Genomic DNA, 57,671 nt, shown 5'->3' on the forward strand with positions numbered 1-57,671 from the left:
TCGCTCAAGGCGTGCGCCCGCGAGTGCTGGATGCCACGGCGGGGTTGGGCAAGGATGCATTCGTGCTGGCGAGTCTGGGCTGCGAGATGAGCCTGATCGAGCGTCAGCCACTGATCGGCGCATTGTTGGAGGATGGTCTGGCGCGGGCGGGGGAAGATTTCGACGTGGCGCCGATCGTGGCGCGGATGAAATTGCTCAAAGGCAACTCCATCGAAGTCATGCGCAACTGGGAAGGTGAGCCGCCGCAGGTGATCTACCTCGACCCGATGTTTCCCCATCGTGAGAAAACCGCGTTGGTGAAGAAGGAAATGCGCCTGTTTCGGCCGCTGGTGGGCGATGATCCGGATGCGCCGGCCTTGCTTGAAGCGGCGTTGGCGCTGGCGACACACCGTGTGGTGGTCAAGCGGCCGCGCAAGGCGCCGTGCATTGAGGGGCCGAAGCCGAGTCATGCGCTGGATGGCAAGTCCAGCCGATACGATATTTACCCGAAGAAAGCGCTCAAGCCGTAAGACTGAGTTGCCTCATTCGCGAGCAGGCTCGCTCCCACATTGAAATGCATTTCAAATGTGGGAGCGAGCCTGCTCGCGATGATGTCAGCCCAAACACTACAGAATCAGGGCCGATACGCCCGCATAAACAACCCCACCACTTCCTGCACATGGCTTTCTGAAGCCTCTTCACTCAAAGGCTCGCCACAGCCATACAACAAGCGAAAATTCCCCGCGCCCTTGATCAGGCAGAAGAAATGCTCGGCCGCATTGCGTGGTTGGTCGATGCTCAGCACCCCGTTCTCGTGGATGCGCGTCAGCAGCCGCTCCATCCCCTGCACCATGCGCTGCGGACCTGCCTCGAAGAAGATCAGCGACAGCTTCGGGTCCTGGCTGCCCAGCGCCATGATCAGGCGGTGCAGATTCACCGATTCATCGCTGTTGATCAGGTGATGAAAGCCCCGGGCAATGTTCAGCAACACATTTTCCACGGCAATCCCTTCGGGCAATTCGAAGAACAGCGGCGGTAATTGTTCCTCGCATTTGGCCACCACGGCGGCGGAGAAAAGTGTCTCCTTGTCGTTGAAATGGCTGTAGACCGTCAGCTTCGACACGCCAGCTTCAGCGGCCACTGCGTCCATGCTGGTGTTGGCATAGCCATGACTCAGAAACAGAATTTTCGCCGCGTCGAGGATCGCTTGGCGCTTGGCCAGATCCTTGGGGCGGCCCGGGCCGTTTGGAGCTGAAAGATTGTTCGACATTCTTCGCTTTTATTACTGGACTGGTGAGTTTGCTATTAATAACATACCGGCCAGTATAATTATTCCAAGCACCATTAGCGAAAGGTCCGTCATCATGTTCCGCCATGCACTGCACCTCACGTGGCCATTTGCATTGCCAGTCACTCTGGCTTTTTTATTGTCTGCGTGTGGCCAGGAAACGGCGGTGCAAGTCACCGTACGACCGGCCATGGTGGTGCAGCCAGAGCCTTCGGCACAGGCAATGGAAAGTTATCCGGGTGAAGTTCGCGCGCGTTATGAGCCTGATCTGGCGTTCCGCATCGGCGGCAAAGTCAGCCGACGACTGGTCGATGAAGGCCAGCGGGTGAAGGCTGATCAGCCACTCGCCGAACTCGATCCGCAAGACGTGCGCCTGCAACTGGAAGCCACTCGCGCGCAAGTCGCCGCTGCCGAAGCCAATCTCAATCTGGTGCGTGCCGAGCGCGACCGCTACAAGACCCTGATGGATCGGCAGATGGTCAGTCGCTCGGCCTATGACAATGCCGAAAACCTCTTTCGCTCCGGCGAAGCACGCCTCAAGCAAATCAAAGCCGAATTCAACGTCTCGACCAACCAGGCCAGTTACGCCGTGTTGCGTGCGCCCCAGGACGGTGTGGTAGCCAAGCGTTCGGTGGAAGTCGGGCAAGTGGTGGCCGCCGGACAAACCGTGTTCACCCTCGCCACCGATGGCGAACGCGAAGTGCTGATCAGCCTGCCGGAGCAGAGCTTCGGCCGCTTCAAGGTGGGTCAGCCGGTGACCGTCGAACTCTGGACTCAGCAGAACCAGCGCTTCGCCGGACAGATTCGCGAGCTGTCGCCGGCGGCCGATCCGAAATCCCGTACCTTCGCTGCAAGGATTTCCTTCGCCAGCGGCAAAGTCCCGGCCGAGCTCGGCCAGAGCGCCCGGGTGTTCGTGCAGTCCGCCGATGTCGTGTCGCTGTCGGTGCCGCTTTCGGCGCTGACCGCGGAAAATGGCGCTACTTACGTCTGGGTCGTCAACGCCAACAACACTCTGAAAAAGACCCCCGTGCGCGTCGGCCCGTTTGGCGAGAAAACCGTACCGGTGCTTGAAGGCTTGAACGCCAGTGATTGGGTCGTCGCCGCTGGCGTGCATGTGCTGCTCGAAGGTCAGCAAGTGCGTCCGGTGGATCGCTCCAATCGTGTAGTCAATCTGGCGGACAAGGAGTAAGTCCCGATGCGCTTCAACCTTTCCGAATGGGCGCTGCGTAATCGCCAGATCGTATTGTTCCTGATGCTTTTGCTGGCCATCGTCGGTGCGCTGTCCTACACCAAACTCGGCCAGAGCGAAGACCCGCCGTTTACCTTCAAGGCCATGGTCATCCAGACCCGCTGGCCGGGCGCGACGGCGGAGGAAGTTTCGCGTCAGGTCACCGAGCGCATCGAAAAGAAACTGATGGAAACCGGCGAGTACGAACGCATCGTTTCGTTCTCTCGTCCCGGCGAATCCCAGGTCACGTTTATCGCCCGCGATTCGATGCACTCCAACCAGATCCCCGATCTCTGGTATCAGGTGCGCAAGAAGGTCAGCGACATCCGCCAGACCCTGCCGCCGGAGATTCAGGGGCCGTTTTTCAACGATGAATTCGGCACTACTTTCGGCAATATCTACGCGCTGACCGGCGACGGTTTTGACTACGCCGTGCTCAAGGATTATGCCGACCGCATCCAGATCCAGCTGCAACGGGTCAAGGATGTCGGCAAGGTCGATCTGCTTGGGTTGCAGGACGAGAAGATCTGGGTCGAGCTGTCCAACGTTAAACTCGCCACCCTCGGCTTGCCGCTGGCGGCAGTGCAGCAGGCGCTGGAAGAACAGAATGCGGTGTCTACAGCAGGGTTCTTTGAGACTGGCAGTGAGCGTTTGCAGTTACGGGTCTCGGGGAATTTTCAGACGGTCGACGAGATAAAGAACTTCCCGATCCGGGTCGGCGATCGTACGTTCCGCATCTCCGATGTTGCCGATGTGCGGCGCGGTTTCAACGATCCGCCGGCGCCGCGCATGCGCTTCATGGGCGAGGATGCGATCGGTCTGGCAGTAGCCATGAAGGACGGCGGCGACATTCTCGTGCTCGGCAAGGCATTGGAAGGCGAATTCTCGCGCCTCCAGAAAAACCTCCCGGCCGGCATGCAGTTACGCAAGGTTTCTGACCAACCGGCAGCGGTGAAAACCGGCGTGGGCGAGTTCGTCCAGGTATTGGTCGAAGCGCTGGCGATTGTGTTGCTGGTGAGCTTCTTTTCTCTCGGCGTGCGCACCGGGATGGTGGTGGCACTGAGCATTCCGCTGGTGCTGGCGATGACCTTCGCCTGCATGTATTACTTCGGCATCGGTCTGCACAAAATTTCCCTCGGCGCGCTGGTGCTTGCGTTGGGGTTGCTGGTGGACGACGCGATCATCGCCGTGGAAATGATGGCGATCAAAATGGAGCAGGGCTTCGACCGCATCAAGGCCGCGAGCTACGCCTGGACCAGTACCGCGTTCCCGATGCTCACCGGTACGCTGATCACTGCCGCCGGTTTCCTGCCGATTGCCACGGCGCAATCCGGCACGGGCGAATACACCCGTTCGATCTTTCAGGTGGTGACCATCGCGCTGCTCGCCTCATGGGTGGCGGCGGTGATGTTCGTGCCCTATCTGGGGGAAAAACTGCTGCCGGATCTGGCGAAAATTCACGCGGCCAAACACGGCACGGGTGATGGTCAGCCGGACCCGTATGCCACACCGTTCTATCAGCGGGTACGGCGTTTGGTGGAGTGGTGTGTGGTTCACCGCAAAACCGTAATCGTGCTGACCGTGGGGCTGTTTATCGCGTCGGTGATGCTGTTCCGCTTCGTGCCACAGCAGTTTTTCCCGGCCTCCAATCGGCTGGAGCTGATGGTCGATCTGAAACTGGCTGAAGGCGCTTCGCTGGCGAACACCACCGGTGAGGTCAAACGCCTGGAAGCGATGCTCAAGGATCACGCCGGCATTGATAACTACGTGGCGTATGTCGGCACCGGTTCGCCGCGTTTCTACTTGCCGCTGGATCAGCAGTTGCCAGCGGCGAGCTTTGCCCAGTTTGTGGTGTTGGCGAAGAACATCGAGGAGCGTGAAACGCTGCGCACCTGGTTGATCTCCACGCTGAACGAGCAGTTCCCGGCGCTGCGTTCGCGGGTGACGCGTTTGGAAAACGGCCCGCCGGTTGGCTATCCGGTGCAGTTCCGCGTTACCGGTGAACACATCGAAGAAGTCCGCGCTGTGGCGCGCAAGGTCGCGGCCAAGGTTCGCGAGAATCCGCATGTGGTCAATGTGCATCTGGACTGGGAAGAGCCGAGCAAGGTTGTGTACTTGAACATCGATCAGGATCGCGCCCGGGCACTGGGGGTGAGCACTGCCAATCTGGCGAAATTCCTGCAGAGTTCGTTGACCGGGTCGAGTGTCAGTCAGTATCGCGAAGATAACGAGTTGATCGAGATCCTGCTTCGCGGCACGGTGCATGAACGTACTGAATTGTCTTTGTTGCCGAGTCTGGCGGTGCCGACGGATAACGGTCGCAGTGTGGCGCTGTCGCAGGTCGCCACGTTGGAATATGGCTTTGAGGAAGGCGTCATCTGGCATCGTAATCGGCTGCCGAACGTGACGGTGCGTGCCGACATTTATGGCAAGGAGCAGCCGGCGACGCTGGTGAAGCAGATCATGCCGACGCTGGATTCGATTCGCGCTGAATTGCCGGACGGGTATCTGCTGGATGTTGGTGGGACGGTGGAGGATTCGGAGCGTGGGCAGAAGTCGGTGAATGCCGGGGTGCCGATGTTCATTGTTGTGGTGCTGACGTTGCTGATGGTGCAGTTGCGCAGTTTTTCGCGGACGGCGATGGTGTTTTTGACGGCGCCGTTGGGGTTGATCGGGGTGGTGCTGTTTTTGATGGTGTTCCGGCAGCCGTTCGGGTTTGTGGCGATGCTGGGGACGATCGCGCTTTCCGGGATGATCATGCGTAATTCGGTGATTCTGGTGGATCAGATTGAGCAGGATATTGCCTCTGGGCTCAGGCCTTGGCAGGCGATTATCGAGGCGACGGTGCGGCGCTTTCGGCCGATTGTGTTGACGGCTTTGGCGGCGGTTCTGGCGATGATTCCTTTGTCGCGCAGTGTGTTTTTTGGGCCGATGGCGGTGGCGATAATGGGGGGGTTGATTGTGGCTACGGCGTTGACGCTTTTGTTTTTGCCGGCGTTGTATGCGGCCTGGTTCCGGGTGCGTCGGGAGGGTTGAGCCTTGGCGGCCTTTGGGCCGACCATGCTCTTGGGTTTTGGGTGTATATCCGTTTCTTTGGGCGCTGCGGCTGGTGGTTTCGCTCTTACAGCGAGTCACCTTTTCCAAACGCCGAAAAAAGGTAACCCAAAAGGCTTTGCCCTGACGTTCGGCCCTCGCTGTGGCTCGGGTCCCTTCGTTACGGGATTGATCCGGGGGCATCGCCTCCGGTTTGCTGCGCTGCACCTCCTCTCGATGTGTTTGGCTTCGCCAAACGGTCGCTGCGCTCCCACCCCCCGGATCAATCCCTCCACTCAGCCTGCCGACGGGCTTCCAGATCAAGATCAAGAGCTGCAGCCGAGCTAACGCTCATCCTGTTGAGTGGTGAAGGGCGACGCGGGGCGCGGGCTGTTTTTGCTTTTGCTTTTCTGTGGGAGCGAGCCTGCTCGCGATGGCGGCCTGACAGCCGACCAAGCCCTGAACTGGAGATACTCGATCCAAATGTGGGAGCCAGCCTGCTGGCAATGACGATCTGAAAAGCTAAGTTGTTTGACGGTGTGACGAAAATTCAGAACCTTCCCACATGTTTTTCAGATTGTCCGTCGGACGTGCGATCTCTAGCCTAAGGCTGTCGCTGCAAAAATCAGCGACCGGGTTTCGCAGCCCGGTTAAACTTCAGACGCACAGCGTCCACCATCCGAAAACGGGCGCTTTTTTATGTCTGTGTCATGGCGGCTGTGCGCGGGATACCTTCGGGTATGCCGGGTGCCTGAAGTCCCGGTCTGCGAACCTGCGTACAGCTGCCACCTAACATTCGTTTCGCAGCGAACAGTGGCGGCTCCACTACTTCAGGAGATTTCGCCATGTTCAAACCCACGCCAAACCCGCCCAAACTCTTCAATCATCCCAGCACAATCTTCACCGTCCTCCCCGAAGTCGACTCCGAAACATTACTTGCTAACGCCTGTGAAACGCTGGCCTCAGCCAACATCATGGCCACGGAGCTGGCGTTCACCCTGAGTGGCCCGACGTGTAATCATCTTCTGGGTATTCAGCAGATGATTTCCCTCGCAGAACTGTCGGTGAACCGCGTCCTCGATCAAGTCGATCCGCAAACCTGACGCCTACAAAAAAGCCCGCTGAACGTATGGAGTTCAGCGGGCTTTTTGTTGTTCAGAACATTACAAGGTCCCGAACACCTTCTTCGCCAGACTCGTCGCCGCAGCGGCCGGGTTCTGGCGGATGGTTTCTTCCTGTTTGCCGATCATTTCGAACAGGCCATTGAGCGCTTGCTCGGTGACGTAGTTCTCGACGTTCGCGCTCTTCGCGTCTACTACGCCGAAGGTCGCGGCCTGGCCGGCGAAGGCGTTGTACTTTTGCGCTACGCCGACCTTGTCGGTGGCTTGCTTGACGATCGGCAGGAACTTGGCGCGGATCTGTTCGCGGCTGGATTTGTCCAGGTATTGGGTGGCCGAGTCGTTTCCGCCGCTGAGGATGCCTTTGGCGTCGGCCACGCTCATTTTCTTCACGGCGTCAACGAGGATCGGCTGAGCCTGGGTCACGGCGCTTTCCGCAGCCTTGTTCATGGCGGTTTCCAGTTCTTCGACCTGGGCGCCCATGCCGAAGGCTTTCATCTTGCTGGCGGCTTTGCCGAGTTTGCCCGGCAGTTCGATTTTTACCTCCGGGTTATTGCTGAAACCGCCAGGCGTGCCGAGTTGTTTGACGGCGATTTGCGCGCCTTGGGTCAGGGCATCCTTGAGGCCGCCGGTGGCGTCCTGTTGCGACAGGTCGCTGAGCGACAGTGCCATGGCGCTGGCGGAGATCATCAGGCCCGCGCACAGGCCGGCGAAGCGAAGGGTAGGGCGGAGCATGGCAGCTTCCTTGTTCCAGAAAATGAGTTAACGAGCGGCGTCGACGCGGATCTTCAGCGGCTGCGGGTCGTTGCCGTCGAGTTGCACGGCGTGGTTTTCGGTGGTGATGAACATCAACTCACCGTTGACTTCGATGCGTGCGCTGACCGAGTAGCGGTGGCCGGGTTTGACCTGGGCCGGATCGTAGCTCAAGTGGAAGGGCAGCGGCACCTGGCCTTTGACCGGGCCTTTCTGTTGGTCGAGTACGACGGCTGGCGCGTCGGCCAGTGAAACGTCTTGCAGGCTCACGCTCAAGGTGGCGCTCGGTGGCAGGGCAATGCGTTGCAGGTAGAACACTTCGCCGTCGAGGCCGACCTTGCCGGCGGGTGTGGTCGATTGGCAGGCGCTGAGCAGCGTCGCGGCAGCGAGAATGGTCAGTTTTTTCATGGGAAATCTCCTTTCAATGTGGGAGTGAGCAGGCTCACTCCCACAGGTTGTTCATCAAGCTTCGGGCGGTGTGGCGACCTGATCGGCCGCATCTTCACTGCGGTGCAGCGCCACCTGACGGATCGACAAACGAATCTCCGCCGGCAACACACGTTTCGCCGCGCCTTCGGCCAGTTCGCCGAGCAGTTCGTGGTAGCTCAGCTTGCCGGCTTCGTCGCGGCGCAGCACGTCGAGGTCGAGCAGGGTCTGAATGAAGTGGCGGAACAGGCTCTTGTCGAAAAACTCCGGGGCGTTGAGGCCATGCAGGATCGACAGGCGCTGGGCCATGACGGTGCAGAGGTCTTCCAGTTCTTCGGCGCTGACGGCGTTCTGGCCGGCGTTGAGCAGCAGCGACACGGTCATGTAGAAGCGTTGCAGGGTCTGCGCAATGCTCTTCGACAGCAGGGTCAGCAACACGAAATGCCGCGAACTCGGTGCCGGGCGCAGGTACACCTCTTTTTCGAAACGCAGCAGGCCCTGTTCGACAAATGCTTCCAGCCACTGATCGACCACGGCATCGAGTTCGTCCAGGCTCCAGCGGATGAACAGCTCCGACTGCAAGTACGGGTACAACGCGCGGGTGTAGCGCAGGATTTGGTCGCGGCTCATGCGCGAGGTGCTCTGGAAGAAACTCGCCAGCAGCGCCGGCAGGGCGAAGATGTGCAGCACGTTGTTGCGGTAGTAAGTCATCAGGACGGCATTTTGCTCGTCCAGATAGAGAATCTTGCCCAGTGCGTCGTTCTGCTCGGCCAGTAGATCCATGTCCTTCACATGCTCGATCAGCGCGCGGCCATCGCCTTCCGGCAATGTCGTGTGTGGCGAGTACGGCACCTTGCGCAGCAGCGCCAGATACAGGTCCAGCACCCGCGCCATGGCGCGATCGTCCAGCGCCAGGCGAGTGGTCGACAGCAGCGCCAGCGCCACCAGATTGACCGGGTTGATCGCCGCCGCTTCGTTCAGATGCTGCGCGACTTTCTCGCCGAGGCGATTGGTGGTTTCGTTGAGCCACGCCGGTTTGTACTGCGGGCCGAGTTCCTGCTGGCGCCAGTCCGGTTGCTCGGCGTCGAGGAATTCCGCCAGTTTGATCGGCTCGCCGAAGTTGACGGCGACCTGCCCGAAGCGCTGCTTCAGCGCACCGATGACTTTGAAAATGTCGAAGATCGACTCTTTCTTCTTGCTGGCGCCACGCAGTTCGCCGAGGTAGGTACGGCCCTCCAGCACGCGCTCGTAACCGATGTACACCGGCACGAACACGATAGGCATGCGCGACGAACGCAGGAAGCTGCGCATCGTGATTGCGAGCATCCCGGTTTTCGGTTGCAGCATGCGCCCGGTACGCGAGCGGCCGCCCTCGACGAAGTATTCGACCGGGAAACCTTTGGTGAACAGGGTGTGCAGGTATTCGTTGAACACCGAGGTGTACAGCGGATTGCCTTTGAACGTGCGGCGCATGAAGAACGCACCGCCACGGCGCAGCAGGCTGCCGATCACCGGCATGTTGAGGTTGATCCCGGCGGCGATGTGCGGCGGGGTCAGGCCGTTGCGGAACAGCAAGTACGAGAGCAGCAGGTAGTCGATGTGGCTGCGGTGGCACGGCACGTAGATCACTTCGTGACCCTGGGCGACCTTTTGCACACCTTCGATGTGGTTGACCTTGATGCCGTCGTAGATCTTGTTCCAGAACCAGCTCAACACCACCTCTAGGAAGCGGATCGCGGTGTAGGTGTAGTCCGAGGCGATCTCGTTGCCGTAGCGCAGAGCCTGGGCCTTGGCTTTTTCCGGGGAGATGTTTTCGCGCTCGGCTTCGTCGAGGATCGCTTGCTTGACCAGTGGCTGGTTGAGCAGGCCTTTGACCAGGTTGCGGCGGTGGGAAATGTCCGGGCCGATCACCGCTGCCTTGAGGTTGCGAAAGTGTACGCGCAGGATCCGCTGGGCCATGCGCACGGTGCGCTCGTGGCCCTTGTTGTGTTCGATCAACTCGCGCAGGTGGATCGGTGCGGAGAACTGCACACGAGTCTTGCGCCCGAGAATCATGATGCTCAGCAGCCGGCGCAGACGCCCGGTGACCGCCCAGCTGTCGGCGAACAGCAGCTTCCACGGACTGTTTTCGCTGTCCGGTGACTGACCCCAGAACACACTGACTGGAATGATCTGCGCGTCTTCGGCGGCGTTTTGCGTGAGGGCGCTGACCAAACGGGTCAGGGTTGGCGGGGCACCGCGCTTGTCCTGACGGCCGAGCCAGTCCGGGTCCGGTGTCAGATAGAAGAACGCGGCAGGCTCAATCAACGAACCCACCGATACCGGCAAAACCGGACGCGGCAGACCGGCCTTGGTGCACTCGGTATCGAGCACGGCCAGATCGGTCAGCGATGGGTTTTGCAGGACGTAGAACACCGGACGACTGCGGTCGAGGTTGAGGGTGAACGACGACTGGTTGATCGTCTCCGAGCGAACCCAGAGGTACAACAGTCGGCGCAAGGTGCCAAACACAAGACGGCGAAACGGGGAGCGGGTCATACGGCTTCTGCGTGAGTTGATAAAACCGAGCGTTTGCTCGGGTGGGCGCTAGTGTGACGGATTCATCGAAAATCGGCAAAAAAGCGGCGAAGTAAACTCCGGTTGAGAGTTTTCGTGCCTGTCATATACTCGGCGCTCTGTCGCCGGGGCCCTTTTATGGACGTCGGACGCAGGCTGACGTTCCTCAAAGGCTTTCCTGCGAAAAGCCTGTTCAATAATAAAAAAGGAGTATGAACAGATGGCAACACGTGAAACCGGCAACGTGAAGTGGTTCAACGACGCCAAGGGCTACGGCTTCATTCAGCGTGAAGACGGGGTGGACGTGTTCGTGCACTACCGCGCGATTCGCGGCGAAGGGCATCGGTCGCTGACCGAAGGCCAGCAGGTCGAGTACGCCCTGATAACTGGCGAGAAGGGTTTGCAGGCGGAAGATGTTGTAGGCCTGTAAATCCAGGATCAAAAGATCGCAGCCTTCTGCAGCTACTACAAAAGCTGCCGCAGGCTGCGATCTTTTTTTGGGTGTGAAATTTCATCCAACGCTGCGCTGTATGAATAAACACCCTGTCAGATCTGACAGTAGACAGCTTTTGTTCTCACGGCTACTTTCGCGAAAACGTGCCCTGGAGCCCGTATTTTCAGGGCTCTACCTACGCGAGAGGAAAGCGGTCATGTGGAAGGGTATTTCGATTTTGCTGGTCTTGGGGCTTTTCGGGTGCTCAGGTCAGACGACCTCCGAAAATGCTTCTCCGGAACCGCTCGCTCGCGTAATGACAGGCCTGGCATTGCCACAACAAGAACCAGGTATTTCGGCGGCGCAGCCAGCGATATTCAAAGTGGTCGACGCGCCGGGAGGCGAGTTGAATGTTGATACCCTCGGCACAGAGGCCACTGTTCAGGTGAATTATCCGAGTCAGGCGCCTAGGGACACCGTCGGTGTGCGCCTGACCGGTGTGGCGTTGCGTGATGCGCCAATCCAGACCGTGTCCACCGTGGGCACGCTGACCTTCAAGTTGCCCAAAGCCTGGATCAGCGAAAACAAGGGGCGTACGGTCAACCTGACTTACACCTACAAGGTCGGCGGTGTCGGAAATCTGATTACCTCGTCCCCACTGAGCATCCGCGTGGTCAGCGCGCAGGGCCAGAGTGTGTTCAAGGTGGTCGAAGCCCCGACGGGCGAGTTGAATGCCGATACGCTCGGTACCGAAGCCAACGTACAGGTCAGTTATCCGAGCCTGGCAGCGAAGGACACCGTCGGTGTGCGCCTGACCGGTGTGGCGTTGCGTGATGCGCCAATTCAGACCGTGTCCACCGTGGGCACGTTGACCTTCAAGTTGCCCAAAGCCTGGATCAGCGAAAACAAGGGGCGTACGGTCAACCTGACTTACACCTACAAGGTGGGTGGTGTCGGAAATATGATTACCTCGTCCCCACTGAGCATCCGCGTGGTCAGCGCGCAGGGCCAGAGTGTGTTCAAGGTGGTCGAAGCCCCGACGGGCGAGTTGAATGCCGATACGCTCGGTACCGAAGCCAACGTACAGGTCAGTTATCCGAGCCTGGCAGCGAAGGACACCGTCGGTGTGCGCCTGACCGGTGTGGCGTTGCGTGATGCGCCAATTCAGACCGTGTCCACCGTGGGCACGCTGACCTTCAAGTTGCCCAAAGCCTGGATCAGCGAAAACAAGGGGCGTACGGTCAACCTCACTTACACCTACAAGGTGGGTGGAGCGGGCAGTCTGATTACATCGTCATCGCTGCCCGTGCGGGTAATCGGTACGGTGCCGGAAGGCGATGGGCAGCGCGTTGCCAATGATCTTAATGCACAGTACGCCGATACGCGGCCAAATTGCGGCAGTGCTTCTCTACCTGCGGCGTTGTGTTCAGGTGTCATATTGCGGGCGACGATCAATGGCACCGGCTATCGCGCCTGGAACCCCAGTCCGCTTTCGCAGCAGAACGGTGGCGTTTCATTTTTTTACTTGCGTAAAGATGCGCGCTTCAAAGGATTTCCCGCCAGCTATCCAAACACCAGTGGTTTCATTTTTTTTCCATCTCAGCAACGCCCGGCGGGGAGCGTGGAAGTTCAGGTTCTATGCATTTTTCCCATAGACGGAGGCAGTGACATAAGGGCTGATCAGGGCTGTGGCGTATCCCGTAACTATCCAACGGTCAGTCGCTCATGCGAACAGCAGGGAATTACCACTGCTGCAGGATGGCTCAACCATTACAACCAGGGGCCCGCAGGATGGAAATACCAGCGTCAGTGTGGGTTCAATGTCCGATCCAGTCAGGGAACGCTTGCAGCCAATACGTTTTATCAGGGAATACTGGCCATGAATTTAATGGGGGCCGAGTCTTTCAACTCGTGGAATGAAATCCGTCTGGCGACATGGCCACAGAACATCCATACGACCATTCCGATCAAGGCGTTCTTTTATACGAGTAACGGTTTGGCGGATGCCCGATTCAACCAGCAGGACTTTTACAAGTATTCCAGCAAGGCAGTGCCGATCATCAAAGTGACATTGCCCAGAACGACTGCAGAGTCAGCCCGGTTCGAATTCAACAAGGGTGATCAGGTCGTGGGTAGTTGGAACTGAGGAGAGGAGCAATGATTCGAGGTTCAGAGCTATGAACTTCAGGATCAAAAGATCTCAGCCTGCGGCAGCTCCTACAAGTGTATACATCACCCTGTAGGCACTGCCCGAGGCTGCGGTCTTTTTTGAGTGAGAATGCCCTGAAAGCATTACTGTACGAATAATCACTCTGTCAGTTATGACAGTATGCGGCTTTTTTTCAGGCCTGCCGTCGCGGAACAAGACCCCTGTAAATCAGAGTTTTCAGGGCTCTGTCCGTTCGAGGGGATTGAAATCAGGCGGTCTTCCAGGTGATCTCTTCTTCACCATCGGCGCTGATGCGCATCCAGCGATCCGCCGTTTCCTCGCCTTCTTCCTCGACCCACGTCCCCGGCGCACAACGCACTTCGACGTTCAGCGCAGCAAACGCGGCCCGGGCGCAGGCGATGTCGTCATCCCATGGGGTCGCATCGCTTTCCAGGTACAGGCTGTTCCACTTGCCCACGGCTTTCGGCAGCCAGGTCACCGGGACTTTGCCTGCCATGCACTTGTAGGTTTGGCCTTTCTGCACCCAGTCGCTGCACGGGCCCAGCGCTTCGCCCAGCCAGGCCGAAATGGCCTTGTGGTCGACGTCGGCGTCTTTCAGGTAAATCTCGATATCCGGTTGGCGCATGGATGTCCTCACTGCGGGTCTGAAAAATCCATTCGCGGATTTAGCCGGCCCCGGGCATTTGCCCGAGACCAAAAGTTATTGAAGAACGAAATAATCGTAGCGCATCGACACGGTGGTCTCGAACGGCTCGGCCTGTTCGATCACCGCCGCGCGACGCTCGGCGCTGGCACGCCAGCCGTGGGGCGTCATCGCCAGCAGGTTGGCGCGATCCTCGGGCTTGTCCAGCGTCAGTTTGAACTCAAGCGTCTCACTGTGCGCCAGCGCCATGCCTTCCGGCACCAGGGCCAGATGCTTGTCGTCGGTGTACTCACGGACTTCGTCGTATAGACGTTCGCGCAACTCCATCAGATGGCCACTGGTCGGGCCGACTTTCATCAGCCCGCCGCCTACGCTGAGCAGACGCTTGGCTTCTTCCCAATCCAATGGACTGAAAACACTGGCCAGGAACTGGCAACTGCCCGACGCCAACGGCACGCGGGCCATGCTGGCGATCAACCAGGTCAGTTGCGGATTGCGTTTGCAGGCGCGTTTGACCGCTTCACGGGAGATGTCCAGCGCGTAGCCATCGGCATCCGGCAGGGCCTCGGCGATCTGCGCGGTGTAGTAACCCTCGCCACAGCCGATATCGACCCAGCGCGCCGGCGCGTAACTCGCTGCCAGCTCCGCCAGACGCTTGGCCACCGGCGCGTAATGCCCAGCGTTCAGGAAGTCGCGGCGGGCCTCGACCATTGCCTGATTGTCGCCAGGATCGCGGCTGTTCTTGTGCTGCACCGGCAACAGATTCAAGTAACCCTGACGCGCACGGTCGAAACGATGCCCGGCGGGGCAGACCACGCCGTTATCCACCGCATTCAGCGGCTCACTGCAGATCGGGCACGCAAGCATCAGGCAAGCAACTTGATCAGAGTCTGGTAGTAGATCTCGGTCAATACGTCGAGATCGGCCGCCAGTACGCGCTCGTTGACCTGGTGAATGGTCGCATTGACCGGGCCCAGTTCAACCACCTGAGTGCCCATGGTCGCGATGAAGCGGCCATCGGAAGTGCCACCGCTGGTAGACGCCTTGGTCTCGCGGCCGGTGATGTCCTTGATGCTCGCCGACACCGCGTCAAGCAGTGCGCCCGGCTCGGTGAGGAATGGCAGGCCGGACAGCGCCCAGTCGATGTGCCAGTCCAGGTCATGTTTGTCGAGGATGTCGGCAACGCGTTTCTGCAGGCCTTCAACGGTGGATTCGGTGGAGAAACGGAAGTTGAACACGGCCACCAGGTCGCCCGGAATCACGTTGGTCGCGCCGGTGCCGGAGTTGACGTTGGAAATCTGGAAACTGGTCGGCGGGAAGAAGTCGTTGCCGTGATCCCAGTGCTCGGCGGCCAATTCGGCCAGCGCCGGAGCTGCCAGGTGGATCGGGTTCTTCGCCAGATGCGGGTAGGCCACGTGGCCCTGAATACCCTTGATGGTTAGCTTGGCACCAAGCGAGCCGCGACGGCCGTTTTTGACCACGTCACCCACCAGCGTGGTGCTCGACGGTTCGCCGACGATGCACCAGTCCAGACGCTCGTTACGCGCGACCAGACGTTCAACCACTGCCTTGGTGCCGTGGTGCGCCGGGCCTTCTTCGTCGCTGGTGATCAGAAACGCGACTTTGCCTTTGTGGTTCGGGTAGTCGGCGACGAAGCGCTCGGCGGCGACAGTCATCGACGCCAGGCTGCCTTTCATGTCTGCCGCGCCACGGCCGCAGAGCATGCCGTGTTCATCGATGATGGCGTTGAACGGGTCGATCTGCCATGCAGTCACCGGGCCGGTCGGCACTACGTCGGTGTGACCGGCGAAGCACAGCACCGGGCCGTCGTTGTTGCCATGGATGGCCCAGAAGTTATCCACATCCTCGATGCGCATCGGCTCCAGGGTGAAACCGGCATCACCTAGGCGCTGCATCATCTGCTTCTGGCAATCGGCGTCGACCGGCGTCACGGACGGACGGCGGATCAGGTCGATGGCGAGTTGGAGGGTCGGCGAAAGGTCGGCGTGGGCCGTCATGGAGAACTCCGGAATCTGGGGGCAAGGCGCGTAAAATGGCGGTTATCTTAAAGCAAAACGGCGACCATTGGCCGCCGTTTAGTGCATCGATGAGGATTTAGACGGCCGGTGCTGGCTCAGGTGCCGCCGAAGGTTTTGGCAGCGACGACAGGAACGCCATGATCAATGCCGCCAGGTACGGCAACGATTGCACCAGCAACATGACCACCCAGAAGCGCATGTCGTTGCTTGGAATACCCTGCACCAGGTAGATCCCCAGCGCCGCGCCCCACAACAGCAGCATGATGAACAGCTCTTCCCGCGCTTCGGAAATCGCCACCCAGAAGCCATGGTTGTCGGCGTTTTTCGGCGTGCGGAAGAACGGAATGCTGCTGGTGAAGAAGCCGTACAACACCGCTTTGGCGATGGTGTGAGACAACGCCAGACCCGCCAGTGCCGCGCAGAATGCATCTTTCAGGTTCACGCCCACCGCGCGGCGATACAGGAAGATGATCTTGCCGACCTTGAACACGAACAGTGCCAATGGCGGGATCGCGAAGATCAACAGTGGCGGATCGACCCGTTGCGGCACGATGATCATAGCCGCCGACCACAACAGTGCGCCGACGGTGAAGAAGATGTTCATGCCGTCCGCCACCCACGGCAACCAGCCCGCGAGGAAGTGGTAACGCTGGCCACGGGTCAGTTCGGTGTCCTTGCCGCGCAGCAGGCTGCCGGTGTGACGCTTGATGATCTGGATTGCGCCGTAAGCCCAGCGGAAACGCTGCTTCTTGAAGTCGATGAACGTATCCGGCATCAGACCCTTGCCGTAACTGTCGTGGTAATACGCCGCCGACAGGCCTTTTTCGAACACGCGCAGACCCAGTTCAGCGTCTTCACAGATGCACCAGTCGGCCCAGCCCAATTCTTCGAGCACCGAACGACGGGTCATGGTCATGGTGCCGTGCTGGATGATCGCGTCGCGGTCGTTACGGGTGACCATGCCGATATGGAAGAAGCCTTTGTACTCGGCGTAACAGAGCTTCTTGAAGGTGCTTTCGTTCTGGTCGCGGTAATCCTGCGGCGACTGCACCACGGCAATTTTCGGGTCGGCGAAGTGCGGCACCATGTGCTTGAGCCAGTTCGGATGCACGCAGTAATCGGAGTCGATCACCGCGATCACTTCGGCATCCTTGGCAGTGTGCGGAAGCAGATAATTCAACGCGCCGCCCTTGAAACCTGCCAATGGCGCGACGTGGAAGAACTTGAAGCGCGGGCCGAGGGTTTCGCAGTAGTCGCGCACCGGTTCCCACACCGCCGGGTCCTTGGTGTTGTTGTCGATGATCAGGACTTCGTAGTCCGGGTAATCGAGGGCGGCCAGGGCGTCGAGGGTCTGTTTGACCATTTCCGGCGGCTCGTTGTAGCAAGGCACGTGGATCGACACTTTTGGCCGGTAGCTGGAGTCGCCTTCCACGGGCAGGAATTCCCGTCGGCGTTTGTGAATCCACACCGCTTCGGCCAGTTCATGGGCCTCGGTGAGCAACACGATAAATACCCCGAGCGCCCCGAGCGCCAGGAGGAAGCCCACTGTCAGGCTGAACCACGTGCTGTATTGCAGGCTGTAGTCGTAACCGATCCATACCAGCACCGACCCGCAAAGGAAGGCGATAAAGGTCAGGAAGATCCGGCCACGCTGGCGCAGGGCCGAACCGTCGATCATCAGCAAGGTCAGCGACAACAGCGCCAGTACCACCGAGCCAACCGCCAGCACACGCCATTGCGGGATCGCCACCACCGGGCCTTCGAAGTTGAATTTCTGCTGACGCGCGGCGTTGAACACGCCCCAATACGCGCCAACCGAACCTTCGTCACTGGCTTTCCACGGCTGGTCGAACGCTTCGATCACGAAGTAGTTGAAGCCCTGGCGGTTGAGCTTGTTGACCAAAGTTCGCAGGTAGATCGCCTGATCCGCCGGCGACGCATCGGCGCCGCCGCGCATTCGGCCGTTGCTCGGCCAGCCCACCTCGGACAGCAGCAGCGGTTTTTTCGGGAACATCTTTTTCAGGTCGCGGGCGCGGTCGAAAACGAACTGGCCGGCCTTGTCGACCGGGATGAATTCCCAGTACGGCAGAACGTGAGCGGCAATCAGATCGACGTGCTTGGCCAGCTCCGGGTGTTCTTCCCAGACGTGCCATTGCTCGGAGGTGGTCACCGGTACTTTGACGGCTGCGCGTACGCGATCAAGCAGCACGCTCAGTTGCTCGGCAGTGATTTCCTTACGGAAGATCGCTTCGTTGCCGACTACCACGCGAACCACGCTGCGCGAGGTGTTCGCCAGTTCGATGGCGCGAGTGATTTCCCGCTCGTTGCGCTCCTGATCGGGGCTGATCCAGATCCCCAAGGTCACGCGCAAACCAAATTCTTCCGCCAGTTTCGGGATGTCTTGCAGCGAGCCATCGACCGAGTAGATGCGGATGTTGTCCGTCAGCTTGCTCATGATCTCCAGGTCACGGCGCATTTCTTCGTCGGAAGGGTACTGATCCTTCTGCGGGAATTGGCCCTGCTGGAACGGCGAGTAGGAGAAACCGGAGATCTGCTCCGGCCAGTTGGGCGCGGAGACCGGGCGATTGATCAGCGCCCAGAAGCCGGTGAACAGGGCGGCGATTGCCAGAACCACCACCAGGTTGAGACCAAATTTACGCGATGACATAGCTGTTTCGGGTTCCAAAGGCTGTGGAACGGAGGATCGGTAGGCTATACGCCAATGGGGCGCGCATCCTACACCGGTAGTTCGCAAGTCGTACAACAGACAGGGAATTGCCTGACATTGGGCAATCCGCTTTGACTTAAGTTCTTACACTTGTAGATCGAAGGTTAAAACTTGTCGCTGCGTAGCCCTATAATGCGCGCCGGTTTTTGGGGTAATGGTCATGAGTACAGAAGATCCGCGGTTTGCAGGCATCGCCCGTTTGTATGGCATCGAAGGCATGGAGCGCTTGCGCGCGGCCCATGTGGCGATCGTCGGCGTCGGTGGCGTCGGCTCCTGGGCGGCGGAAGCCATCGCCCGTTGCGGCGTCGGCGAAATATCCCTGTTCGATCTGGATGACGTTTGCGTGAGCAACGCCAACCGCCAGTTGCATGCGCTGGACAGCACCGTCGGCAAACCGAAGGTCGAGGTGATGGCCGAGCGACTGCGCGGGATCAACCCGGACTGCACCGTCCATGCGGTGGCGGATTTCGTCACTCGCGACACCATGGCCGAATACATCACGCCGAACATCGACTGCGTGATTGACTGCATCGACGCCGTCAACGCCAAGGCTGCGCTGATCGCCTGGTGCAAACGCCGCAAGATCCAGATCATCACGACTGGCGGTGCGGGCGGGCAGATTGATCCGACGCTGATTCAGGTCTGCGATCTGAACCGCACGTTCAACGACCCGTTGGCTTCGAAAGTGCGATCCACGCTGCGTCGTGACTACGGTTTCTCGCGCACCGTGACCCGTCACTACAGCGTGCCGTGTGTGTTTTCCACGGAACAACTTCGCTACCCGAAACCGGATGGCAGCATCTGTTTGCAGAAGAGTTTTGTCGGTGATGGCGTGAAACTGGACTGCGCGGGCGGGTTTGGCGCGGTGATGATGGTGACGGCGACGTTCGGCATGGTCGCGGCGACCAAGGCTGTGGATAAGATTGTGGCGGGTGTTCGGCGGCCGGCGGATCGAGTCAAACCTCAGGTTTGATGCCGGGGCTGATGGCCTCATCGCTGGCAAGCCAGCGCCCACAGGTATTTGGTAGGTTCACTGCATTTGTGAACACCATAGAACCTTGTGCGAGCTGGCTTGCCAGCGATGGCGATTAACTCGCCAACTCATTCATCCGCTGGAGCACCGCATTGAGGCCATTGCTGCGCGACGGCGACAACTGCCGCGAAAGCCCTAGCTGGCTGAACCAGTCCGGCAAATCCACCTGCTGCAATTCAGTCGCCGACAACCCGTTGACCCGCAACAACAGCAATGCCACCAACCCGCGAATCATCCGCGCATCACTGCTGGCGCTGAATTGCCAGTGGCCGTCCTGCAACTCGCCCAGCAACCACACTTGGCTTTCACAGCCATGCACCCGGTTGGCATCGCATTTATCCGCGTCGCTCAGCGGCGGCAGACGGTCACCGAACTGCATCAGCAATCGCGCCCGCTGTTCCCAGCCGGCAGCGCTCTGAAAGGTTTGCAGCGCCTCGGCGGCATCATTCGGCAGGCTCATCGCAACAACTCCAGCGCCTGATCCAGCGCTTCGAAAAAACGCTCCAGATCCTCGGAATCGTTGTACAACGCCAGCGACACTCGAATCGCCCCGGCCAGCTCGAAGCTTTTCAGCAACGGCATGGCGCAGTGGTGCCCGGCGCGCACGGCAATGCCTTGCTCGGTCAGCAGATGCGCGAGATCGGCGTTGTGTACGCCCTCGACGACAAAACTGGCCAGGGCCAGTTGCGGCTTGCCCAGTAGACGAATGCCATTGCGGGCAGCGAGGCCGCGCAGCAGATAGTCGTGCAGCGCCGCTTCATGAGCGGACACGGCTTCCTGATCCAGCCCGGCAAGATAATCGAGGGTCGCACCGAGGCCGATCACGCTGGCAATCGGCGGCGTGCCGGCTTCAAAACCCAGCGGGGCAGGGCGGAAGCGCGAATCGTGGTAGTTGGCTTCCAGCACCATTTCACCGCCGAACTGCCACGGCTTCAGCTGTTCCAGCGCTTTATTGCGCCCGAACAGAACACCGAGGCCATCGGGGCCGTACAGCTTGTGGCTGGAAAACACATAAAAGTCACAACCAAGCGCCTGCACGTCATGTCGACCGTGCACCACACCTTGGGCGCCGTCGACCACAGTCAGCGCGTTCTGCGCCTTGGCCATGCCCAGCAGCGCCGGCAACGGTTGCCACGCACCCAGCACGTTGGACAACTGACTGACCGCCAGCAAGCGGGTGCGTGGGCCGATCAGGTGCACGGCGGCAGCGAGGTCGATTACGCCATCGTCATCCAGCGGCAGGATCACCAGTTTCAGATCGCGACGTTGTGCCAGTTGCTGCCACGGCAGCAGGTTGGCGTGATGCTCCAGGGCGCTGATGACAATTTCATCGCCCGGATGGAAGAGGTGCTCCAGGCCATACGCCAGGAGATTCAGCGCACTGGTGGCGCCGTGGGTAAAGATGATTTGCCCGCTGTCACCGGCATTCAGCCACTGGGCCACCTTGAGCCGACTGTCTTCGAACGCCTGTGTCGCGTGGGCACCGGGAAGATGCTGCGCGCGATGCACATTGGCCGCGCCGTTGGCGTAGTAATGCGCCAGCGCGTCGAGCAAGGCCTGAGGTTTTTGCGTGGTGGCGGCGTTGTCCAGATAGGTCTGGTCTTGCCGTTGCAGGGCGGCGATGGCCGGGAAATCGGCACGCCAGGGGGAGGGAATCATCACGGTTCATAGCCCTGGTGAAGAGGGGCGGAATTACGCCAAACCTTGTGGGAGCGAGCAGGCTCGCTCCCCCAGGTGCTTACAGCACTTAGTTGTGAGCGTGCAGCGCTTCGTTGAGTTCGATCGCCGATTTGTGGGTTTTGCACTCCACGGCACCGGTTTCCGAATTGCGACGGAACAGCAGGTCGGTCTGACCGGCCAGTTCACGCGCCTTCACGACTTTGACCAGATTATTGTTCTCGTCCAGCAGCGCTACTTTGGTACCGGCGGTCACGTACAGACCCGACTCGACAGTGTTGCGGTCGCCCAACGGGATGCCGATACCGGCGTTGGCGCCGATCAGGCAGCCTTCGCCAACCTTGATCACGATGTTGCCGCCGCCCGACAGGGTGCCCATGGTCGAGCAACCGCCGCCCAGGTCCGAACCCTTGCCGACGAAGACGCCTGCGGAGACGCGGCCTTCGATCATGCCCGGGCCTTCGGTGCCGGCGTTGAAGTTGATGAAACCTTCGTGCATCACGGTGGTGCCTTCGCCCACGTAGGCGCCCAGACGCAGACGCGCAGCATCAGCGATACGCACGCCGGCCGGTACCACGTAGTCGGTCATTTTCGGGAACTTGTCCACCGAGAACACTTCCAGCAGCTCGCCGCGCAGACGGGCTTCCAGTTGCAGTTCGGCCAGTTCGCTCAGGTCGATTGCGCCCTGGCTGGTCCACGCTACGTTCGGCAGCAGCGGGAAGATACCGGCAAGGCTCAGGCCGTGCGGCTTGACCAAACGATGGGACAGCAGGTGCAGCTTGAGGTAGGCCTCAGGTGTCGAGGTCAGCTGCACATCTTCAGCCAGCAGCGTGGCAACCAGCGGCTTGTGGCTCTCGGCCAGACGGGTCAGCAGCTTGCCTTGAACGGCGTCGATACCTTTGACGGCTTCAGCCAGTTGCGCAGCCTGTGCGGTGGTGAAAGTGATGGCCTGGTTGCCTTCGGTGTAACCGAGGATCGGTGCAACGGCAGCGACCAGTTCGGCCGAAGGATTGAGCAGTGGCTGTGCGTAGAACACTTCCAGCCACGCGCCTTGGCGGTTCTGGGTGCCGACACCGAAAGCGATGCTGAACAGGGAATTGGACATGTGAATACCTCTACAAAAAAGTGACGGGCTGCTTATTTGATCGCGGCCGCGTAGATGTCTGGCTTAAAGCCAATCAGGGTTCGGTCACCGAGATCGAGCACCGGGCGCTTGATCATCGAGGGTTGAGCGAGCATCAGTTCGATGGCTTTCGACTGGTCGAGATCGGCTTTACGTTCGTCGTCGAGTTTGCGAAAGGTCGTGCCTGCACGGTTCAACACCGTTTGCCAGCCGTGCTCGTCACACCATTGAGTCAGGTGCTCACGGTCGATGCCGGCAGTCTTGTAATCATGGAAGTCGTAGCTGACAGCGTGTTCATCGAGCCAGGTGCGCGCCTTCTTCATGGTGTCGCAGGCTTTGATGCCGAAAAGGTGCAACGTTTTACTTGAATCGGTCAAGGAATCGCCCCCTTTACAGGTGCTGGAAAAAAATGGTGTCGGATTATGCCATGACCCTTCAGCTAATACGCAAAACCTGTGGGAGCCGAGTTTCAGAGGGCTGCGACATAGGTGCAAAGGCCAGGCACAGCCTAAGCGGCTAATATGGCAGTTCAACGCTGTCGATCGTCTGAGATTTTCGCTTTATGCAAACTGCTTACACCGTCCTGATCCTGCTGATGCTGGTCAGCATCTCGCGTCTGGTCGGACGGGTAATTCCGCTGCCGCTTCCTCTGGTACAAATCGCCGCCGGCGCCCTGTTGGCCTGGCCAACACTTGGTCTGCACGTGGCGCTGGACCCGGAGCTTTTCCTGTTTCTGTTCCTGCCACCGCTGTTGTTCTCCGACGGATGGCGCATGCCCAAGCGTGAGCTCTGGCACCTGCGTGGGCCGATTCTGACACTGGCAGTCGGGCTGGTGCTGTTTACCGTGGTGGGCGCCGGGTATTTCATTCACTGGTTACTGCCAACGATTCCGCTGCCCGTGGCTTTCGCATTGGCGGCGGTGTTGTCGCCAACGGACGCCGTAGCGGTCTCGGCCATTTCGCAAAACCGCTTGCCCACGCCGCTGATGCACATGCTGCAAGGTGAAGCGCTGATGAACGACGCTTCGGGTCTGGTGACGTTCAAGTTCGCCTTGGTCGCAGCGGTGACCGGGGTGTTCTCGCTGGCTAATGCGAGCCTGACGTTTGTGCTGGTGGCGGTTGGAGGGTTGGCCGTCGGGGTGGCGTTGAGCTGGCTGGTGGGTCGCCTGCGCGCCTGGATGATTGCCCGCGGCTGGGACGATCCGGCTACCCATGTGGTGTTTATGTTGCTGCTACCGTTCGCCGCGTATGTGCTGGCCGAACGATTGGGGGCTTCGGGCATTCTGTCTGCCGTGGCGGCGGGGATGATGCAGAGCTGGCTCGATCTGCTGCCGCGTCAGACCAGCACTCGCCTGCTCAATCGCAGTGTCTGGGCATTGCTGGAGTTCGCCTTCAATGGTCTGATCTTCCTGCTGCTGGGTCTGCAATTGCCGGACATCATCAAGGCCGTTGTCAGTCATGAGCCGACACTCTGGCCGACGCTGCTGTATCGCTGCCTCGACGTGGTGGCAATTTTTCTAGCGCTGGTGGTGCTGCGATTTGTCTGGGTACAAAGTATCTGGCGTTTGTCAGTGCTCCTGCGACGTTTGCGCGGCAAGGGTGATCTGACCCAGGTGCCCACCGCGCGATCCTGCTGGCTGCTGACGGTGGGCGGTGTGCGCGGTGCGGTGACGCTGGCGGGTGTGATGTCAGTGCCGATGCTGATGGGAAGCGAAGCGTTTCCCGAACGGGATCTGCTGATTTTTATCGCCGCCGGGGTGATTCTGCTGTCGCTGATTTCGGCGTGTATCGCGTTGCCATTGCTCCTGCGAGGCATTCAGAAGAGCCCCGACGAAAAGCGCCGTCAGGAAGTGCGCGATGCCTGGCGCAAAACTGCCGAGGCCGCGATTCATTCGTTGGAGACCGAAGAACTCGCACCGCAAGACGCCGCACAAGCGGCACTGGCAGCGGAACTGAAAGCACGGATCATGTCCGAGTATCGCCATCAACTCGACGTGTTCAACGATTCCGCCGAAGCCCAGGCGCTGGCGTTCCAGATGGATCTGCTGGAACGCCGTTTGCGCCTGAAGGCACTACGTGCACAGCGTCTGGAACTCTACAGCCTCAGCCGCCATCACCAGATCGGCGATGACGTACTCAGAGAGGTGCTTGGCGAGTTGGACCTGAGCGAAGCCAATCTGGGGCAGGTCAAGTAGTCGTGAACGACTGTTCCTGACGGTCGTTTCATGGGGTCTCGCAGGAGCCGCCGTCGGGGATATTGATTGGGTAGTAATACGCGACGATTTTTTTGTCTTTGCTGCTGATTTCTGTATTCATCGCCACTTCGAATTTTCCATCGGTGAGTTCCTTTTCGACCGGGTAATGCATGATGGAAGTTGTATCGTAGTCGGTGACGGCGACTTGCTCGGTAATCGGCGTAAAGATGTTCAGGTCCACGCTTTTTTTATTCATGCCCCATTTCTCTGCGTATTCTTTATAGACTTTGGGTTTGTCCCAGGGGATGTTTGCGTCGGGGTGTAAGTGTTCATGATGTAAGCCCAGGGCATGGCCGAACTCGTGCAATACAACTGTGCGAAAATCCAAGTCTCCGGGCCGCGCGGCGATGAACATGGTCGGTTTGTTTGCGTCTATGGTAAGTGCGTCGGTACCGATTTGAGAGGCATTATCAGCAGTATCGGTTTTTATCCTGATTATTCCATCTTTACTGTCGATGAAACTAAAGGTAAGGCTGACATAGTCAGCCCACTCCCAAATATGTCTTTTTATCGCCTCTTTCAGCGCGGCGGGAGGCTGGTCCATGAATGAAATGGTCAGGTGGCGATCAGGCTTCCAGCACTTTGCCAGGATTGCAGTTGCGCGCGGAGACAGGCCGGAGTTGGAGGCGTGTGAAGTATTCTTGGGGTTTTCATTGATGGCTGCTCGGAAACTGGCAACTGGATCAGTTATTTCAAGTTTCAGGCAGGGTTTCGAGTTGAGCATGTTCAATTCCTTTTGATGTATGTAGTTGTCCCGTGTCCGGGCATGGATTTTAGTTGTTTGGGTTTTAAGTTTGCTGGTCAGGCAACTGGTTTTTATTTAGTTGTTGTTTTTGCGCTGATCAAGTTATTTTCTTGGCAACGGAAGGTAAAGTGTGGTGTTGTAAGTTGGCGTTTCTTTATTGTCTGATTACCGTGCCAGATTGCCTGGCACGGTATGTGTGAGTATTACTTCCGGGTAACGAACGCGCGAATTCGTTCTGCGGCTTCTACGCATTCGGCCAAGGGGGCGACCAACGCCATCCGCACGCGACCAGCACCCGGATTGACGCCATCTACGTCGCGGGACAAGTACGAGCCCGGCACCACGGTGACGTGTTCTTCGGCGAACAGGTCGCGGCAGAAAGCTGCGTCGTCGCCTTCAACATTCGGCCACAAGTAGAAGCTGCCGTCGGGGCGCTGCACGTCCATCACCGGGCTGAGGATTTCCAGCACTGCATCGAACTTCTCGCGATACAGCGCGCGGTTGGCACGCACGTGTACTTCGTCGTTCCACGCGGCGACGCTGGCCAACTGGGTTTGTACCGGCATCGCGCAACCGTGGTAGGTGCGATACAGCAGGAAGCCCTTGAGAATGTCTGCATCACCGGCAACGAAACCCGAACGCAATCCCGGCAGGTTGGAGCGCTTGGACAGACTGTGGAAAACCACGCAGCGTTTGAAGTCTTTGCGGCCCAGTTCAACGCAGGCAGTGAGCAGACCCGGCGGCGGGGTCTGTTCGTCGAAGTACAACTCGCTGTAGCACTCGTCGGCGGCAATGACGAAGTCGTATTCGTCGGCCAGGGCGATGAGCTTTTTCAGGGTGTCGACCGGGATCAGCGCGCCGGTCGGGTTACCCGGCGAGCACAGAAACAGGATCTGGCAGCGCTTCCAGATATCTGGCGAAACTGCATCGAAATCAGGGTTGAAGCCGTTTTCATCCAGGCACGGCAGGTAATGCGGCTTGGCCCCCGCGAGGAACGCGGCGCCTTCGTAGATCTGATAGAACGGGTTCGGGCTGACCACCAGCGCATCGTCCCCACGGTTGACCACGGTCTGGGTGAACGCGAATAACGCTTCGCGTGTGCCGTTGACCGGCAGCACGTTACGGGCCGGGTCGATCCAGCCGCTCGGTACGCCAAAGCGGCGCTCGCACCAGCCAGCGATGGCTTCGCGCAGGGCGGGAATGCCAAGGGTGGTCGGGTATACCGCCATCTGATCCAGACTGTTTGCCAGCGCCTCGGCGACAAAGCTTGGGGAGCGGTGTTTCGGCTCACCGATCGACAGGGCGATCGGGCGCTTGTCCGGGTTCGGCGTGACGGTACCGAGCAGGGCGCGGAGTTTCTCGAACGGGTAGGGCTGGAGCTGGTTCAGAGCGTTGTTCATTTGTACGGGGTCTCATTGCAAAGCAGGTTAATCCGGGCGCGCAGTCAGATACTGATGCGCGAAAGCTTGATATCGGGTTCCTGATTGACGCTCAGTTGCTCGACGATCGCATCCTGCAAACGGCTGCACAGCAGGGGATCGGACAGCGGCTGGTTGTGCGCGTCGGTGATGAAGAACACGTCCTCCACCCGTTCGCCCAGGGTCGCAATCTTGGCGTTCTGCAGCGACAGGTCGAACTCCAGGAAAATTCCGCCGATCCGCGCCAACAGGCCTGGACGGTCGGGTGCGGTCAGTTCCAGAACCGTCACCGGACGCTGGGCGTCGTTGTGAATCGTCACTTGTGGCGCAAAGGCAAAATGCTTGAGCTGGCGCGGCACTCGGCGCTGAATGATCGTCGGGTAGTCGTCGGGGTTGCGCAGGGCTTCGGTCAGGCCCTCGCGGATCTGCTTGATCCGTGCCGGGTTGTCGCCGATGGATTCACCGTCGTTGTCGAGCACGATGTAGGTATCGAGGGTGAACTGGCTGCTGGACGTGATGACCCGAGCATCGTGAATGTTCAAGTTGAGCTGATCCATTGCCGCCACAGTCACAGCGAAGAAGTCGTGCTGATCCGGTGCATAAATGAAGATCTGCGTACCGCCCTCGAATTCACGCTGGGTGGTTTCCTTGATCAACACCAACGGCCCGCCATCGGCTGGCTGCTGGAGTATGGCGTCGCTGTGCCAGGCTACATCGCCGGCTGTGTGACGCAGGAAGTAGTCATCGCCCAACTGCCCCCACAACTGCTCGACGTCGTCTGGATCGGTGCCGCCGCGCACAAGAATGTCCAGCGCTGCACTTTGGGTCTGGCGGATCTGCTCTTCGCGATCCACCGGGTTTTCCAGGCCGCGGCGCAAGGCGCGTTTGGTCTCGGTGTAGAGCTGGCGCAAGAGGCTGGCGCGCCAGGAATTCCACAGCGTCGGGTTCGTCGCGTTGATGTCGGCCACAGTCAGCACGTACAGGTAGTCGAGGCGGGTTTCATCGCCGACCGCCTGGGCAAAATCGTGGATTACCTGCGGGTCGGACAAGTCCTTGCGCTGGGCGGTGGTCGACATCACCAGATGGTTTTGCACCAGCCAGACGATCAGGCGGCTGTCCCACACCGGCAACTGATGGCGCTGGCAGAACGCCTCGGCATCGACCGCGCCGATCTCCGAGTGATCGCCATGCCGGCCCTTGCCAATGTCGTGGTACAGGCCGGCGAGGTAGATCAGCTCGGGTTTGGGCAACTTGCCCATAAGCTTGCTGGCCAGCGGGAATTTTTCCGACACCTGGGTGTACTGCAACTTGCGCAGGTGTTTGATCAGGTTCAGGGTGTGCGCGTCGACCGTATAGATGTGAAACAGGTCATGTTGCATCTGCCCGACGATAAAGCCGAACTCCGGCAGATAGCGCCCGAGAATGCCGTAACGGTTCATCCGGCGCAGGTTGCGGTGGATGCCGATCTTGCACTTGAACAGCTCGATAAACAGGCTCGTGTTGCGGATGTCGTTGCGGAAGTTGTCGTCGATCAGGTGCCGGTGCTCGCGCAGCAGACGAATGGTATCGGCGCGTACGCCTTTGATTTCCGGCTGCTGAGCCATCAGCACGAAAATCTCGAGCATGGCAAACGGCGTGCGGCGGAACACGTTGTCGTTGCGTGCTTCGATATAGCCGTCGTGCAACTGGAAGCGCGAGTTGATCGGATGGGGCGGCGCTTCGTCTTCCGGGGCGAGGATGACTTCCTCGAAATGCTGGATGATCAGGTCGCTGAGCTGGGCGATGCTCATCACCACGCGAAAGTACTGCTGCATGAAGTTTTCGACAGCCTGCTTGGCGTCGTCGCCTTCAAAACCGAGTAGCCCGGCAATGGTGCGTTGATGATCGAACAACAAGCGGTCTTCGGAGCGGCCAGCGAGCATGTGCAGGGCGTAGCGCACTTTCCAGAGGAATTCCTGGGAGGAGGCGAGCAGGGCGTTTTCGCTCTCGACCAAAAAGCCTTCGCCGGCAAGGGCGCGCAGGTTCAGGGTGCCGTATTGACGACGGGCAACCCACAGAATCGTCTGAATATCCCGTAGCCCGCCGGGCGAGCCTTTGACGTTGGGCTCCAGGTTGTATTCGGTGTCGTTGTACTTGTGGTGGCGAGCCTTCTGCTCGGCGCGTTTGGCCAGGAAGAACTCCTTGGCCGGCCACATGTGGGCGGTGCTGGTAACGTCGAGCATGCGTTGGCGCAAACGCTCGGGGCCACAGATGGTGCGGCTTTCCATGAGGTTGGTGACGACGGTCAGATCGGCGCGCGCTTCTTGGGCACACTCATCTACCGAACGAACGCTCTGACCGACTTCCAGGCCGATATCCCACAGCAAGGTGAGAAAACGCTCGATGGAATCGCGGAAAACTTCGTGATCGGCACTGTCCAGCAGGATCAGCAAATCGATGTCGGAGTAGGGGTGCAATTCACCACGGCCATAACCGCCGACCGCGACCAGCGCGATGTCGGCGTCTTCGCTCCAGTTGAACTGCTCCCAGGCCTTTTGCAGGATGTTGTCGACGAACCAGGCGCGGTCTTCGATCAGCCGGCGTATATCGCGGCCGCTGCGAAAGCGCGCATCGAGCACTTCGCGGGCCTGGCGGATCGCCTTCTTGAACGCCGCGATGGGGCTCGCTTTCAGGGCCAGTTCAGCCTGGAACTGGCCGCGGTCGAAGAGTTCGGGATCCACCTGCGGCATCGATTGGCTTTCCTTCTATAGGCTGGGAGCGTTTTTGGGATCAGGCCGAGACGCGGGGAATGGTGTCGTCGGCGCGCAAGGTGAAGATCTCGTAGCCGGTGTCGGTGACCAGCAAAGTGTGTTCCCACTGGGCCGAGAGCTTGCGGTCCTTGGTGATCGCGGTCCAGCCGTCGCCCAATACTTTGGTGTCGGCCTTGCCCTGGTTGATCATCGGCTCGATGGTGAAGGTCATGCCGGCCTTCAGTTCCATGCCGGTGCCAGCGCGGCCGTAGTGCAGGATCTGCGGCTCTTCGTGGAACACCTTGCCGATGCCGTGGCCGCAGAACTCGCGAACCACCGAGAAGCCGTTCTTTTCTGCGTGCTTCTGGATGACTTCACCGATGTCGCCCAGACGGCAGCCAGGTTTGACGATCTCGATCGCCTTGTACATGCATTCCTGAGTGATCTGCGACAGGCGCTCGGCCCAGACCGGCACTTCGCCGACATGGAACATGCGGCTGGTATCGCCGTGGTAACCGTCCTTGATCACCGTGACGTCAATGTTCAGGGTGTCGCCGTTTTTCAGCGGTTTGTCGTTCGGGATGCCGTGGCAGACCACGTGGTTGATCGAGGTGCAGATCGACTTCGGGTAGCCCTTGTAGTTGAGCGGGGCAGGGATGGCCTGCTGCTCGTTGACGATATAGTCGTGGCAGATCTGGTTCAGTTGATCGGTGGTGACACCTGGTTTTACATGTTCGGCAATCATTTCCAGCACATCGGCGGCCAGTTTGCCGGCGACACGCATGCCAGCGATGTCCTCGGGGGTTTTGAGGTTGACGGTCATACAGGCTCTCTCTGCGCTCGGCGGCGCTTGCTGATACGGATAGGGCGGCAGGTGTTCGTTTTGCGACCCTGAAAAACGCGATTCTAACAGACGAAAGGAGCAAATCCGCGCCTGCCTGCATCGCTTCTCTCTATACAATGGTGCGCGCCGGGTCGATTCCAAGGGGGCTGCGCCCATGTCCTTGGTGTGATTACAGATTTCGGGTTCCGTTTCTGCGCACCCTGTGGTATAAAATGCGCCGCTTTCCGGGGATACCCCGAAAAGCTTAAATCCACACACGTGTCGACACGATGACCTGGGTGCTTTTGGCTTTAAGCCACTGGTTGGTCATTGGGATACGTGGAGGCCAAACCCGACTTATTAAGGAACTATCATGTCCCAAGTCAATATGCGCGATATGCTGAAGGCCGGTGTGCACTTCGGTCACCAAACCCGTTACTGGAACCCGAAAATGGGTAAGTACATTTTCGGCGCGCGTAACAAGATTCACATCATCAACCTTGAAAAAACCCTGCCAATGTTCAACGAAGCTCTGACTTTCGTAGAGCGTCTGGCCCAGGGCAAAAACAAGATTCTGTTCGTCGGCACCAAGCGTTCCGCTGGCAAGATCGTTGCTGAAGAAGCAGCACGTTGCGGTTCGCCGTACGTCGATCACCGCTGGTTGGGCGGCATGCTGACCAACTTCAAAACCATTCGTGCTTCCATCAAGCGTCTGCGTGACCTTGAAGTTCAGGCCGAAGACGGTACTTTCGCCAAGCTGACCAAGAAAGAAGCGCTGATGCGCACTCGTGATCTTGAGAAGCTGGATCGTTCGCTGGGCGGCATCAAGGACATGGGCGGTCTGCCAGACGCACTGTTCGTGATCGACGTTGACCACGAGCGCATCGCGATCACCGAAGCCAACAAGCTGGGCATCCCGGTTATCGGCGTTGTCGATACCAACAGCAGCCCGGAAGGCGTTGACTACATCATCCCAGGCAACGATGACGCAATCCGCGCTATCCAGCTGTACATGGGTTCGATGGCTGACGCAGTTATCCGTGGTCGCAACAATGTTTCCGGCGGCACTGTAGAATTCGCAGCTGAAGAAACTCAGGCTGCAGCTGAGTAATTGACGCCCTGGCGTTGACTCAGTAAGCAAAAAGGGGGCTTGGCCCCCTTTTTGCCACCTCGAAAACCATTTGTTAACAGCGCAGCTACAGCATCTGTAACGTGCAGCGGCTAACAAGGGTGATTCGGGAAGAATTGAACGCCCGTTCGATCGGGTGGAATGGTTGAAAACCTATCCAAGAGGAATTTGAAAATGGCAGAGATTACTGCAGCGTTGGTTAAAGAACTGCGTGAGCGTACTGGCGAAGGCATGATGGATTGCAAAAAGGCCTTGACCAAGGCCGGCGGCGACATCGAAAAAGCCATCGACGACATGCGTGCTTCGGGCGCGATCAAGGCCGCCAAGAAAGCCGGCAACGTCGCTGCTGAAGGCGCGATCGCTCTGGTTGAAGACGGCAAGTCTGCTGTTCTGCTGGAAGTGAACTCGCAGACCGACTTCCTGGCTCTGCAAGACGACTTCAAGGCATTCGTTGCTGCCAGCGTCAAGAAAGCATTCGACGAGAAGCTCACTACCGTTGAGCCTCTGATTGAATCGCAGGAAGCTGATCGCCTGGTACTGGTCGGCAAGGTTGGCGAAAACGTCAACATCCGTCGCCTGACTCGCGTTGAAGGTGATGTTGTTGGTGGTTACCTGCACGGCAACAAAATCGGCGTAGCTGTTGTTCTGAAAGGCGGTGACGTTGAGCTGGCCAAAGACATCGCGATGCACGTAGCGGCAAGCAACCCTGAGTTCCTGCTGCCATCGGAAGTTTCGGCTGAAGCTATCGAGCGCGAGAAAGCTGTGTTCCTGCAGCTGAACGAAGAAAAAATCAAAGGCAAGCCAGAAAACATTGTTGAAAATATGGTCAAAGGCCGTATCAGCAAGTTCCTGGCAGAAGCAAGCCTGGTTGAGCAGGCGTTCGTCAAGAACCCTGAAATCAAGGTTGGCGAGCTGGCCAAGAAAGCGGGTGCTGAAATCGTTTCCTTCACCTACTTCAAAGTAGGCGAAGGCATCGAGAAGCCGGTCGACAACTTCGCTGAAGAAGTTGCTGCCCAGCTGGCTGCCGCCAAGCAATAAGACAGTTTTCAACTGTCGCCCGAAAGAGGCTGCCCGCTCACGCGCGCAGCCTCTTTTCAGATGGGGTAGCCAATTTTTATTGGTTTCCACTTGGAACTGACTTACAAAGCCATGTTCCGATGGCGCTGAAGCAGCGCCAAGCTAGAGTGAACGCCAGCTGTAAACAGCTCGCAAAGAAATTTAAATACGCCGCAGGAGAGATTCGCAATGGCTCAGCAGGGCAGTGGTTATCAGGCTCGCTATAAACGCATTCTACTCAAGCTTAGCGGCGAGGCCCTGATGGGGTCGGAAGAGTTCGGGATCGATCCAAAGGTACTGGATCGCATGGCGCTGGAAGTCGGCCAATTGGTCGGCATCGGCGTACAGGTCGGTCTGGTGATCGGCGGTGGCAATCTTTTCCGTGGCGAAGCCTTGAGCAAAGCCGGTATGGATCGGGTGACAGGCGACCACATGGGCATGCTGGCCACTGTGATGAACGCTCTGGCCATGCGCGACGCGCTGGAGCGTGCCAATATCTCAGCCATCGTGATGTCGGCCATTTCCATGGTTGGCGTGACCGATCACTATGATCGCCGCAAAGCCATGCGCCATCTGAACTCCAAAGATGTCGTGATTTTCGCGGCCGGTACCGGCAATCCGTTCTTCACCACGGATTCGGCAGCCTGCCTGCGTGCAATCGAAATCGATGCCGATGTTGTGCTCAAGGCGACCAAGGTCGATGGCGTCTACACCGCAGATCCGTTCAAAGACCCGCATGCCGAGAAGTTCGATCATCTGACATATGATGAAGTGCTGGATCGCAAGCTGGGTGTAATGGATCTGACTGCTATTTGCCTGTGCCGCGACCACAAGATGCCGCTGCGCGTATTCAACATGAACAAGCCTGGTGCCCTGCTGAACATCGTTCACGGCGGCGCAGAAGGAACCCTGATCGAGGAAGGCCAACAATGATCAATGAAATCAAGAAAGACGCTCAAGAGCGCATGCAGAAGTCCCTGGATTCCCTGTCCCATGCATTCGGTCAGATTCGCACCGGCAAGGCACACCCAAGCATCCTGGGCAGCGTGATGGTGCCGTACTACGGCGCAGACACCTCCATCACCCAAGTAGCCAATATCACTGTAAAAGACTCGCGCACCCTGCAAGTCGTGGCGTTTGAGCGCAACATGCTCGCGGCAGTCGACAAGGCAATCCAGAGTGCCGGCCTGAACCTCAACCCGACCAACCTGGGCGAGTTGCTGCTGATCTCCATGCCTGCCCTGACCGAAGAAACCCGTAAGGGGTTTACCAAGCAGGCGCGCAGTGCAGCTGAAGACGCTCGTGTTGCCGTGCGCAACATTCGTCGTGATGCCTTGGGTGAGCTGAAGAAGCTGGTCAAGGACAAGGAAATCAGCGAAGACGAAGAGCGTCGTGCTGCTGCGGACATTCAGAAGCTGACTGACAAGGCTGAGGCTGATATCGACGCAGCCACCAAGCAAAAAGAAGCGGACTTGATGGCCGTATAAGGGTCGAGCTTTTAATGGACAAGACCAAGCAGACTGCGCCGTCCGCGGTGCCGCGCCATGTCGCGATCATCATGGATGGCAACAATCGCTGGGCGAAAAAACGCTTTATGCCGGGTGTCGCCGGGCATAAAGCGGGCGTTGATGCTGTACGGGCTGTAATCGAGGTGTGCGCTGAGGCCAAGGTTGAGGTACTGACCCTTTTCGCCTTTTCCAGTGAAAACTGGCAGCGTCCGGCCGATGAGGTCAGCGCCTTGATGGATCTGTTCTTCAAGGCGTTACGTCGTGAGGCCAAGCGTCTCAACGATAACAACATCAGCCTGCGCATCATTGGCGATCGCTCGCGCTTTCATCCGGAGCTTCAAACCGCGATGCGCGAAGCCGAGGCGATGACTGCGGGCGCCAACCGTTTTATCCTGCAGATCGCCGCCAACTACGGCGGTCAGTGGGATATCGCGCAAGCCGCGCAGCGCCTGGCGCGTGAAGTTCAGGCCGGGCATCTGCGCCCGGAAGACATCACCCCTGATCTGCTGCAAACCTGTCTGGCGACCGGCGATTTGCCGTTGCCGGATCTGTGCATCCGTACCGGTGGCGAGCACCGCATCAGTAACTTCCTGCTGTGGCAACTGGCATACGCCGAGTTGTACTTCTCCGACCTGTTCTGGCCGGACTTCAAACACGATGCCATGCGCAATGCGCTGGCCGATTTCGCTTCGCGCCAACGTCGTTTCGGTAAAACGAGCGAACAGGTTGAAGCTGGAGCCCGGGTTTAATGCTTAAACAACGAATCATCACTGCGCTGATCCTGCTGCCGATTGCCCTGTGTGGGTTTTTCCTGCTCCAGGGTTCCGGTTTTGCGCTGTTCATCGGTCTGGTCGTAAGTCTGGGTGCCTGGGAATGGGCGCGTCTGGCCGGCTTCACCGCGCAATCGTTTCGCGTCGGTTTTGCTGCCGTCGTCGCGTTGATGTTGTTCGTCATGTATGTGCTGCCCGGTCTTGCGCCTTGGGTGCTGGGTGCTTCGGTACTTTGGTGGGCGGTCGCGACGTATCTGGTGCTGACCTATCCGAAGTCCAGCGAGCATTGGTCCAGTGCCGCCACCAAACTGGTGATCGGTCTATTGATCCTGCTGCCGGCCTGGCAAGGTCTGGTGCAGATCAAGCAGTACCCGTTGGGTAACTGGCTGATCATGGCGGTGATGGTATTGGTCTGGGGTGCCGATATTGGTGCCTACTTCTCTGGTCGTGCATTCGGCAAGCGCAAGCTGGCCCCTCAAGTCAGCCCGGGTAAAAGCTGGGAAGGTGTGTACGGTGGTCTGGCGCTGAGTCTGGTGATTACCGCCATTGTCGGTCTGGTGCGTGACTGGACGGTAGCTGAATTGCTCAAGGGCTTGATGGGTGCTGCGCTGATCGTGTTCATCTCTGTTGTGGGTGACCTGACCGAAAGCATGTTCAAGCGTCAGTCCGGTATCAAGGACAGCAGCAACCTGCTGCCGGGTCATGGCGGCGTGCTCGATCGCATCGATAGCCTGACAGCGGCCATTCCAGTCTTCGCCGTATTGCTGTGGATGGCTGCACCGTGAGCCGTCCGCAACAGATTACCGTTCTGGGTGCGACAGGCTCGATTGGTCTGAGCACCCTCGATGTCATTGCGCGCCATCCAGAGCGATATCAGGTTTTCGCGTTGAGCGGGTTTACGCGTCTGAGTGAGCTGTTGGCCTTGTGCGTGCGTCATGTACCGCAATTTGCCGTGGTGCCGGAAGTCGCCGCAGCACGTGGTCTGCAGGATGATTTGCGCGCCGCCGGTTTACCGACCCGCGTGCTGGTGGGGGAGGAGGGCCTGTGTCAGGTCGCTTCTGCTCCGGAAGTTGACGCAGTCATGGCGGCCATTGTTGGTGCGGCTGGTCTGCGTCCGACTTTGGCTGCCGTTGAAGCGGGCAAGAAGATCCTCCTGGCAAATAAAGAGGCGCTGGTGATGTCCGGCGCCTTGTTCATGCAGGCGGTACGCAAAAGCGGTTCGGTGCTGCTGCCGATCGACAGCGAACACAACGCGATTTTCCAATGCATGCCGCAGGATTTCGCTCGTGGTTTGAGCAGTGTCGGTGTCCGTCGGATTTTACTCACAGCCTCTGGTGGCCCGTTCCGACAGACGCCCGTGAGTGAATTGGCGAATGTTTCACCTGATCAGGCGTGCGCGCATCCAAACTGGTCCATGGGGCGCAAGATTTCAGTCGATTCGGCCAGCATGATGAATAAAGGTCTCGAGTTGATCGAGGCCTGCTGGTTGTTTGATGCAAAACCTTCGCAGGTCGAAGTGGTGATTCACCCGCAGAGCGTGATTCACTCTCTGGTCGATTATGTCGATGGCTCGGTGCTCGCACAGTTGGGTAATCCTGACATGCGCACGCCAATCGCCAATGCACTGGCCTGGCCGGAGCGCATCGACTCCGGTGTGGCACCGTTGGACCTGTTTGCGATCGCGCGTCTGGACTTCGAGGCGCCCGATGAAGAGCGCTTCCCATGTCTGCGTCTCGCACGGCAAGCTGCCGAGGCAGGCGACAGTGCACCAGCGATGCTCAATGCAGCGAACGAAGTAGCGGTGGCAGCGTTTCTCGACGGACGGGTTCGTTACCTGGAAATCGCGAGTATCATCGAGGAGGTCTTGAACCTCGAATCAGTTGTGGCGCTGGATGATCTCGATGCCGTGTTCACGGCAGACGCCAAAGCGCGAGTCCTGGCCGAGCAATGGCTAAAACGTCACGCTCGATAGATTTTGCAACACAATGGCTATAAGCGGCACTGAACAGGATTGCGGAGAAAGTAGATGAGCGCGCTCTATATGATTGCCGGCACCCTGATCGCCTTGGGTGTGCTGGTCACCTTTCACGAATTCGGCCACTTCTGGGTCGCGCGTCGCTGTGGCGTCAAGGTTCTGCGCTTTTCCGTAGGCTTCGGCATGCCGCTGCTGCGCTGGCACGACAAGCAAGGCACTGAATTTGTTGTGGCTGCAATTCCGCTGGGTGGCTACGTCAAGATGCTCGACGAGCGCGAAGGCGAGGTGCCGGTCGATCAGTTGGATCAGTCGTTCAATCGCAAGTCCGTTCGTCAGCGTATCGCTATTGTAGCGGCCGGCCCTGTTGCCAACTTCCTGTTGGCCCTGGTGTTCTTCTGGGTGCTGGCGATGCTCGGTAGCGAGCAGGTCCGCCCGGTCATCGGTGCGGTAGAGTCCGGCAGTATCGCCGCCAAGGCTGGTTTGGGTGCGGGTCAGGAGATCGTCGCGATTGATGGCGAGCCAACGACCGGTTGGGCGGCTGTCAATTTGCAGCTGGTACGTCGACTCGGTGAAAGCGGTTCGTTGCAGTTGCTGATGCGCGAGCAGGGCACTACCGTTGATTCGCCACGTGAGCTGGTGCTGGATAACTGGCTCAAGGGCGCAGATGAGCCTGATCCGATTCGCTCTTTGGGTATTCGTCCTTGGCGTCCGGCCTTGCCGCCGGTGCTAGCCGAACTTGATCCAAAAGGCCCGGCTCAGGCTGCCGGCCTGAAAACCGGTGATCGTCTGCTGGCGCTCGACGGCCAGGCGCTCAACGACTGGCAGCAAGTGGTCGATACCGTTCGTACGCGTCCTGATACCAAAATCGTGCTGCGTGTCGAGCGTGATGGTGCTTCAATCGATGTCCCTGTGACCTTGGCTGCGCGCGGTGAAAGCAAGTCGCCAAGCGGTTATCTGGGTGCGGGTGTAAAAGCTGTCGACTGGCCACCGGAGATGATCCGCGAAGTCAGTTATGGGCCGTTGGCCGCGATTGGCGAGGGCGCCCGTCGTACTTGGACCATGAGCATTCTCACGCTGGATTCACTGAAGAAAATGCTGTTCGGCGAGCTCTCGGTAAAAAACTTGAGTGGACCGATAACCATTGCTAAAGTGGCGGGCGCTTCTGCCCAGTCGGGCGTCGCTGATTTCTTGAATTTCCTTGCTTATCTGAGTATTAGCCTGGGAGTTCTGAATTTGCTGCCCATTCCTGTACTGGATGGGGGGCATTTGTTGTTTTATCTGATCGAGTGGGCGCGTGGTCGTCCCTTGTCGGATCGGGTGCAAGGTTGGGGGATACAGATCGGTATCAGTTTGGTGGTCGGGGTGATGTTGCTTGCTCTGGTCAACGATCTGGGTCGACTGTAAAGCTTCGCTGAATTGCGAATCTGCCGCATTTTGCGGCAGTTTGTTTATTGCCAGTTGGAATAAGAAAGGACTTCATGAAACGTCTGCTGCTAACTGCGGTTCTCACCGTATTGATGATCGCCGAAGTTCACGCCGAGTCCTTCACTATCTCTGATATTCGCGTCAATGGCCTCCAGCGGGTCTCCGCGGGTAGTGTCTTTGGTGCCTTGCCGTTGAACGTCGGTGAGCAGGCGGATGATCGTCGCCTGGTGGAATCCACTCGTGCGTTGTTCAAAACCGGTTTCTTTCAAGATATCCAGCTGGGCCGCGAAGGCAACGTTCTGGTCATCACGGTTGTCGAGCGTCCGTCGGTCGCCAGTATCGAGATCGAAGGCAACAAAGCGATCTCCACTGAAGACCTGATGAAAGGCTTGAAACAATCCGGTCTGTCCGAAGGCGAGATCTTCCAGCGCGCCACCCTCGAAGGTGTTCGTAACGAACTGCAACGTCAGTACGTCGCGCAGGGTCGCTATTCGGCTACGGTCGATACCGAGGTGGTATCGCAGCCGCGTAACCGTGTTGGTCTGAAAGTGAAGATCAACGAAGGCACCGTTGCGGCCATTCAGCACATCAACGTGGTGGGCAACACGGTTTTCCCCGAGGAAGACCTGACCGACCTGTTCGAACTGAAAACCACCAACTGGCTGTCGTTCTTCAAGAACGATGACAAATACGCCCGTGAAAAGCTTTCCGGTGACCTGGAGCGTCTGCGCTCCTACTACCTGGATCGCGGCTATATCAACATGGATATCGCTTCGACCCAGGTGTCCATCACCCCGGACAAGAAGCATGTCTATATCACCGTCAACGTGACCGAAGGTGAAAAGTACACCGTTCGTGACGTCAAACTCAGCGGTGACCTGAAAGTCCCTGAAGATCAAGTCAAGTCCTTGCTGCTGGTGCAGAAAGGCCAGGTGTTCTCGCGCAAGCTGATGACCACCACATCTGAATTGATCACCCGTCGTCTGGGTAACGAGGGTTACACCTTCGCCAACGTCAACGGCGTGCCTCAGCCGCACGATGATGATCACACCGTGGACATCCTGTTCGCTGTCGACCCGGGCAAGCGCGCCTACGTCAACCGCATCAACTTCCGTGGCAACACCAAGTCCGAAGACGAAGTGCTGCGTCGCGAAATGCGTCAGATGGAAGGTGGCTGGGCTTCGACCTACCTGATCGACCAGTCCAAGACCCGTCTTGAGCGTCTGGGCTTCTTTAAAGAAGTGAACGTCGAGACTCCGGCTGTTCCAGGTGTCGACGACCAGGTGGATGTGAACTACAGCGTTGAAGAGCAGGCTTCCGGTTCGATTACCGCCAGTGTCGGTTTCGCCCAGAGTGCCGGTCTGATCCTCGGTGGTTCGATCACCCAGAACAACTTCCTCGGTACCGGTAACCGCGTCAGCGTTGGCCTGACCCGCAGCGAATACCAGAGCCGCTACAACTTCGGCTACGTTGACCCCTACTGGACCGCCGATGGCGTGAGCCTGGGTTACAACGCGTTCTATCGCACCACTGACTATGATGAACTCGACGCGGATATCTCGAGCTACGCAGTAGACAGTCTGGGTGTAGGCGCTAACGTTGGTTACCCGATCAGTGAGACTTCGCGTCTGACCTTCGGCCTGTCTGCTCAGCAGGACAAGATCAATACCGGTAAATACACCGTTGACGAGATTTTCGACTTCGTTAACAAGGAAGGCGATCAGTACCTGAACTTCAAGGCGTCGGCCGGCTGGTCCGAATCGACGTTGAACAAAGGCGTACTGCCAACCCGTGGTCGTTCCCAGAGCCTGACCCTGGAAACCACCATCCCGGGCAGCGACCTGTCTTTCTACAAACTTGACTACCGTGGTCAGCTGTTCCAGCCGATCAGCGAAAACTACACTCTGCGCCTGCACACCGAGCTGGGTTATGGCGATGGTTATGGTTCCACAGACGGCTTGCCGTTCTATGAAAACTACTATGCTGGTGGTTTCAACTCGGTACGTGGCTTCAAGGACAGTACGCTGGGCCCGCGCAGTACCCCGAGTCGTGGCACGAATCCGGGCACCATTGCTGACCCGGACCAGGATCCACTGCCGTTCGGTGGCAACGTCCTGATCCAGGGCGGTGTTGAGGTGCTGTTCCCACTGCCGTTCGTCAAGGATCAGCGCTCCCTGCGTACCTCGGTATTCTGGGATGTGGGTAACGTTTTCGACTCGCAGTGCAAGGACACCACCAACGCCAACGGCTCGTCGTCGAACACCAAGTGCAACGACATCAGTCTGAGCAACATGGCCAGTTCCGTCGGTGTAGGCGTGACCTGGGTCACCGCGCTGGGTCCTCTGAGCTTCGCGTTGGCAATGCCGATCAAGAAACCGGATGAAGCTGAAACTCAAGTGTTCCAATTCTCCCTCGGCCAGACGTTCTAAGCGTCTGACCCAAGATAACGACAATGGATTTTGTAGGGGTGCATCGTGCGTAAGTTGACTCAATTGGTTCTTCTGGCCTCCGTACTGGTGGCAGGTCCGGCGTTCGCCGACATGAAAATCGCTGTTCTGAACTATCAGATGGCACTGCTGGAATCCGACGCGGCGAAGAAATACGCCGTGGATGCCGAGAAGAAGTTCGGTCCGCAACTGACCAAGCTGAAGACGCTGGAAAGCAGCGCCAAAGGCATTCAGGATCGTCTGATGGCCGGTGGCGACAAGATGCAGCAAGGTGAGCGCGAGCGTCTGGAGCTGGAATTCAAGCAAAAGGCCCGTGACTTCCAGTTCCAGTCCAAGGAACTCAACGAAGCCAAAGCCGTTGCCGACCGCGAAATGCTCAAGCAGCTGAAGCCGAAACTGGATGGCGCAGTGGAAGAAGTCATCAAGAAAGGTGGTTTTGACCTGGTGTTCGAGCGTGGCGCAGTGATTGATGTCAAACCTCAGTACGACATCACGCGCCAGGTTATCGAGCGCATGAATCAGCTGAAGTAACCCATGACCGTGACTATCAAGCTCGGCCAGTTGGCCGAGTTCCTCGGCGCCACCCTGCGTGGCGACCCGGAGAAGAAAATTACTGGGCTAGCCACTTTGCAAGAGGCTGGCCCAGCTCAGTTGAGCTTTCTGGCAAATCCTCAATATCGCAAATACCTCCCGGGTTCGCAGGCTGCAGCCTTGCTGCTCAAGGAAGCGGATGCCGAAGGTTTTGCCGGTAATGCATTGGTGGTGCCGGATCCTTACCTGGCCTATGCGCGTATCTCTCACTTGTTCGATCCCAAGCCAAAAGCCACTGCGGGGATTCATCCCTCGGCGGTAATTGCTGCCGATGCGGTGGTTGATCCAAGCGCCAGCATCGGTCCTTTCGTGGTGATCGAGGCCGGTGCGCGGATTGGAGCGCAAGTCACGCTCGGCGCCCATTGTGTGGTCGGTGCGCGCAGCGAAATCGGTGAGGGCGGCTGGCTTGCTCCACGGGTGACGCTGTATCACGATGTGCGCATCGGCAAGCGTGTGGTTATCCAGTCCGGTGCCGTACTCGGTGGGGAAGGCTTCGGCTTTGCCAACGAAAAAGGTATCTGGCAGAAAATCGCCCAGATCGGTGGCGTGACCATCGGCGACGATGTGGAGATTGGCGTGAATACCGCCATCGACCGCGGTGCGTTGGCCGATACCGTGATCGGCAATGGCGTTAAGCTCGACAACCAGATCCAGATCGCCCACAACGTCCAGGTCGGTGATCACACCGCCATGGCTGCGTGCGTCGGGATCTCCGGCAGCACCAAAATCGGCAAGCATTGCATGCTCGCTGGCGGTGTCGGTCTGGTCGGGCACATTGATATTTGCGACAACGTTTTCCTGACCGGGATGACCATGGTGACCCACTCGATTACCGAGCCGGGTGCCTATTCTTCCGGCACAGCCATGCAACCGGCTGCCGAATGGCGCAAAAGCGCGGCACGCATCCGTCAGCTCGATGACATCGCGCGACGTTTGAAACAGCTGGAAAAGCGCGTAGGGGAAGTGACCCCTGACGGCAATGCTTCATCAGATGGCTGATACCATTTCCATATCAAGTGTGCACAGCCTCTAGACTGCCTCCTTGATTTGCTAGAGGAGTGCGCGTCAGTCGCGCTCCCAATCTTTACATAGGCTTCCCCCCGAAATGATGGACATCAACGAGATTCGCGAATACCTGCCTCACCGTTACCCGTTCCTGCTGGTGGACCGGGTGGTGGAACTGGACACTGAAGGCAAGCGCATTCGCGCCTACAAGAATGTCAGCATCAATGAACCCTTCTTCAATGGTCACTTCCCTGCGCACCCAATCATGCCGGGCGTGCTGATCATCGAAGCGATGGCTCAGGCTGCCGGGATCCTCGGTTTCAAAATGCTCGACGTCAAACCGGCCGACGGCACCCTGTATTACTTCGTCGGTTCCGACAAGCTGCGTTTCCGCCAGCCAGTGTTGCCGGGCGATCAGTTGATCCTCGAAGCCAAGTTCATCAGCTGCAAGCGCCAGATCTGGAAATTCGAATGCCAGGCTTCGGTCGACGGCAAGCCAGTCTGCTCTGCTGAAATCATCTGTGCGGAACGCAAGCTATGAGTTTGATTGACCCTCGCGCAATCATCGATCCGTCGGCCGTTCTGGCTGACGGCGTCGAGGTCGGCCCGTGGTCGATCATCGGCGCAGGTGTGGAAATCGGCGAGGGTACCGTAATCGGGCCGCATGTGATCCTCAAAGGCCCGACCCGCATCGGCAAGCAGAATCGCATCTACCAGTTCTCCTCGGTAGGCGAAGACACGCCCGATCTGAAATACAAAGGTGAAGAAACTCGTCTGGTGATCGGTGACCACAACGTCATCCGTGAAGGCGTGACGATTCACCGTGGCACCGTGCAGGACCGTTCGGAAACCACGCTGGGCGATCACAACCTGATCATGGCTTACGCCCACATCGGTCACGACAGCGTCATCGGCAACAACTGCATCCTGGTCAACAACACCGCGTTGGCTGGCCATGTGCATGTCGAAGACTGGGCGATCCTCTCCGGTTTCACCCTGGTGCATCAGTACTGTCACATCGGCGCCCACAGCTTTTCCGGTATGGGCACGGCAATCGGTAAAGACGTTCCGGCGTTTGTCACCGTGTTTGGCAATCCGGCTGAAGCGCGCAGCATGAACTTCGAAGGCATGCGCCGTCGTGGTTTCAGCGAAGACGCTATCCACGCACTGCGTCGCGCCTACAAGACTGTGTATCGCCAAGGCCTGACGGTCGAGCAGGCACTGGCCGAACTGGCTGAACCTGCTGCTCAGTTCCCGGAAGTCGCGGTGTTCCGTGATTCGATCCAGTCGTCGACTCGCGGCATCACCCGCTGATCATGGCGAGTCTGCGTATTGCGCTGGTAGCGGGTGAGGCTTCCGGTGACATTCTGGGCGCCGGTCTCATGCGCGCCCTAAAGGCACAGCATCCGGCAGTCGAATTTATCGGTGTCGGTGGACCGTTGATGCAGGCCGAAGGCCTGACCTCCTACTTCCCCATGGAACGCTTGTCGGTCATGGGGCTGGTGGAGGTGCTTGGTCGGTTGCGCGAGTTGCTCAAGCGCCGCAAGGAACTCATCGCCACGCTGATCGCCGAAAAGCCTGACGTGTTCATCGGCATCGATGCGCCGGACTTCAACCTCAATATCGAACTCAAGCTGCGTCAGGCCGGGATCAAGACCGTGCATTACGTCAGCCCGTCGGTGTGGGCGTGGCGGCAGAAGCGCGTGTTGAAGATTCGCGAAGGCTGCGACCTGATGTTGACGCTGCTGCCGTTCGAAGCAAAATTTTACGAAGAGAAAGGCGTGCCGGTTCGGTTCGTCGGTCACACGCTGGCCGATACCATTCCGCTGGAGGCTGATCGCGCTGCTGCACGTGCCGAGTTGGGTCTGCCCGACGGCCCGCTGGTGGCATTGATGCCCGGTAGCCGTGGTGGCGAAGTCGCCCGTCTGGGGGCGCTTTTCCTCGATACCGCCGAGCGTTTGCGTGCCATGCGCCCCGGGTTGCGTTTCGTCATACCTTGCGCCAATGCAGAACGCCGCATGCAACTTGAAGAGTTGCTCGCGGGCCGCGATTTGCCAGTGACCTTGCTCGACGGCAAGTCTCATCTGGCCCTGGCCGCGTGCAATGCGGTGTTGATCGCCTCCGGTACGGCGACCCTTGAAGCCTTGCTGTACAAGCGGCCGATGGTGGTGGCCTATCGTCTGGCCCCGCTGACGTTCTGGATTCTCAAGCGCATGGTCAAGAGCCCGTACGTGTCTCTGCCGAACCTGCTGGCCCAGCGCCTGCTGGTTCCGGAACTGTTGCAGGATGATGCGACAGTCGAGGCATTGGCACAGACCCTTTCGCCCCTGATCGAGGGCGGTGAAGAGCAGACTCGCGGCTTCGACGAAATCCATCGCACGCTGCGGCTGGACGCTTCCAATCAGGCGGCGGATGCCGTCCTCAACCTGATCGGTCAAACACGATGAGCAAAAAAGATCTGCAGATGGGCCTGGATTTCACCCTGGTCGCCGAAGTCGAAGAGCTGGTGGCCGGTGTCGATGAAGTCGGTCGCGGCCCATTGTGCGGTGCGGTGGTAACGGCGGCGGTGATTCTCGATCCAAACCGGCCGATCCTTGGCCTCAACGACTCGAAAAAGCTCACCGAAGCCAAACGCGAAAAGCTTTACGACGAGATCATCGAAAAAGCCTTGAGCTGGTGCATTGCTCGTGCCGAGGTCGAAGAAATCGACGAACTGAACATTCTGCACGCAACCATGCTGGCCATGCAGCGTGCCGTGGCCGGCCTGCATATTCAGCCAAAACTGGCGATGATCGATGGCAACCGCTGCCCGCAATTGCCGATGCGCGCTGAAGCCGTGGTGCAGGGCGACGGCAAAGTTCCAGCCATCGCAGCGGCATCGATTCTGGCCAAGGTCAGCCGTGACCGCGAGATGGCCGCATTCGAATTGATTTACCCGGGTTACGGCATTGGTGGCCATAAAGGCTATCCGACGCCCGTTCATCTGGAAGCGTTGGTGCGTCTTGGCCCGACGCCGATTCACCGGCGCTCGTTCGCCCCGGTGCGTCAGGCATACGAGGCACTGGAAGGGCTGACGCAGGTTTAGTCGCAAGGCTGATGTTTTGTTCGAGGCCCGGTACAATCCGGGCCTTGTTGTCTCTATGTAACTGGACAGGATCACTATGCCGGCTTCATTCGTTCATCTACGCCTGCACACTGAATACTCCCTGGTCGACGGGCTGGTGCGGATCAAGCCACTGGTCAAGGCGCTGACCGGCATGAACATGCCGGCCGTGGCGGTCACCGATCAGAACAACATGTGCTCCCTGGTCAAATTCTATAAAAACACCATGGGCGCGGGCATCAAGCCGATCTGCGGCGCCGACCTCTGGCTGTCGAACAAGGATCCGGACGCGCCACTGAGCCGAATCAGTCTGTTGGTGATGAACGCCAAGGGTTATCGCAACCTCACCGAGTTGATCTCGCGCGGCTTCATCGACGGCCAGCGCAACGGCATGATTATCATCGAGCGCGAGTGGGTCGCCGAGGCCAACGAAGGCCTGATCATGCTGTCCGCCGCCAAAGAAGGCGAGATCGGCATGGCGCTGATCGGTGGCAACCCGGCTGAAGCCGAAGCCCTGGCGCGCGAATGGATGAGCGTGTTCCCGGATCGCTTCTATCTGGAAATCCAGCGCACCAACCGTCCCAACGATGAAGAGCAACTGCATGGCGCCGTGGCCCTGGCTGACAAGCTTGGCGCGCCGCTGGTGGCCTCCAACGATGTGCGCTTCATCAAGCAGGAAGACTTCGCTGCCCACGAAACCCGCGTATGCATCGGTGAGGGCCGCGCCCTCGATGATCCACGGCGTTCGAAGAATTACAGCGACCAGCAATACCTCAAAAGTGCCGAGGAAATGGCTGAGCTGTTCAGCGACATTCCCGACGCCATCGAAAACACCGTCGAGATTGCCAAGCGCTGCAACATCGACGTGAAACTGGGCACGCACTTCCTGCCCAACTTCCCGATTCCCGATGGCATGACCATCGACGAGTATTTCCGCAAAGTGTCTTTCGACGGTCTGGAGGAGCGACTGGCGGTTCTGCTGCCAAAAGACACCACCGAAGATTACGAGGCCAAGCGTCAGGTCTATGTCGACCGGTTGAATTTCGAGCTGGATATCATCATCCAGATGGGCTTCCCGGGTTACTTCCTGATCGTGATGGACTTTATCCAGTGGGCCAAGAGCAACGGCGTGCCAGTAGGTCCTGGCCGTGGATCGGGTGCCGGCTCGCTGGTGGCTTACGTACAGAAAATCACTGACCTTGACCCGCTGGAATATGACCTGCTGTTCGAACGTTTCCTTAACCCGGAACGGGTATCGATGCCCGACTTCGACGTCGACTTCTGCATGGACGGTCGTGACCGGGTGATCGACTACGTGGCCGAGAAATACGGCCGCAACGCGGTAAGCCAGATCATCACTTTCGGTTCCATGGCGGCGAAGGCTGTGGTGCGAGATGTGGCGCGTGTGCAGGGCAAGTCCTACGGCCTGGCGGATCGCCTGTCGAAGATGATTCCGTTCGAAGTCGGCATGACCCTTGAAAAAGCCTACGAGCAGGAAGAAATCCTCCGTGACTTCATCAAGGTCGATGAAGAGGCAGCGGAAATCTGGGAGATGGCGCGCAAGCTTGAAGGCGTTGTGCGTAACGTCGGCAAGCACGCCGGTGGTGTGGTGATCGCACCGACCAAGCTGACTGACTTTTCGCCGATCTATTGCGACGAGGCCGGTGACGGTCTGGTAACCCAGTTCGACAAGGACGACGTTGAAGCGGCCGGTCTGGTGAAGTTCGACTTCCTCGGTCTGCGCACCCTCACGGTTATCGACTGGGCTCTGAAGACCATCAACCGTGACCGCGCCAAGGTCGACGAGCCGCCGCTGGATATCGCGTTTATCCCGCTGGACGACAAGCCGACGTACACGCTGCTGCAAAAAGCTGAAACCACAGCGGTCTTCCAGCTTGAATCCCGCGGCATGAAAGAGCTGATCAAAAAACTCAAGCCCGACTGTCTGGAAGACTTGATCGCACTGGTGGCCCTGTTCCGTCCGGGCCCGCTGCAGTCCGGCATGGTTGACGACTTTATCAACCGTAAGCACGGTCGCGCCGAACTGGCGTATCCGCACTCCGACTACCAATACGAAGGCCTCAAGCCGGTATTGGCGCCGACGTACGGCATCATCCTGTATCAGGAACAGGTGATGCAGATTGCTCAGGTCATGGCCGGTTACACCCTCGGCGGTGCGGACATGCTGCGTCGGGCAATGGGTAAGAAAAAACCCGAAGAGATGGCCAAGCAGCGCGGCGGCTTCATTGAAGGTTGCAAGACCAACAATATCGACGCTGACCTCGCCGGTAACATTTTCGACCTGGTGGAAAAATTCGCCGGTTATGGCTTCAACAAGTCTCACTCTGCCGCTTATGGTCTGGTGTCGTACCAGACGGCCTGGTTGAAAACCCACTACCCGGCGCCATTCATGGCTGCGGTACTGTCGGCGGACATGCACAACACCGACAAGGTCGTGACCTTGATCGAAGAAATTCGCACCATGAAGCTGCGTCTCGACGCGCCGGATGTGAATACTTCGGAATTCAAGTTCACGGTGAACGACGACGGCCGCATTGTTTACGGCCTCGGCGCGATCAAAGGTGTCGGCGAAGGTCCGGTGGAAGCGATCACCGAGGCGCGTCAGGAAGGCCCGTTCAAGGATCTGTTCGATTTCTGCGCCCGTGTCGACCTCAAGCGCATTAATAAGCGCACCCTCGACGGTCTGATCCGCAGCGGCGCACTGGATCGTCTTGGGCCGTATTTCCACGACGAACAAAAGGCTTATCAGGCCAACATCGACCGCAACCGCGCCGTGCTGCTGGCGGCGATGGAAGAGGCGATCAAGGCTGCCGAGCAAACCGCTCGCACCCACGACAGTGGTCACGCCGACCTGTTTGGCGGGCTGTTTGTCGAGGAAGATGCTGACGTTTACGCGACTCATCGCAAGGCCAAGGAGCTGACTCTCAAGGAACGCCTCAAGGGTGAAAAAGACACCTTGGGCCTGTACCTGACCGGTCACCCGATTGACGAATACGAAGGCGAGATCCGCCGTTTTGCCCGTCAGCGCATCATCGATCTGAAACCGGCCCGCGATACGCAGACCGTGGCGGGGATGATCATTGCCCTGCGGGTGATGAAGAACAAAAAGGGCGACAAGATGGGCTTCATCACCCTTGACGACCGCTCCGGGCGGATCGAGGCGTCGCTGTTTGCCGAAGCGTTCCATTCCGCGCAGTCGCTGTTGCAGACCGACGCGATGGTGGTGGTTGAAGGCGAGGTCAGCAACGACGACTTCTCCGGCGGCCTGCGCCTGCGGGTCAAGCGGGTGATGAGCATGGAAGATGCGCGTACCAACCTTGCCGAGAGCCTGCGTCTGAAACTGCAGACCCAGGACCTGAAAGGCGATCAGCTACGCTGGTTGGGTGATTTGCTCAAGCGTCACCGCGGGGCGTGCCCGATCACCATGGAGTACACCAGTCCTGATGCGAAGACCTTGCTGCAGTTCGGCGAGACCTGGCGGATCGACCCGGCGGATGCGTTGATTCAAGCCCTGCGTGACCAGTTCGGGCGAGACAACGTCTTCCTCCAATACCGTTGACCGGCAGGGTGCCATCAAGCGCCTTGCCCGCGACCTGAATTTTTAATCTCGACCTTAGCGCGCCTTTTCCTTAAGGTAGGGCGCGAATAGACAACCGGCCGGCCCAAGCTCATTTGGGACACGACCCAAGACGGACGCCTATGAACCCGAATTTTCTAGATTTCGAACAGCCGATCGCCGACCTGCAAGCCAAGATCGAAGAGTTGCGCTTGGTCGGTAATGACAATTCGCTGAATATCGGCGATGAGATCTCCCGCCTGCAGGACAAGAGCAAAACGCTGACCGAAGACATCTTCGGCAAGCTGACCAGCTGGCAGATCGCACGCCTGGCGCGTCACCCGAAACGCCCGTACACCCTCGATTACATCGAGCACATCTTCACCGAGTTCGACGAACTGCACGGCGACCGTCACTTCTCCGACGACGCTGCGATCGTTGGCGGCATCGCCCGTCTGGACGATCAACCGGTGATGATCATCGGTCACCAGAAGGGCCGTGAAGTGCGCGAGAAGGTACGCCGCAACTTTGGTATGCCGCGTCCGGAAGGCTACCGCAAGGCCTGCCGCCTGATGGAAATGGCCGAGCGTTTCAAAATGCCTATCCTGACCTTCATCGACACCCCGGGCGCCTACCCTGGCATTGACGCTGAAGAGCGCAACCAGAGCGAAGCGATTGCCTGGAACCTGCGGGTCATGTCGCGCCTGAAGACCCCGATCATCGCCACTGTTATCGGTGAAGGTGGTTCCGGCGGTGCTTTGGCGATCGGTGTCTGTGATCAGCTGAACATGCTGCAATACTCGACCTATGCGGTGATCTCGCCGGAAGGTTGCGCGTCGATTCTGTGGAAAACCGCCGAAAAAGCGCCGGATGCCGCTGAAGCGATGGGCATCACCGCCGAGCGTCTGAAGGGCCTGGGCATTGTCGACAAGGTGATTGGCGAGCCTCTGGGCGGCGCGCACCGTGATCCGGCAAGCGCAGCGGCTTCGATTCGTGCCGAGCTGAGCTCGCAACTGGCGATGCTGAAGAAGTTCGACAACGAAGCGCTGTTGAAGCGCCGTTATGATCGACTGATGAGCTACGGTCTCTAAGTCGACTGCGCAATACCCATGTGGGAGCGAGCCTGCTCGCGAAGAGGGGGTAACATTCAACCAATGTGTTGGCTGTTACACCGCTATCGCGAGCAGGCTCGCTCCCACATTTGATTTGGGCAAAGAGAAAGATATGGATCGATCATCGATTGATTTGCCTGCAAGGCTTCTGCTGAGTCTTGAGCCTTGGCGCAATGCCGCTCATTGGCGCATCGCTTTCTCAGGTGGTCTCGACTCCACCGTCCTGCTGCATCTGCTCGCTCATCTCGCTAAATCCGAATCCCTTCCCCCGCTAAGCGCTATCCATATCCATCACGGCATTCAGGCTGTGGCTGATGCGTGGCCGCATCATTGTCAGTTGATCTGCGATGCGCTGGGTGTGCCGTTGCTGATCGAACGGGTGACCGTGCAACCAGGGGCGAGCCTGGAACGGGCGGCGCGGGATGCGCGGTATGCGGTGTTCAGTTCGGTGACGCAGTCTGATGACGTATTGCTCTCTGGCCAGCATCGCGACGATCAGGCGGAAACCTTACTGTTCCGGCTGATGCGCGGTGCCGGGGTGCGCGGTTTGTCCGCAATGCCACCGCAGCGTTCAGTGGGGCAGGGCACGCTGGTTCGTCCATTGCTGGATGTCCCTCGGGCCGAGCTGGAAGCGTACGCGCAAGCTCATCAATTGACTTGGATTGAAGATCCGTCGAATCAGGACCGGCAGTTTTCGCGTAATTATCTGCGCCATCAGGTCATGCCGGCGCTGACCGGACGCTGGCCGCAAGCGCAGGCCAGCATGGCCCGCAGCGCTTCGCATTTGCGTGAAGCGCAAGGCCTGCTCGATGAGCTGGCACAGGTGGATCTAGCTCAAGCCAACACTCGTCATAAATTCGAATGGCTGGGATTGCGCTCACTTGAGTTGGCGCCGCTGGCCGCGCTGTCTGCCGCTCGTCAGCGAAATGCCTTGAGTCACTGGCTCGAACCGCTGACACGGTTGCCCGACACTGACCATTGGTCGGGTTGGTCGGATCTGTGCGACGCCGCCCACGATGCGACACCGGTCTGGCGTCTGGCCGATGGCGAATTGCACCGCAGCGCCGGTCGTATGTGGTGGCTCAGTGGCGTCTGGCTGAGTGCGCCGGTGATCGGTTGCGACTGGCATGACCTGTCGTCACCGCTACGCTTGCCCGATAACGGACGTGTCATGTTCAGCGGTCAGACTCCCGTCGGGCCGTTGCAGATCCGCTATCGTCAGGGCGGCGAAGTGATGCATCTCGCGGATCGCGGCCGTCGCGATCTTAAGCGGCTGCTCAATGAACGCGCGGTGCCGGGCTTCGTGCGTGGCAGATTGCCGCTGCTGTTTCGCGGCGAAGAATTGCTCGCGGTGGCGAACCTGCCGGGTCTTGATGGCAATGGGCAGGACGGCTGGCAATTGCATTGGCAGCCAACAGACGAAGATCAAGGTTTGAGATGAAAGGGGCATTCCGGTAGACTACGCTCCCTTCTTGATACAACTTCTGTGGATTCGCCTGAATTGCAGGAGTTGCCGATTACCAAGCAGTCTTTGCTGGGCGATTCCAAAAAATGTGTAGCGAGCAACGTACCGGTGTTTCATCTGCCGGTCTGTCCCAACGCGGCGGTTTTTTTGAAAGGTGCACTGTGATTAATGCAGGTGATCGGGGGCTTCGGCCTTCCTTCGCTTTCCCCGGCGGCTCGTACCGCTTTAACGCAGACTTCTAGGGTTTTTCATGACGCGCTACATATTCGTCACGGGCGGTGTTGTTTCTTCATTGGGGAAAGGCATTGCCTCGGCTTCATTGGCGGCCATCCTGGAGGCGCGGGGGCTTAAGGTCACCATGCTTAAGCTGGATCCGTACATCAACGTCGACCCGGGCACCATGAGCCCGTTCCAGCACGGTGAAGTGTTCGTCACCCACGACGGCGCCGAGACCGACCTGGACCTGGGCCACTACGAGCGGTTCATCCGCACGACCATGACCCAGAACAACAACTTCACCACCGGCCGTGTCTACGAGCACGTGCTGCGCAAAGAGCGCCGTGGTGACTACCTGGGTGCAACCATCCAGGTGATTCCGCACATCACCGACGAAATCAAGCGCCGCATCATCAAGGGTGCCGGTGACGCTGACGTGGCGATGGTCGAAATCGGTGGCACCGTGGGTGACATCGAGTCGCAACCGTTCCTCGAAGCCATCCGCCAGTTGCGTTTCGAAGTCGGCGCCAAGCGCGCGATGCTGATGCACTTGACGCTGGTGCCGTACATCGCCACCGCGGGCGAAACCAAAACCAAGCCAACCCAGCACTCGGTCAAGGAACTGCGTTCCATCGGCCTGCAGCCAGACGTACTGGTTTGCCGTTCCGATCACCCGATCGACATTTCGTCTCGTCGCAAGATCGCGCAATTCACCAACGTTGAAGAACGTGCGGTGATCGCGCTGGAAGACGCCGACACCATCTACAAGATCCCGGGCATCCTGCACTCCCAGGGTCTGGATGATTTCGTTGTCGAGCGTTTTGGCCTGCAATGCGGCAGCGCTGACCTGTCCGAGTGGGAAGCGGTCGTAGATGCCAAGCTGAACCCGGAACACGAAGTCACCATCGCCATGGTCGGCAAGTACATGGAACTGCTGGACGCCTACAAATCGCTGATCGAAGCGATGAGTCACGCCGGCATCAGCAACCGTACCAAGGTCAACCTGCGCTACATCGATTCCGAAGACATCGAAAACCAGGGCACTGCGCTGCTGGAAGGTGTTGACGCGATTCTGGTACCGGGCGGCTTCGGTCTGCGTGGCGTGGAAGGCAAGATCACTGCCGTTCAGTACGCTCGCGAAAACAAGGTTCCTTACCTCGGCATCTGCCTCGGCATGCAAGTGGCGGTCATCGAGTTCGCCCGTAACGTGATGGGCTGGAAAGACGCCAACTCCACCGAGTTCGATCGCGCCAGCGGTCACCCGGTTGTCGGTCTGATCACCGAGTGGGAAGACGCCACCGGCGCCGTTGAAGTGCGTACCGAATCGTCTGACCTGGGCGGCACCATGCGCCTCGGTGCTCAGGACTGCCTGCTCGAAGCCGGTTCCAAAGTGCACGATTGCTACGGCAAGGACGTGATTGTCGAGCGTCACCGTCACCGTTACGAAGTGAACAACAACCTGCTGCCGCAAATCATCGAAGCCGGCCTGAAAATCTCCGGTCGTTCCGCCGATGCTGCGCTGGTTGAAGTGGTCGAAGCACCGGATCATCCATGGTTCGTCGCTTGCCAGTTCCACCCTGAGTTCACCTCGACACCACGTGATGGCCATCCGCTGTTCAGCGGTTTTGTCAAAGCAGCGTTGGCTCAACACCAGAAGAAGGCGTAACCCCGATGGCACAGAAGATCATCCGCGTCGGCGACATCGAGATTGCCAACGACAAACCCATGGTGCTGTTCGGCGGCATGAACGTGCTGGAAAGCCGTGACATGGCCATGCAGGTTTGCGAAGAGTACGTGAAGGTCACCGAAAAACTCGGCATCCCTTACGTGTTCAAGGCCAGTTTCGACAAGGCCAACCGTTCTTCTGTCGCCTCTTATCGCGGTCCTGGCCTGGAAGAGGGCATGCGCATCTTCCAGGACATCAAACAAGCCTTCGGCGTGCCGATCATCACCGACGTCCACGAGCCTGACCAGGCTGCGGTCGTCGCGGAGGTCTGCGACATCATTCAACTGCCGGCCTTCCTGTCGCGCCAGACCGATCTGGTCGTCGCGATGGCCAAGACCAAGGCTGTCATCAACATCAAGAAAGCCCAGTTTCTCGCGCCTCAGGAAATGAAGCACATCCTGAACAAGTGCGTGGAAGCGGGTAACGATCAATTGATTCTCTGCGAGCGTGGTTCGAGTTTCGGCTACAACAACCTTGTGGTCGACATGCTCGGCTTCGGCATCATGAAGCAGTTCGAGTACCCGGTATTCTTCGACGTGACCCACTCGCTGCAAATGCCTGGCGGTCGTTCCGACTCCGCCGGCGGTCGCCGTGCGCAGGTTCTGGATCTGGCCAAGGCTGGCATGAGCCAAGGCCTGGCAGGTCTGTTCCTCGAAGCTCACCCGGATCCGGACAACGCCAAATGCGACGGCCCTTGCGCCTTGCGTCTGGACAAACTGGAGCCATTCTTGGCCCAGCTCAAAGCCTTGGACGAACTGGTGAAGAGTTTTCCGACGGTAGAAACCGCGTAAACCTCAATTCTCCGGTAAAGTACCGCACGATTTGTCGCTCATGCCCTCGGGCATGAGCGTTATCGTCTGCAAGCTGCCCGCCGTACACCCCTTGCCGACGGTAAAAAGATTTCCTCTAGCTGCGTCGTTTTCGTCAACTTTGGAGTGTTTACAACAATGGCAAAAATCGTCGACATCAAAGGTCGTGAAGTTCTCGACTCCCGTGGCAATCCCACCGTGGAAGCGGACGTGCTTCTCGACAACGGCATCATCGGCAGCGCTTGCGCGCCGTCCGGTGCATCCACTGGCTCGCGTGAAGCACTCGAGCTGCGTGATGGCGACAAGAGCCGTTACCTGGGCAAGGGCGTGCTCAAAGCGGTAGCCAACATCAACGGTCCGATCCGCGATCTGCTGCTGGGCACCGACCCAAGCGACCAGAAAGCGCTGGATCACGCGATGATCAAGCTCGACGGTACTGAAAACAAAGCGACCCTGGGCGCCAACGCCATCCTCGCCGTGTCCCTGGCTGCGGCCAAGGCTGCTGCACAGGATCAGGATCTGCCGCTGTACGCACACATCGCCAACCTGAACGGCACACCGGGTGTTTACTCGATGCCGGTGCCGATGATGAACATCATCAACGGTGGCGAGCACGCCGATAACAACGTAGACATCCAGGAATTCATGGTTCAGCCGGTTGGCGCCAAGTCTTTCTCGGAAGGTCTGCGCATGGGCACCGAGATTTTCCATCACCTCAAAGCTGTGCTGAAGGCCCGTGGCCTGAGCACTGCCGTTGGCGACGAAGGCGGTTTCGCACCGAACCTGGCGTCCAACGAAGACGCTTTGAAAGTGATCTCCGAAGCCGTGGCCAACGCCGGTTACAAACTGGGCACCGACGTGACCCTGGCACTGGACTGCGCGGCCAGCGAATTCTACGAAGACGGCAAGTACAACCTGTCCGGCGAAGGCCAGGTGTTCACCGCTGAAGGTTTCGCTGACTACCTCAAAGGCCTGACCGAGCGTTACCCGATCATCTCCATCGAAGACGGTCTGGACGAGTCCGATTGGGCTGGCTGGAAGATCCTCACCGACAAGATCGGCGAGAAGGTTCAACTGGTAGGCGACGACCTGTTCGTGACCAACACCAAGATCCTGAAAGAAGGCATCGATAAAAAGATCGCCAACTCGATCCTGATCAAGTTCAACCAGATCGGCACCCTGACCGAAACCCTGGAAGCCATCCAGATGGCCAAGGCTGCCGGTTACACCGCCGTGATCTCGCACCGCTCTGGCGAAACCGAAGATTCGACCATTGCCGACCTGGCTGTGGGCACCTCGGCTGGCCAGATCAAGACCGGTTCGCTGTGCCGTTCCGACCGCGTTTCCAAGTACAACCAACTGCTGCGTATCGAAGAGCAGTTGAATGGTAAAGCCAAGTACAACGGTCGCTCCGAGTTCCGCGGCTAAGTTGTAAATGGTAAAAAGACACCGGATTGTGTCGGAAAAGTCGTGACAGCGATGGATTTGCCACTAATCTGATGCCTTAACAGCACAAGCCTGGATCTTCCAGGCTTCGTGCTATCAGACGTTTCAAAGTTTTGGCGTGGCTGTCTTTTTTCACTGGATACCTGATATTCGATGCGCAGTCCTTACTGGTTGTTTCTCGTTTTGCTCTTGCTGCTGGCCGGTCTGCAGTACCGCCTGTGGGTGGGCAATGGCAGTCTGGCGCAAGTCGCCGAGCTGAATCAGCAGATTGCTGAGCAACATGCCGAGAACGAAGGTTTGCTGGAGCGCAACCGGGTGATGGACGCAGAAGTCAGCGAGCTGAAGAAAGGCATGGAGACCGTTGAAGAGCGTGCTCGTCATGAGCTGGGCATGGTCAAGGACGGCGAAACCCTTTACCAGTTGGCCCAATGATCGATTCCCTGCCGGCCTTCTGGGCCGTGATTCCTGCCGCGGGCGTCGGTGCCCGTATGGCCGCGGACCGTCCCAAGCAATACTTGCAACTGGGCGGGCGCACAATTCTCGAACATAGCCTCGGCTGTTTTCTTGATCACCCGAGCCTCAAGGGCTTGGTGGTCAGTCTTGCTGTTGATGATCCTTATTGGCCGAACCTCGCCTGCGTCAACGATCCGCGTATTCAGCGGGTTGAGGGCGGTGCCGAGCGCTCCGGTTCGGTGCTCAATGCCTTGCTGCATCTGCATGCCCAAGGTGCCGATGATGAGGATTGGGTGCTGGTGCACGATGCGGCACGGCCCAACCTGAGTCGCGATGACCTCGACAAGTTACTCGCTGAACTGGCGAGTGATCCGGTGGGTGGTTTGCTCGCAGTGCCTGCGCGCGACACGCTGAAGCGGGTCGACAAAAACGGTCGTGTGGTCGAGACCGTCGATCGCAGTGTGATCTGGCAGGCCTATACGCCGCAGATGTTCCGCCTTGGCGCGTTGCATCGGGCGTTGGCGGACAGCCTGGTGGCGGATGCCGTGATCACCGATGAAGCCTCGGCGATGGAATGGGCGGGCCTGGCGCCGCGTCTGATCGAAGGGCGGGCGGACAACCTGAAAGTCACCCGTCCTGAAGATCTGGAATGGTTGCGGCAGCGTTGGACTAACCGCCGCTAGAAGATCAAAGCCTTTAAATTCGATACTCCGGCCGCTCGGCCAATCCTTCCTTGAGAAAATCCACCAACTTGCGCACCTTCGGCGACAAATGTCGCTGCTGCGGATACAGCGCCCACACCGCCGTGTTCGGCGGCTGATGCGCCTCCAGCAACGAAATCAACGCGCCACTGTTCAGATGCTCCAGCACGTAATAATCCGGCAACTGACACAATCCAACCCCTTGTAGCGCGGCATCCAGCACCGCTTGCCCACTGTTGCAGCGCCAGTTTCCCTGCACCCGCTGGGAAAATTCCCGGCCGTTTTGCTCAAGCTGCCAGATGTCCGAACTGCCGATCAGGCAATTGTGCCGGCTCAATTCCGACAAGCTGTGTGGGCGTCCGTACCGTTCGACATAGGACGGCGAGGCGCAAAGAAACATGCGCCGTGGTGCCAGACGCGTCGCGACCAGTCGTGAGTCCTGCAAGCGGCCGAGGCGAATCGCCAGATCCAGCCCTTCATGCACCAGATCGAGTTGGCGGTTACTCAATTCAATGTCGATGCGCAGTTGTGGGTACAGCCCCATGAACCGCGTCACCAGCGGCACGATAAAACGTTCGCCATAGGCCACCGCGCAAGTCATGCGCAGCATGCCCTTCGGTTCGCTGGTCAAATCACCGACCGCGCGCAAGGCTTCTTCGCGACCGTCCTGCAATCGTTGACAGTGCTGGAGAAAGGTTTGCCCGGCTTCGGTCAGCGTCACGCGACGTGTGCTGCGATAGAGCAGGCGTGTCTGCAAGCGCTCTTCCAGTCGTACGATTTGTCGACTGATGTGCGAGGAAGAAACCCCAAGACGGTCGGCAGCGGCGGTGAACTGGCTGCATTCGGCGACGGCGACGAACTCGTCGATGCCTTCCCAGCGGTTTTCGGACATCGGGATTATCCCTGTGTGGCAATAATGTTTTGCTTTTGGCCTGATTATTCATCGTAAAGCTATGTATTA

48 protein-coding genes (1 of these 48 only partly in view) are annotated in these 57,671 nt (G+C 58.7%); 31 read left to right on the top strand and 17 right to left on the bottom strand.

The window, feature by feature from the left end; all coding sequences use genetic code 11:
* Positions 1-509 carry the 3' portion of a class I SAM-dependent methyltransferase gene (locus ACA074_RS05570; protein ID WP_222944280.1) on the top strand. It extends 274 nt beyond the left edge of the window, so only the last 509 of its 783 coding nucleotides appear in the window; its start codon lies off the left edge, out of view; it ends in the stop codon at positions 507-509.
* Between the two features lie 104 nt (positions 510-613).
* Here the strand turns inward: ACA074_RS05570 and ACA074_RS05575 are convergent, their stop codons facing one another.
* Positions 614-1,249, bottom strand: coding sequence for a TetR/AcrR family transcriptional regulator (locus ACA074_RS05575; RefSeq protein WP_497616646.1), 636 nt, complete (start codon positions 1,247-1,249; stop codon positions 614-616).
* A 94-nt stretch (positions 1,250-1,343) separates the two neighbouring features.
* Between ACA074_RS05575 and ACA074_RS05580 the strand changes: the two genes are divergently transcribed.
* The 3 genes from ACA074_RS05580 (at position 1,344) to ACA074_RS05590 (ending at position 6,631) form a co-directional block, all read left to right on the top strand.
* On the top strand, positions 1,344-2,456 hold the full coding sequence (locus tag ACA074_RS05580) for an efflux RND transporter periplasmic adaptor subunit (protein WP_401270628.1): 1,113 nt from the start codon (positions 1,344-1,346) through the stop codon (positions 2,454-2,456).
* A 6-nt stretch (positions 2,457-2,462) separates the two neighbouring features.
* Complete coding sequence (locus ACA074_RS05585; protein WP_497678579.1) at positions 2,463-5,531, top strand: efflux RND transporter permease subunit; 3,069 nt, start codon at positions 2,463-2,465, stop codon at positions 5,529-5,531.
* A gap of 842 nt (positions 5,532-6,373) precedes the next feature.
* Complete coding sequence (locus ACA074_RS05590) at positions 6,374-6,631, top strand: DUF6124 family protein (RefSeq protein ID WP_497678580.1); 258 nt, start codon at positions 6,374-6,376, stop codon at positions 6,629-6,631.
* A 60-nt stretch (positions 6,632-6,691) separates the two neighbouring features.
* Here ACA074_RS05590 and ACA074_RS05595 read toward each other — a convergent pair whose 3' ends face one another.
* The 3 genes from ACA074_RS05595 to plsB are packed head-to-tail and all read right to left on the bottom strand — an operon-like array spanning position 6,692 to position 10,363.
* Positions 6,692-7,381 carry a DUF4197 domain-containing protein gene (locus tag ACA074_RS05595; protein WP_401270635.1) on the bottom strand — a complete coding sequence of 230 codons (690 nt, stop codon included), beginning with the start codon at positions 7,379-7,381 and terminating at the stop codon, positions 6,692-6,694.
* A 27-nt stretch (positions 7,382-7,408) separates the two neighbouring features.
* Positions 7,409-7,807 (bottom strand): YbaY family lipoprotein, encoded by a 399-nt coding sequence (locus ACA074_RS05600; RefSeq protein ID WP_497678581.1) that lies wholly within the window; start codon positions 7,805-7,807, stop codon positions 7,409-7,411.
* A gap of 54 nt (positions 7,808-7,861) precedes the next feature.
* On the bottom strand, positions 7,862-10,363 hold the full coding sequence (plsB, locus tag ACA074_RS05605) for a glycerol-3-phosphate 1-O-acyltransferase PlsB (RefSeq protein ID WP_497678582.1): 2,502 nt from the start codon (positions 10,361-10,363) through the stop codon (positions 7,862-7,864).
* A 238-nt stretch (positions 10,364-10,601) separates the two neighbouring features.
* On the opposite strand from plsB, the gene ACA074_RS05610 reads away from it, so the two are divergent.
* Together ACA074_RS05610 and ACA074_RS05615 are read left to right on the top strand one after the other, a co-directional pair.
* The gene (locus ACA074_RS05610) at positions 10,602-10,811 is read left to right on the top strand and encodes a cold-shock protein (RefSeq protein WP_277760767.1); all 210 of its coding nucleotides are present in this window, start codon (positions 10,602-10,604) and stop codon (positions 10,809-10,811) included.
* Positions 10,812-10,911: 100 nt separating this feature from the next.
* Entirely contained in the window at positions 10,912-12,960 is a 2,049-nt protein-coding gene (locus tag ACA074_RS05615) for a hypothetical protein (RefSeq protein ID WP_497678583.1), read from the top strand.
* Between the two features lie 271 nt (positions 12,961-13,231).
* Here ACA074_RS05615 and ACA074_RS05620 read toward each other — a convergent pair whose 3' ends face one another.
* From ACA074_RS05620 to ACA074_RS05635, 4 genes are all read right to left on the bottom strand, one after another.
* Entirely contained in the window at positions 13,232-13,609 is a 378-nt protein-coding gene (locus ACA074_RS05620; RefSeq protein ID WP_497616654.1) for a hypothetical protein, read from the bottom strand.
* A 75-nt stretch (positions 13,610-13,684) separates the two neighbouring features.
* Positions 13,685-14,494 (bottom strand): putative RNA methyltransferase, encoded by an 810-nt coding sequence (locus ACA074_RS05625; RefSeq protein WP_100847319.1) that lies wholly within the window; start codon positions 14,492-14,494, stop codon positions 13,685-13,687.
* On the bottom strand, positions 14,494-15,645 hold the full coding sequence (gene dapE, locus ACA074_RS05630; RefSeq protein ID WP_187680859.1) for a succinyl-diaminopimelate desuccinylase: 1,152 nt from the start codon (positions 15,643-15,645) through the stop codon (positions 14,494-14,496). The genes ACA074_RS05625 and dapE overlap by 1 nt, the downstream gene beginning before the upstream one ends.
* A gap of 97 nt (positions 15,646-15,742) precedes the next feature.
* Entirely contained in the window at positions 15,743-18,334 is a 2,592-nt protein-coding gene (locus tag ACA074_RS05635) for a glycosyltransferase (protein WP_497678584.1), read from the bottom strand.
* Positions 18,335-18,548: 214 nt separating this feature from the next.
* On the opposite strand from ACA074_RS05635, the gene tcdA reads away from it, so the two are divergent.
* Positions 18,549-19,367 (top strand): tRNA cyclic N6-threonylcarbamoyladenosine(37) synthase TcdA, encoded by an 819-nt coding sequence (gene tcdA, locus ACA074_RS05640; RefSeq protein ID WP_187680857.1) that lies wholly within the window; start codon positions 18,549-18,551, stop codon positions 19,365-19,367.
* Between the two features lie 115 nt (positions 19,368-19,482).
* Here the strand turns inward: tcdA and ACA074_RS05645 are convergent, their stop codons facing one another.
* The 4 genes from ACA074_RS05645 to ACA074_RS05660 all read right to left on the bottom strand — a co-directional run bounded on the left by ACA074_RS05645 (position 19,483) and on the right by ACA074_RS05660 (position 22,604).
* Positions 19,483-19,887 (bottom strand): SufE family protein, encoded by a 405-nt coding sequence (locus tag ACA074_RS05645; protein ID WP_497678585.1) that lies wholly within the window; start codon positions 19,885-19,887, stop codon positions 19,483-19,485.
* Entirely contained in the window at positions 19,884-21,089 is a 1,206-nt protein-coding gene (locus ACA074_RS05650) for an aminotransferase class V-fold PLP-dependent enzyme (protein ID WP_401270655.1), read from the bottom strand. The genes ACA074_RS05645 and ACA074_RS05650 overlap by 4 nt, the downstream gene beginning before the upstream one ends.
* Before the next feature lie 85 nt (positions 21,090-21,174).
* Positions 21,175-22,209, bottom strand: coding sequence for a 2,3,4,5-tetrahydropyridine-2,6-dicarboxylate N-succinyltransferase (gene dapD, locus ACA074_RS05655; protein ID WP_497678586.1), 1,035 nt, complete (start codon positions 22,207-22,209; stop codon positions 21,175-21,177).
* 32 nt (positions 22,210-22,241) lie between these two features.
* Positions 22,242-22,604 carry an ArsC family reductase gene (locus ACA074_RS05660; protein WP_401270657.1) on the bottom strand — a complete coding sequence of 121 codons (363 nt, stop codon included), beginning with the start codon at positions 22,602-22,604 and terminating at the stop codon, positions 22,242-22,244.
* A gap of 185 nt (positions 22,605-22,789) precedes the next feature.
* On the opposite strand from ACA074_RS05660, the gene ACA074_RS05665 reads away from it, so the two are divergent.
* Positions 22,790-24,421: a Na+/H+ antiporter gene (locus ACA074_RS05665; protein WP_497678587.1), complete on the top strand. Its 1,632-nt coding sequence runs from the start codon at positions 22,790-22,792 to the stop codon at positions 24,419-24,421.
* A gap of 28 nt (positions 24,422-24,449) precedes the next feature.
* On the opposite strand, the gene ACA074_RS05670 is transcribed toward ACA074_RS05665, so the two are convergent.
* From ACA074_RS05670 to map, 4 genes are all read right to left on the bottom strand, one after another.
* Positions 24,450-25,205, bottom strand: a complete 756-nt coding sequence (locus tag ACA074_RS05670; protein WP_497678588.1) for a M12 family metallopeptidase — start codon at positions 25,203-25,205, stop codon at positions 24,450-24,452.
* 224 nt (positions 25,206-25,429) lie between these two features.
* Positions 25,430-26,626 (bottom strand): succinyldiaminopimelate transaminase, encoded by a 1,197-nt coding sequence (dapC, locus tag ACA074_RS05675; protein ID WP_489880862.1) that lies wholly within the window; start codon positions 26,624-26,626, stop codon positions 25,430-25,432.
* Positions 26,627-26,670: 44 nt separating this feature from the next.
* On the bottom strand, positions 26,671-29,373 hold the full coding sequence (locus tag ACA074_RS05680) for a [protein-PII] uridylyltransferase (RefSeq protein ID WP_489880863.1): 2,703 nt from the start codon (positions 29,371-29,373) through the stop codon (positions 26,671-26,673).
* 40 nt (positions 29,374-29,413) lie between these two features.
* Complete coding sequence (map, locus tag ACA074_RS05685; RefSeq protein WP_187679158.1) at positions 29,414-30,196, bottom strand: type I methionyl aminopeptidase; 783 nt, start codon at positions 30,194-30,196, stop codon at positions 29,414-29,416.
* 373 nt (positions 30,197-30,569) lie between these two features.
* Between map and rpsB the strand changes: the two genes are divergently transcribed.
* The 23 genes from rpsB to ispD all read left to right on the top strand — a co-directional run bounded on the left by rpsB (position 30,570) and on the right by ispD (position 56,692).
* Complete coding sequence (gene rpsB / locus ACA074_RS05690; RefSeq protein ID WP_187679157.1) at positions 30,570-31,307, top strand: 30S ribosomal protein S2; 738 nt, start codon at positions 30,570-30,572, stop codon at positions 31,305-31,307.
* Positions 31,308-31,499: 192 nt separating this feature from the next.
* The gene (tsf, locus tag ACA074_RS05695; protein ID WP_497658759.1) at positions 31,500-32,363 is read left to right on the top strand and encodes a translation elongation factor Ts; all 864 of its coding nucleotides are present in this window, start codon (positions 31,500-31,502) and stop codon (positions 32,361-32,363) included.
* Positions 32,364-32,570: 207 nt separating this feature from the next.
* Positions 32,571-33,314 carry a UMP kinase gene (pyrH, locus tag ACA074_RS05700; RefSeq protein ID WP_003222124.1) on the top strand — a complete coding sequence of 248 codons (744 nt, stop codon included), beginning with the start codon at positions 32,571-32,573 and terminating at the stop codon, positions 33,312-33,314.
* Positions 33,311-33,868, top strand: coding sequence for a ribosome recycling factor (gene frr, locus ACA074_RS05705; protein WP_187679155.1), 558 nt, complete (start codon positions 33,311-33,313; stop codon positions 33,866-33,868). The genes pyrH and frr overlap by 4 nt, the downstream gene beginning before the upstream one ends.
* 14 nt (positions 33,869-33,882) lie before the next feature.
* Entirely contained in the window at positions 33,883-34,638 is a 756-nt protein-coding gene (gene uppS / locus ACA074_RS05710) for a polyprenyl diphosphate synthase (protein ID WP_103303033.1), read from the top strand.
* Positions 34,638-35,444 carry a phosphatidate cytidylyltransferase gene (locus ACA074_RS05715; protein ID WP_187679154.1) on the top strand — a complete coding sequence of 269 codons (807 nt, stop codon included), beginning with the start codon at positions 34,638-34,640 and terminating at the stop codon, positions 35,442-35,444. Before uppS ends, ACA074_RS05715 begins: the two co-directional genes overlap by 1 nt.
* On the top strand, positions 35,441-36,631 hold the full coding sequence (gene ispC / locus ACA074_RS05720) for a 1-deoxy-D-xylulose-5-phosphate reductoisomerase (RefSeq protein ID WP_489880865.1): 1,191 nt from the start codon (positions 35,441-35,443) through the stop codon (positions 36,629-36,631). Before ACA074_RS05715 ends, ispC begins: the two co-directional genes overlap by 4 nt.
* Positions 36,632-36,685: 54 nt before the next feature.
* A complete protein-coding gene (gene rseP / locus ACA074_RS05725; RefSeq protein WP_187679152.1) occupies positions 36,686-38,038 on the top strand; it encodes a sigma E protease regulator RseP in 1,353 nt (450 codons plus the stop codon).
* A gap of 74 nt (positions 38,039-38,112) precedes the next feature.
* A complete protein-coding gene (bamA, locus tag ACA074_RS05730) occupies positions 38,113-40,488 on the top strand; it encodes an outer membrane protein assembly factor BamA (protein ID WP_187679151.1) in 2,376 nt (791 codons plus the stop codon).
* A gap of 45 nt (positions 40,489-40,533) precedes the next feature.
* Positions 40,534-41,037, top strand: coding sequence for an OmpH/Skp family outer membrane protein (locus ACA074_RS05735; protein ID WP_042557882.1), 504 nt, complete (start codon positions 40,534-40,536; stop codon positions 41,035-41,037).
* Between the two features lie 3 nt (positions 41,038-41,040).
* Positions 41,041-42,096, top strand: coding sequence for a UDP-3-O-(3-hydroxymyristoyl)glucosamine N-acyltransferase (gene lpxD, locus ACA074_RS05740; protein WP_497678589.1), 1,056 nt, complete (start codon positions 41,041-41,043; stop codon positions 42,094-42,096).
* A gap of 106 nt (positions 42,097-42,202) precedes the next feature.
* A complete protein-coding gene (gene fabZ, locus ACA074_RS05745) occupies positions 42,203-42,643 on the top strand; it encodes a 3-hydroxyacyl-ACP dehydratase FabZ (protein WP_003222142.1) in 441 nt (146 codons plus the stop codon).
* Entirely contained in the window at positions 42,640-43,416 is a 777-nt protein-coding gene (gene lpxA / locus ACA074_RS05750) for an acyl-ACP--UDP-N-acetylglucosamine O-acyltransferase (RefSeq protein ID WP_187679149.1), read from the top strand. The genes fabZ and lpxA overlap by 4 nt, the downstream gene beginning before the upstream one ends.
* Positions 43,417-43,418: 2 nt before the next feature.
* On the top strand, positions 43,419-44,549 hold the full coding sequence (lpxB, locus tag ACA074_RS05755) for a lipid-A-disaccharide synthase (RefSeq protein WP_497616665.1): 1,131 nt from the start codon (positions 43,419-43,421) through the stop codon (positions 44,547-44,549).
* A gap of 11 nt (positions 44,550-44,560) precedes the next feature.
* Positions 44,561-45,187: a ribonuclease HII gene (rnhB, locus tag ACA074_RS05760; protein ID WP_187679177.1), complete on the top strand. Its 627-nt coding sequence runs from the start codon at positions 44,561-44,563 to the stop codon at positions 45,185-45,187.
* Positions 45,188-45,263: 76 nt separating this feature from the next.
* Entirely contained in the window at positions 45,264-48,785 is a 3,522-nt protein-coding gene (gene dnaE, locus ACA074_RS05765) for a DNA polymerase III subunit alpha (RefSeq protein WP_401272030.1), read from the top strand.
* Positions 48,786-48,925: 140 nt separating this feature from the next.
* Positions 48,926-49,873 carry an acetyl-CoA carboxylase carboxyltransferase subunit alpha gene (locus ACA074_RS05770; protein WP_187679147.1) on the top strand — a complete coding sequence of 316 codons (948 nt, stop codon included), beginning with the start codon at positions 48,926-48,928 and terminating at the stop codon, positions 49,871-49,873.
* 133 nt (positions 49,874-50,006) lie between these two features.
* A complete protein-coding gene (gene tilS, locus ACA074_RS05775) occupies positions 50,007-51,335 on the top strand; it encodes a tRNA lysidine(34) synthetase TilS (protein ID WP_497678590.1) in 1,329 nt (442 codons plus the stop codon).
* Positions 51,336-51,609: 274 nt separating this feature from the next.
* Positions 51,610-53,241 (top strand): CTP synthase, encoded by a 1,632-nt coding sequence (gene pyrG, locus ACA074_RS05780; protein ID WP_489880870.1) that lies wholly within the window; start codon positions 51,610-51,612, stop codon positions 53,239-53,241.
* Between the two features lie 5 nt (positions 53,242-53,246).
* The gene (kdsA, locus tag ACA074_RS05785; protein WP_497678591.1) at positions 53,247-54,092 is read left to right on the top strand and encodes a 3-deoxy-8-phosphooctulonate synthase; all 846 of its coding nucleotides are present in this window, start codon (positions 53,247-53,249) and stop codon (positions 54,090-54,092) included.
* A gap of 156 nt (positions 54,093-54,248) precedes the next feature.
* Complete coding sequence (gene eno / locus ACA074_RS05790) at positions 54,249-55,538, top strand: phosphopyruvate hydratase (RefSeq protein WP_042557893.1); 1,290 nt, start codon at positions 54,249-54,251, stop codon at positions 55,536-55,538.
* 171 nt (positions 55,539-55,709) lie between these two features.
* Positions 55,710-55,988 carry a cell division protein FtsB gene (gene ftsB / locus ACA074_RS05795; protein ID WP_095189352.1) on the top strand — a complete coding sequence of 93 codons (279 nt, stop codon included), beginning with the start codon at positions 55,710-55,712 and terminating at the stop codon, positions 55,986-55,988.
* Positions 55,985-56,692: a 2-C-methyl-D-erythritol 4-phosphate cytidylyltransferase gene (gene ispD / locus ACA074_RS05800; protein WP_489880871.1), complete on the top strand. Its 708-nt coding sequence runs from the start codon at positions 55,985-55,987 to the stop codon at positions 56,690-56,692. The genes ftsB and ispD overlap by 4 nt, the downstream gene beginning before the upstream one ends.
* 13 nt (positions 56,693-56,705) lie before the next feature.
* Here the strand turns inward: ispD and ACA074_RS05805 are convergent, their stop codons facing one another.
* Complete coding sequence (locus ACA074_RS05805; protein WP_497678592.1) at positions 56,706-57,602, bottom strand: LysR family transcriptional regulator; 897 nt, start codon at positions 57,600-57,602, stop codon at positions 56,706-56,708.
* Between the last annotated feature and the right edge of the window lie 69 nt (positions 57,603-57,671).

The organism is Pseudomonas sp. LBUM1655, assembly GCF_059716085.1.

Coding starts and splice junctions, on each gene's coding strand:
- ACA074_RS05645 (WP_497678585.1), bottom strand. CDS start 19,887: ATGAGCCTGCCGAATGATGCCGCCGAGGCGCTGCAAACCTTTCAGAGC.
- ACA074_RS05580 (WP_401270628.1), top strand. CDS start 1,344: ATGTTCCGCCATGCACTGCACCTCACGTGGCCATTTGCATTGCCAGTC.
- ACA074_RS05770 (WP_187679147.1), top strand. CDS start 48,926: ATGAACCCGAATTTTCTAGATTTCGAACAGCCGATCGCCGACCTGCAA.
- tilS (WP_497678590.1), top strand. CDS start 50,007: ATGGATCGATCATCGATTGATTTGCCTGCAAGGCTTCTGCTGAGTCTT.
- dapE (WP_187680859.1), bottom strand. CDS start 15,645: ATGACGGCCCACGCCGACCTTTCGCCGACCCTCCAACTCGCCATCGAC.
- ACA074_RS05680 (WP_489880863.1), bottom strand. CDS start 29,373: ATGCCGCAGGTGGATCCCGAACTCTTCGACCGCGGCCAGTTCCAGGCT.
- dapC (WP_489880862.1), bottom strand. CDS start 26,626: ATGAACAACGCTCTGAACCAGCTCCAGCCCTACCCGTTCGAGAAACTC.
- ACA074_RS05600 (WP_497678581.1), bottom strand. CDS start 7,807: ATGAAAAAACTGACCATTCTCGCTGCCGCGACGCTGCTCAGCGCCTGC.
- dapD (WP_497678586.1), bottom strand. CDS start 22,209: ATGTCCAATTCCCTGTTCAGCATCGCTTTCGGTGTCGGCACCCAGAAC.
- pyrG (WP_489880870.1), top strand. CDS start 51,610: ATGACGCGCTACATATTCGTCACGGGCGGTGTTGTTTCTTCATTGGGG.
- fabZ (WP_003222142.1), top strand. CDS start 42,203: ATGATGGACATCAACGAGATTCGCGAATACCTGCCTCACCGTTACCCG.
- ACA074_RS05590 (WP_497678580.1), top strand. CDS start 6,374: ATGTTCAAACCCACGCCAAACCCGCCCAAACTCTTCAATCATCCCAGC.
- bamA (WP_187679151.1), top strand. CDS start 38,113: ATGAAACGTCTGCTGCTAACTGCGGTTCTCACCGTATTGATGATCGCC.
- ACA074_RS05575 (WP_497616646.1), bottom strand. CDS start 1,249: ATGTCGAACAATCTTTCAGCTCCAAACGGCCCGGGCCGCCCCAAGGAT.
- ACA074_RS05635 (WP_497678584.1), bottom strand. CDS start 18,334: ATGTCATCGCGTAAATTTGGTCTCAACCTGGTGGTGGTTCTGGCAATC.
- kdsA (WP_497678591.1), top strand. CDS start 53,247: ATGGCACAGAAGATCATCCGCGTCGGCGACATCGAGATTGCCAACGAC.
- ACA074_RS05615 (WP_497678583.1), top strand. CDS start 10,912: ATGAATAAACACCCTGTCAGATCTGACAGTAGACAGCTTTTGTTCTCA.
- plsB (WP_497678582.1), bottom strand. CDS start 10,363: ATGACCCGCTCCCCGTTTCGCCGTCTTGTGTTTGGCACCTTGCGCCGA.
- uppS (WP_103303033.1), top strand. CDS start 33,883: ATGGACAAGACCAAGCAGACTGCGCCGTCCGCGGTGCCGCGCCATGTC.
- ACA074_RS05805 (WP_497678592.1), bottom strand. CDS start 57,602: ATGTCCGAAAACCGCTGGGAAGGCATCGACGAGTTCGTCGCCGTCGCC.
- ACA074_RS05610 (WP_277760767.1), top strand. CDS start 10,602: ATGGCAACACGTGAAACCGGCAACGTGAAGTGGTTCAACGACGCCAAG.
- lpxD (WP_497678589.1), top strand. CDS start 41,041: ATGACCGTGACTATCAAGCTCGGCCAGTTGGCCGAGTTCCTCGGCGCC.
- ACA074_RS05715 (WP_187679154.1), top strand. CDS start 34,638: ATGCTTAAACAACGAATCATCACTGCGCTGATCCTGCTGCCGATTGCC.
- ACA074_RS05665 (WP_497678587.1), top strand. CDS start 22,790: ATGCAAACTGCTTACACCGTCCTGATCCTGCTGATGCTGGTCAGCATC.
- rpsB (WP_187679157.1), top strand. CDS start 30,570: ATGTCCCAAGTCAATATGCGCGATATGCTGAAGGCCGGTGTGCACTTC.
- lpxB (WP_497616665.1), top strand. CDS start 43,419: ATGGCGAGTCTGCGTATTGCGCTGGTAGCGGGTGAGGCTTCCGGTGAC.
- ACA074_RS05595 (WP_401270635.1), bottom strand. CDS start 7,381: ATGCTCCGCCCTACCCTTCGCTTCGCCGGCCTGTGCGCGGGCCTGATG.
- frr (WP_187679155.1), top strand. CDS start 33,311: ATGATCAATGAAATCAAGAAAGACGCTCAAGAGCGCATGCAGAAGTCC.
- dnaE (WP_401272030.1), top strand. CDS start 45,264: ATGCCGGCTTCATTCGTTCATCTACGCCTGCACACTGAATACTCCCTG.
- rseP (WP_187679152.1), top strand. CDS start 36,686: ATGAGCGCGCTCTATATGATTGCCGGCACCCTGATCGCCTTGGGTGTG.
- tcdA (WP_187680857.1), top strand. CDS start 18,549: ATGGTCATGAGTACAGAAGATCCGCGGTTTGCAGGCATCGCCCGTTTG.
- ftsB (WP_095189352.1), top strand. CDS start 55,710: ATGCGCAGTCCTTACTGGTTGTTTCTCGTTTTGCTCTTGCTGCTGGCC.
- pyrH (WP_003222124.1), top strand. CDS start 32,571: ATGGCTCAGCAGGGCAGTGGTTATCAGGCTCGCTATAAACGCATTCTA.
- map (WP_187679158.1), bottom strand. CDS start 30,196: ATGACCGTCAACCTCAAAACCCCCGAGGACATCGCTGGCATGCGTGTC.
- ACA074_RS05620 (WP_497616654.1), bottom strand. CDS start 13,609: ATGCGCCAACCGGATATCGAGATTTACCTGAAAGACGCCGACGTCGAC.
- ispD (WP_489880871.1), top strand. CDS start 55,985: ATGATCGATTCCCTGCCGGCCTTCTGGGCCGTGATTCCTGCCGCGGGC.
- ACA074_RS05670 (WP_497678588.1), bottom strand. CDS start 25,205: ATGCTCAACTCGAAACCCTGCCTGAAACTTGAAATAACTGATCCAGTT.
- ACA074_RS05585 (WP_497678579.1), top strand. CDS start 2,463: ATGCGCTTCAACCTTTCCGAATGGGCGCTGCGTAATCGCCAGATCGTA.
- eno (WP_042557893.1), top strand. CDS start 54,249: ATGGCAAAAATCGTCGACATCAAAGGTCGTGAAGTTCTCGACTCCCGT.
- tsf (WP_497658759.1), top strand. CDS start 31,500: ATGGCAGAGATTACTGCAGCGTTGGTTAAAGAACTGCGTGAGCGTACT.
- lpxA (WP_187679149.1), top strand. CDS start 42,640: ATGAGTTTGATTGACCCTCGCGCAATCATCGATCCGTCGGCCGTTCTG.
- ACA074_RS05625 (WP_100847319.1), bottom strand. CDS start 14,494: ATGCTTGCGTGCCCGATCTGCAGTGAGCCGCTGAATGCGGTGGATAAC.